Here is a 46,346-nt window from a genome sequence, read left to right on the forward strand (position 1 = left end):
ACGCCTGGGCCTTGGAATCGCTGAAGGTCCTGCGGCCCTTATCGCAGCCTCGTGCCTCGGCAGCGGCCAGGTGTCAGCCTTCTTCCAGCCACAACCGTAACGGTTTGCCTTGGGCTGGCCAGAAACGGGTTTGCTCTATAGGCGAGATGTCCCAGCGCTTCACGGCTTGCAGGGCCTGGAAGAAGCGGTGCTCCTGCTCCATCAATGCCTCGCCGCAGAGTTTGCGGGTGCTGCCGATCTTACCGAAGCTGAGCTTGTCGCCTTCCAGGCTGTACGGCGCAAACCAATGGTTGCAGCCGCCATTGCCATAGGCCCGGCCGTCGGCGCCGAGGGTGACGGTCAAGTGGGCGTAGTCCATCAGCGGCCGTTCGCCGATCCACTCCAGCACGTAGCTGTGATCCTGCTTGAGTTTGACCGGCTCACCGGCGCAACCGGCAAGGCCTGCGCCCAGCGCGGCGAGCAGCAATAACCGCTTCATTGAGCGGCCTTCTGGCATTTCGGGCAGCGGTGCTGTTCACCGATCGTGGCCCAGCCCAACTCGGCGATGCGCGCGGTAGCCGCCGGTTGCAGGGGTTCCTTGGTCAGCTTGGTTTCCACCGCGAACTCGAACGTAAGCTTGGCCTCGCAGCTGTCGCAATTGACATTCCAGGTGTGAATTTCCAGCTCGCCGAACTTCGGCCCTTGTGCCATGGCGACCCACTGGCCGGCCGGCTTGAGGGAGTAGCGAGCGTCACCTTCGACGGTCAGTCGCATCGACAGGGTTTTGCTGCCGCGCAGGGTGACGATCAACACGTCGCCGTTTTTAATCGAGCCACCGTTGCCGGTGACTTGATAGCGGCCCGGTACCAGGGCGCGGCATTCGATCAGGGTGTGTTGCGGGCTCAGCAAGCTGAAGCGGAAATCGTGTTCGGCCATGGATCCTCCAAATAGGCGCGGCATCCTATCATGGGCCGCAGCCCATCATTGCTCCGGTGTGTGACCATTGATCAAGCGTCTACCTGGTTCTGAGGCTGGCCGACCGCCCATGCCGCGATGTTCGCCAGGGTAGTACCGGCAATCGCTGCCAGAGCCTCGTGGGTCAGGAACGCCTGGTGCGCGGTGATGATCACGTTGGGGAAGGTCAGCAGGCGTGCCAGCACGTCATCCTGCAGCGGCAGGTCCGAGCGGTCCTCGAAAAACAGCTGCGCTTCTTCTTCATAGACATCCAGCCCCAGATAGCCCAGTTGCCCCGTCTTGAGAGCTTCAATCAGCGCCGGTGTGTCCACCAGGCCGCCGCGTCCGGTATTGATCAGCATGGCGCCGGGCTGCATGCGGGCCAGGGACTGGGCATTGACCAGGTGTTTGCTGTCTGCGGTCAGCGGGCAATGCAGGCTGATAATCTGTGCCTGGGCCAGCAGTTCGGGCAGGCTCACGTAGCGAGCGCCCAAGGCTTCGAGCTGCGGATTGGGCCAGGGATCATAAGCTAGCAAGGAACAGCCGAACCCGGCCATAATCTTGGCGAAGGTGGCGCCGATCTGCCCGGTACCGACAACACCGACGGTTTTGCCCACCAGGTCGAAGCCGGTCAGGCCGTGGAGGCTGAAGTCGCCGTCGCGGGTGCGGTTGTAGGCGCGGTGCAGGCGGCGGTTGAGAGCCAGGATCAGCGCGACGGCATGTTCAGCTACCGCGTGGGGCGAGTAAGCCGGTACACGGACGATGGTCAGGCCCAGACGTTTGGCGGCGGTCAGGTCGACGTGGTTGTAACCGGCCGAGCGCAAGGCGATCAACCGAGTGCCGCCTTGGGCCAGATGTTCCAGCACGGGGGCGCTGAGGTCGTCGTTGATAAAGGCACAGACTACTTCGTGGTGTTCTGCCAGGGCCACAGTGTCCAGGTTCAGGCGGGCAGGCTGCAATTGCAGCTCCATGCCCGAGGGCAATCCTTGGCCCAGAAAACTGTCGCGGTCGTAGGCCTGGCTGCTGAAGAGGATGATGCGCATCAAGACGTTCCTTCGAAATGAGGTATAGCTCAGGCGCTGACCCGCGCCTCACTGGCCAGCCGTGTAATTGCCATGTCCAGCTCATCCAGGGCCAACATGGCCTTGGCGTCGTCTTGCTTGAGCAGGGTTTCGGCCCGTTGGCAGGCGGCGCGCAATTGGGGGACGCCGCAGTAGCGGGTGGCGCCGTGCAGGCGGTGGACCCGTTCGATCAAGGCGTTGTGGTCGTTGGCTTCCCGGGCGAGGCGAATGGCTTCGCGGTCGGCTTCCAGGGAGGCCAGTAACATGGCGAGCATGTCGGCGGCCAGGTCAGCCTTGTTGGCCGCCAGGCGCAAGCCTTCCTCGTGGTCCAGGACCGGCAATTGCATGCCATGGCCAAAACCTTCCGCACCGCGTTCCGGACCTTGATTGCGCAAGGCCAACCCTGTCCACTTCAACACCACCTGGGCCAATTGCCGTTCGCTGATGGGTTTGGTCAGGTAGTCATCCATGCCGCTTTGCAGCAAGGCGCGTTTTTCGTTGGCCATGGCGTGGGCAGTGAGGGCAACCACCGGCAACGGCGTGCCGTGGCGCTCGTTTTCCCACTGGCGAATCGCCTCGGTACTCTGGCGGCCATCCATGCCGGGCATTTGTACGTCCATCAGCACCAGGTCGAAGGCTTCCTTTTGCACCGCCTCGATGGCGGCGTACCCGCTTTCTACTGCGAGCACCTTGGCGCCCATGTCTTCCAGCAGGGTTTGCACCAATAGCAGGTTGGCCGGGTTATCGTCGACACACAGCACACGTGGCGCGCGGCTTGACAAGGGCTCGCCCGGTTCGCTGCGCATCGGGAGCGGGCTAATCAAGTCTGCCAGGGCCCGGCGCAGTTTGCGGGTGCAGGCCGGCTTGGCTTGTAACTGGCTGTTGGGGTTGGGGACCGATTGATTGAACAGCATCTGTTCGGTCGTCGGGCACAGCACCAGGACTTTGCAGTCGAGGCGTTCGAGGTCCCAAAGGTGTTGGTTCAACCGTTCCGGCGGAATGTCATTGGCGGTGATGCCCAATACGGCGAGGTCAATGGCCTGCTCGGTCTGATTAGTACTGGTGATACCGTTGGTCAGGCTCTCCAGGGTATTGAACAGGGTCACTTCCAGGCCGCAGTCTTCCAATTGATGCTGCAGGGCCTGGCGCGCCAATTCGTGGTTTTCCAGCACGGCCACGCGCCGACCCAGCAGCGGTGCGCCGGGCAAATCTTCGGCGTCGTCGCGGGCTTTGGGCAGGTTGAGGCTGATCCAGAACTCCGAGCCTTCCCCCGGCGTGCTGTCGACGCCGATTTCACCGCCCATTTGCTCAATCAGGCGCTTGGAAATTACCAGGCCCAAGCCGGTGCCTCCCGGTTGCCGGGATAAAGAGTTGTCGGCCTGGCTGAATGCCTGGAACAGCGCCCGCACGTCCTGGTTGGACAGGCCGATGCCGGTATCCTGGACGCTGACACGCAATTGCACGCTGTCTTCCTGCTCGTCTTCGAGCATGGCCCGGGCGACGATGGTGCCTTCGCGGGTGAATTTGATGGCATTGCTGACCAGGTTGGTCAGAATCTGCTTGAGCCGCAGTGGGTCGCCCACCAGGGCCAGCGGCGTGTCGCGGTAGACCAGGCTGACCAACTCCAGTTGCTTGGCATGGGCGGCCGGGGCGAGGATCGTCAGAGTGTCCTGCAACAGGTCCCGCAGGTTGAACGGGATGCTGTCGAGCACCAGCTTGCCGGCCTCGATTTTTGAGAAATCGAGGATTTCGTTGATGATCCCCAACAGGTTATCGGCGGATTTTTCGATGGTGCCCAGGTAGTCCAACTGACGAGGCGATAGCTCGCTTTTCTGCAACAGGTGCGTGAACCCCAGGATACCGTTCAGCGGGGTGCGGATTTCATGGCTCATATTGGCCAGGAATTCTGACTTGATGCGGCTGGCTTCCAAGGCTTCTTTGCGGGCCAGGTCCAGCTCGATGTTCTGGATTTCGATGGTTTCCAGGTTCTGTCGCACATCTTCGGTGGCCTGGTCGATGCTGTGTTGCAATTCTTCCTGGGCATTTTGCAGGGTCTCGGCCATGCGGTTGATGCCCGAGGCCAGTTGGTCCAGTTCCTGACTGCCCAGCGGTGGCAGGCGGGTTTCCAGGTTACCGTCCTTGAGTTGGGCCACTGCCTGTTTGATCTGGCCAATGGGCGAGTTAATCGTGCGGCTCATGCGCAGGGCCAAAGCGGCGGTGCAGATCAGTCCGATGGCAATCAACAGCAGGCTGGCAAACAGGCTGCGATAGCCACGCAGCAACATCCCGTTGTGGGACAGTTCCAGCTCGACCCACCCCAGCAAGCGGTCGGCTTCGTCAGGAATCAAGTCACCGGCCAGGTTGCGATGATGGCCAAAGACCGGCAGCAAATAGCGGGTTGCATCATTGCCGGTGCGCTGCAGCAGTTGGGAGCTATCGCCGATGGGCGGTTGATTGAGCATGGTCGGGCCCGCGTGGGCCAGGGGTGTACGATCCGGCCCGAGGAAGGACACGGCGCGCACGTCTGGTTGCTCCAGGGATTGGGTGGCAATGCGTTCCAGGAGTTTGTTGTTCTTGCTGCCCAGGGCAGGTGCCACCAGGGGCGCCAGTTGCTCGGCAATCATCTCGCCCCGGTTGAGCAACTGGGTTTGCAGTTCTGACAGCTGCATCCAGGTGAAATAGCCGCCCAGCAGCAATGCCATCAGGCTGGTAGGTAATAAGGTCAGCAACAGTACGCGGCCTTTTATCCCCATTCTTCTCAGCACGCCATTCTCCTGCTACCACACTGCTGTTGAAATTTCACACAGGCATCCGGCCCGCGCCACGTGCGCAGTGTAGCCATTTGCGGGGTAAGGAATCTTGCAAATTAATGATATGCGGCAAGCATCGAGCCATTGAACGCCCGATGGCGGTTGCCTGTGGCCAGGCAATCTTGAATAATCAGCTATTGAGAATTACTTGCAGACGCTAATGAATCCCGCAGCAGTTGGCCTTCCCAGCATCCTGACCATTGAAGATGATCCCGTACTGGGTGCTTATGTCCATGAGCACTTGGGGCGCTGTGGTTTCAAGGTGACGTGGTGCCAGAATGGCCAGAAAGGCCTGGAGATGGCCCGCGGCCAGGTGTTCGATGTGGTGTTGATGGATATCCTGCTGCCGGGCATGGATGGTCTGTCGATTCTCACCCATTTGCGTCAGAGCCATTCGACCCCGGTGATCCTGATGTCGGCCCTGGGGGCTGAAGCCGACCGCATCAGTGGTTTTCGCTTGGGGGCGGATGATTATCTGCCCAAGCCGTTCAGCATGATTGAACTTGGGGTGCGTATCGAGGCGATCCTGCGCCGGGTGGCCCTGGATCAGCGTCCCCCGCCGGCACTGGCCGTGGTACGCAACGATGTCCGCAGCCTGCGCTTTGACGATGAGCTGTGTGACGTTTTTCACCTGGAGCAGTGGGCCGGTTTGACCCGCAGCGAATACCGCCTGCTGGAAACCCTGCACCGTAATGGCGAAGAAGTCCTCAGTAAAGCCTTCCTTTATCAGCATGTCTTGCAGCGTGGTTATGCTCTGCATGACCGCAGCCTGGACATGCACGTCAGCCAGATCCGCCGCAAGCTCAAGGCCATCGGTTACGCCGAGCGCGAAGTGCGCACCGTGTGGGGCAAGGGCTACGTATTGAGCGGTCAAGATGAAGGGGGTTGATCGTTTATTTAAACGCCTGCCGGGCAAGCACTCGCTGTTCTGGAAACTGGCCTGCCTGTTGATTGCCTTCTGCTTGCTGATGATCTGGCTCAGTTGGTCGTGGGGCCGCTATATGGAGCAGCAGGGGGCCTATCTGTCCGATGAGGCCCGTGCCACCTTGAAGGGGTATGCGGCGGGCGCCGAGATGGCCTGGAGTGCCGGTGGCGGCGCCGGCGTGGATGCCTGGCTGCAAACGATGGGCAAGCGTGAGTCCACTTGGTTTGGGGTGATTGGCAAGGACTTGCAGTCTTTGAGCAGCTACCCTCTGACGGACAAGGAAAGCCAGCGCCTGACTTTTCTGCGGGGCCTGGACTGGCCCGTCAGCCGACACGCCAAGGGCTTGCCGTGGCTGAAAGTCCCGTTTCCCGTCGATTCCGGCGCTGGTGCGCTGGTCATCGAGTTGCCGCAACGCTTCATGCCTGGGCGCTATCAACTGTTCTGGCGGGCGGTGACCAATGGCGTGATTCCCGGTTTGTTCACCTTGTTGCTCTGTGTGGGCCTCTATCGATTGTTGATCATGCCCCTCAATCACTTGCGCGAGCAGGCCAACGCCTGGCGTGCCGATCAATTGACTACCCGTCTTTCCCATGACACTACCAGTCGCCAGGATGAATTGGGCGAACTGGGCCGCGCGTTTGATCATATGTCCGAGCGCCTGCAAGGCACTGTGGCCCTGCAACAACAATTATTGCGCGACCTGTCCCATGAATTGCGCACGCCGTTGAGTCGCTTGCGGGTGGCGTGTGACAGCGAGCAGGAACTGGGGCAGTTGCGTGAACGCCTGGGGCGAGAAATCGACGGTATGCAGCGTCTGGTGGAGGACACGCTGCAATTGGCCTGGCTGGACACCGAACGTGCACCACTGCCCCAGGAAGAAATCCAGATCCAGGCGTTGTGGGACATGCTCAGGGAAAACGCCTGTTTTGAAAGTGGCTGGCCTGTTTCACGTCTGCAGTGCGAGTTGGAAGCTGACTGCTGGGTGTGGGGCCACCTGAATTCCTTGGCCCAAGCCTTGGAAAATGTCCTGCGCAATGCCATTCGCCACTCCCCAGCGGCGGGCATTGTGCGTCTGGCCGGACTTCGCGATGGCGATCAATGGCACCTGTGGCTGGAAGATCAGGGCGGTGGCGTGGATGAACAAGCGTTGGAGCGGATTTTTGCGCCCTTTACCCGGCTGGATGGGGCTCGTCCTGGAGACGGTGGCTTCGGACTGGGCTTGAGCATTGCCCGCAACGCCGTACAGCGCCAGGGCGGTCAGGTGTGGGCGGAAAATACCGGGCAGGGGTTACGGGTGCATATGCGCTTGTTGGCCCGATAGCTTCATGGCTTGCGCAGTTTGCGCTTTTTCCACTGCCGGCCAACCCACCAGCGCCAATACAGCATGACCAAGCAATAAGCCAATGCACCCAGCACCAGTCCCGTAACGACGGAGCCCAGCAGGAACGGCTGCCAGAGCGTCGACAACTGCCCGCTTATCCATTCCCAGGTCAGCTCGTCGGGAAGGCTGCGGGGCGGGATGTTCATCAGCCAGGCGCCGGTCATGTAGGTACAGAGGAATACCGCCGGCATGGTGATCGGGTTGGTCAGCCACACCAGGCTTACGGCGATCGGCATATTGCCGCGCACCACGATGGCCAGCAAGGCGGCCAGCAACATTTGCAGTGGAATGGGAATGAACGCGGCGAACAGCCCGACCGCCATGGCCCGGGCAACCGAGTGCCGGTTCAGGTGCCAGAGGTTGGGGTCATGCAGTAGCGTCCCGAGAAAGCGTAAGGATTTGTGTTCCCTGATACTGGTCGGGTCGGGCATGTACCGTTTGAATAAGCGCCGTGGCATATGGGGTCCAGGTCAGTTCGAGGGGCAAGTATGCCCGCATTCTACGAACGGGTAATTCAGACTTTGTGACAAAAGATCATAGTCCGCACGGTGGGGACAGCTAACACTCGATGGGTCACTTTCAAGGATTGATCCATGAGCACAGGGATGTTTGCACTTGCAGTGGGGCTGCTCGCCTTGCGATTTTTGCCGGCACTGCCGGCGACGGGTTGGTTGCTGGCCATGCCGGCGCTGGCGTTGATGTTATTACCGTTTCGCACCTACCCCCTGGCCTTTTTTCTACTGGGGTTGAGCTGGGCCTGCCTCAGCGCGCAGTGGGCCTTGGATGACCGGTTGGCACCTTTGCTGGACGGGCAGACTCGCTGGTTGGAAGGTCGTGTCACTGGTTTGCCGCAACAGAACGACGGGGTGGTGCGTTTTGAACTGACCGACAGTCGGTCACGCAAGGACACACTCCCCAAGCGCATCCGCTTGACCTGGCATGGCGGGCCGCCCATTCACAGCGGTGAGCGCTGGCGGCTGGCGGTCACCCTCAAACGTCCTTCCGGATTGCTCAATGCTCATGGCTTTGATTATGAGGCCTGGCTGTTGGCCCGGCGGATTGGCGCCACCGGTTCGGTCAAGGACGGCCAGCGACTGGCACCTGCACGGTTGGCCTTGCGCGATTCGATCCGCCAGCGCCTGCTGGCGGTGGATGCCCAGGGCCGCGAGGCGGGTCTGGCGGCCCTGGTGTTGGGGGATGGTTCGGGCTTGTCGACACAGGATTGGCGGACGTTGCAGAGTACCGGCACCGTCCATCTGCTGGTGATTTCCGGCCAGCATATCGGGTTGTTGGCAGGGTTGATCTATGGGGTGGTCGCCGGCCTTGCCCGTTATGGTTGCTGGCCCCGGCCATTGCCATGGTTGCCATGGGCTTGTGGCCTGGCGTTTGCCGCTGCGTTGGGTTACGGCTTGCTGGCGGGGTTTGAGGTGCCAGTACAACGGGCCTGCGTAATGGTTGGGTTGGTGTTGTTGTGGCGCCTGCGGTTTCGTCACCTGGGACTCTGGTGGCCGCTGTTGCTGGCCCTTGACGGTGTGTTGATCCTGGAGCCGCTGGCCAGCCTGCAACCGGGATTCTGGCTATCGTTTGCCGCTGTTGCCGTGCTGATCCTGGTCTTCAGCGGCCGACTGGGCCCTTGGAGCCCCTGGCAGGCCTGGACCCGGGCCCAATGGTTGATTGCCATCGGTCTGTTCCCGATATTGCTGATCCTTGGCCTGCCCATCAGCTTGAGCGGGCCCTTGGCCAATCTGTTTGCTGTGCCCTGGATCAGCCTGGTGGTGTTGCCGTCGGCCCTGCTGGGCACCGCGTTATTGCCGCTGCCTTTTATAGGCGAGGGCTTGTTGTGGCTGGCGGGTGGCGCGCTCGATTGGCTGTTCAGAGGCTTGGCGCTGTTGGCGCAACGCGTTCCAGCCTGGACCCCCGCCGACGTCCCTGTCGGCTGTTGGCTGGTAAGCTTGTTGGGTGCGGTGCTGCTATTGCTGCCCAGGGGCGTCCCGTTTCGCCTGTTGGGGTGGCCGATGCTGCTGCTGGCAGTGTTCCCTCCTCGTGAATCGGTACCTCATGGCCAAGTTGATGTGGTGCAGTTGGATGTTGGGCAGGGGTTGGCGATCATCCTGCGCACCCGCAATCACACTTTGTTGTACGACGCCGGGCCGCGTTTTGGCGAGTTTGACCTCGGCGCGCGGGTGGTTCTGCCTGAACTGCTCAAGTTCGGCGTCAAAAAGCTGGACTTGATGCTGCTCAGTCATGCCGACGCCGACCACGCCGGTGGCGCAATGACCATTGCCCAGGGGCTGCCGATCAAGCGGGTGGTGGGTGGGGAAACCGATGGGTTGCCCGCAGGCCTGGGCGCCCAGCCCTGTGTCAGCGGTGAACAGTGGGAGTGGGATGGCGTGCGGTTCGAACTGTGGCAATGGCCGGGCGCGACCAGCGGTAACCAGAAATCCTGTGTGCTACAGGTGCAGGCCAAGGAGGAGCGGCTGCTGTTGACCGGTGATATCGACCGTGACGCCGAGCGGGCGTTGCTGGCCAGTACGCTGGCGGTCCGTACTGATTGGCTGCAAGCGCCCCATCATGGCAGCCGCAGCTCTTCCTCATGGCCGTTCCTGCAGCAGCTTGCGCCGAAGGCCGTATTGATTTCCCGAGGGCATGGCAATGCGTTTGGTCATCCCCATCCGCACGTCATGGCGCGTTATCAGGCGCTGGGCAGCGCCATTTACGACAGTGCCGAACAGGGGGCACTGCGACTGCAACTGGGCACCTTCCAGGCGCCGGTCGCCGCTCGCAGCCAACGTCGCTTCTGGCGGGAGCCTTTATCGCAATCGCGTGTTACCAAAGACCGGGTGCCTGCGACATGATGCACGTGGGCGGGCTAGCCCTTCCCGGGAAGCCTATATGCTAAAGTGGCGCACTTTTTCGAGGGGGCATTCACTGTGTGGGAATTGGTCAAGTCCGGCGGCTGGATGATGTTGCCGATCATTTTGAGTTCCATCGCCGCACTCGGCATCATCGCTGAACGTTTGTGGACCCTGCGGGCCAGTCGCGTGACCCCGGAGCATCTGCTGGGGCAGGTCTGGCGCTGGATCAAGGACAAACAACTGGACAAGGAAAAACTCAAGGCGCTGCGAGCCAATTCGCCCCTGGGAGAGATCCTCGCAGCAGGGCTGGCCAACTCCAAGCATGGTCGCGAGATCATGAAAGAATGTATCGAGGAGGCCGCCGCCCGGGTCATCCACGAGTTGGAGCGTTATATCAATGCCTTGGGCACCATCGCCGCCATGGCGCCCTTGCTCGGTCTGCTGGGTACGGTGCTGGGCATGATCGACATCTTCTCGTCCTTCATGGGCCAGGGCATGACCACCAACGCCGCCGTATTGGCGGGTGGTATTTCCAAGGCCTTGATCACCACGGCTGCCGGTCTGATGGTGGGTATTCCTTCAGTATTCTTCCATCGTTTCCTGCAACGCCGGATCGATGAGCTGGTGGTGGGCATGGAGCAGGAAGCCATCAAGTTGGTGGAGGTGGTGCAGGGTGACCGTGATGTCGATCTGGTTGAGGGCAAAGCGTGAAGTTTCGCCGCAAGCAACGGGAAAACGTCGATATAAACCTGGCGTCGTTGATCGACGTGGTGTTTATCTTGCTGCTGTTTTTTGTCGTCACCACCACCTTTACCCGAGAAACCCAGCTACGGGTCGACCTGCCGGAAGCGGTCAGCGGCTCGCCTGCCGAAGACCAGCAGGCCAAGCAACTAGAGGTCGCCATCAGCGTCGACGGCATTTTCTCGGTGAATAACCAGTTGTTGGAGAAAAATGACCTGGCCGGCCTGATGGATGCGTTGCAGAAAGCATCTGGCGGCGATACCAGCCTGCCATTGTCCATCAGCGCCGATGGCAAGGCTCAGCACCAGGCGGTGATCACTGCCATGGACGCAGCCGGCAAGCTCGGCTTCAGCCATCTGCGCATGACCACTGTCGAGGCGACGAAGCAACCCTGATGGCCATGTCCGATTGCTTGCTCAAAACCTGGTACGGCGGGGGGCCAGCCCTCAAGTGCTTGCTGCCGCTGGAGTGGCTCTATCGCCGGGTAGTGCAGCGCAAGCGCGAGCGCTTCCTGGCGGGCGAGGGTGAGATCTACCAATCGCCGGTACCATTGATTGTGGTCGGCAATATCACCGTCGGTGGCACGGGCAAGACACCCTTGATTCTCTGGCTGATCGAGCACTGCCAACGCAGTGGCTTGCGGGTCGGTGTGGTCAGTCGGGGTTATGGTGCCAAGCCGCCGCAGTTGCCGTGGCGCGTGGAGGCCAGCCACAGTGCTGAAGTCGCGGGGGATGAGCCCCTGCTGATCGTGCAGCGCAGCGGCGTCCCGCTAATGATTGACCCCGACCGCAGCCGCGCAGTGCAGGCATTGTTGGCCAGTGAGACCCTGGACCTGATCCTGTCCGATGACGGCCTGCAACATTACCGGCTGGCCCGTGACCTGGAGTTAGTGTTGATCGATGCCGCACGCGGCCTGGGTAATGGCCATTGCCTGCCTGCCGGTCCGCTGCGTGAGCCGGTCGAGCGTTTGCAAAGCGTCGACGCGCTTCTTTATAACGGTGCGGGCTCGGACCGTGACGAGGGCTTTGCCTTCCGCCTGCTGCCCAGTGCCCTGGTCAATCTGCAAACCGGTGAGCGCCAGCCCGTCGATCATTTCCCTGCGGGGCAGCGGGTTCACGCGGTGGCCGGCATCGGCAACCCGCAACGTTTCTTCAATACCCTTGAAACGCTACACTGGCTGCCGATACCCCATGCTTTTGCCGATCACGCGCCCTACAGCGCGCAGGTCCTGAATTTCACTCCGTCATTACCACTGGTCATGACTGAAAAGGACGCGGTGAAGTGCCGCGCCTTTGCGCAGGCACACTGGTGGTACCTTGCCGTGGATGCGGCACCGTCACCGGCGTTCGTCGCCTGGTTCGACACACAGCTTATGCGTCTGTTGCCCGCTCGTCTTTTGCCTTAAAACGCTGTTCTCCAGGAAACACTCATGGACACCAAACTGCTCGACATCCTCGCTTGCCCGATTTGCAAAGGCCCGCTCAAGCTCAGCGCCGACAAAACCGAGCTGATCAGTAAAGGCGCCGGCCTGGCTTACCCGATCCGTGATGGCATCCCTGTGATGCTGGAAAGCGAAGCCCGTACCCTGACCACCGACGAGCGCCTGGATAAATGACCACCGCCTTCACCGTTGTCATTCCATCCCGCTATGCTTCCACCCGTTTGCCAGGCAAACCCTTGCAGATGATCGGCAGTAAGCCAATGATCCAGTTGGTCTGGGAGCAGGCCTGCAAGAGCAGCGCCGCCCGGGTGGTGGTGGCCACCGATGACGTGCGCATCCTTGAGGCCTGCAAGGCGTTTGGCGCCGAAGCGGTATTGACCCGCGAAGACCACAATTCCGGCACCGACCGCCTGGCCGAAGTGGCCACGCAACTTGGGTTGGCGCCTGAGGCCATCGTGGTCAACGTACAAGGCGACGAACCGTTGATTCCTCCCGGCGTCATTGACCAGGTTGCCGCCAACCTGGCGGCCCATGGAGAAGCCCGCATGGCGACTCTGGCCGAGCCGATCGAAGATATCGAAACCCTGTTCAACCCGAACGTGGTGAAAGTGGTCAGCGACATCAATGGCCTGGCCCTGACGTTCAGTCGCTCCACCTTGCCGTGGGCACGGGATGACTTCGCTAAAAACCGTGACGTATTGCCGGCAGGTGTGCCTTACCGTCGCCACATTGGTATCTACGCCTACCGCGCCGGTTTCCTGCATGATTTCGTCAACTGGGGCCCGTGCTGGCTGGAAAATGCCGAGTCCCTGGAACAACTGCGGGCCCTGTGGCACGGCGTACGCATTCACGTGGGTGATGCCCTGGAAGCGCCGCCGGCCGGTGTCGATACCCCCGAAGACCTCGAGCGCGTCCGTCGCCTGCTGGGGGCCTGATGCAGGTTCTGTTCGTCTGCCTGGGCAATATCTGCCGTTCACCTACGGCAGAAGGCGTGTTGCGCCACAAACTGCGTGAAGCCGGTCTGGCTGATCAGGTTGAAGTGGCTTCCGCCGGTACCGGTGAATGGCATGTTGGCAATCCGCCGGACAAGCGCAGCCAGCGAGTAGCGCTGCAAGGTGGCTACGACTTGTCGGCTCAGCGTGCGCAGCAGGTGTCACGTGCCGACTTTTCCCGCTACGACCTGATCCTGGCCATGGACCAGAGCAACCTGCGTAACCTCAAGGCCATGCAGCCGGCTCAGGGCAAAGCGGAACTGGATCTGTTCCTGCGCCGCTACGACTCGGTGGTGGATGAAGTGCCGGACCCTTACTACGAAGGCGACCAGGGCTTTGAAACCGTCCTCGACTTGATCGAGCGTGCCTGTGACCTGTTGGTGATTGAATTGAAGGGCCGGTTATGACTTTGCAGGTGCAAGCACAGGTTTCGCTCAAGCCGTTCAACAGCTTTGGCATCGACGTGCGTGCCCGGCTATTTGCCGAGGCCCATAACGACGCCGACGTGCGTGAAGCTCTGGCCTACGCCGCCAGGCAAGGCCTGCCGTTGTTGGTGATTGGCGGCGGCAGCAATTTGTTGCTGACCCAGGACATCGAAGCCGTGGTGCTGCGCATGGCCACCCAGGGTATTCGGGTATTGCATGACGATGGCGTGCACGTTGTGGTCGAGGCCGAAGCTGGCGAAGCCTGGCATCCGTTTGTGCTGTGGACTCTGGAGCAGGGCTTTTCCGGCCTGGAAAACCTCAGCCTGATTCCTGGCACCGTGGGTGCTGCACCCATGCAAAACATCGGGGCCTACGGTGTGGAGGTCAAGGATGTGTTTGCCGGCCTGACCGCCCTGGATCGCCAAACCGGCGAGTTGCGGGATTTCAGCTTGGCTGAATGCAACTTCGCTTACCGCGACAGTGTGTTCAAACATGAAGTCGGTCGCTGGCTGATCCTGCGGGTGCGTTTTGCCTTGAGCCGCGCCGTGCACTTGAAGCTTGAGTACGGGCCGGTGCAACAGCGCCTGATCGAGCAAGGGATTACGCAGGCCACGCCCAGCGACGTCAGTCGTGCGATTTGCAGCATTCGTAGCGAGAAACTGCCAGACCCTGCGGTGCTCGGCAATGCCGGCAGCTTCTTCAAGAACCCGCTGGTGTCCCAGGTGCTGGCCGCCGAGTTGCAGCTTCAATACCCGGACCTGGTGGCTTACCCCCAGGCCGATGGGCAGATGAAACTGGCCGCCGGCTGGCTGATCGACAAGGCTGGCTGGAAGGGTTTTCGCGACGGTGATGCAGGGGTGCATCGCTTGCAGGCGCTGGTGCTGGTGAACTACGGCGCGGCCACAGGCCTGGACATTGCCGGCCTTGCGCTACGTATCCAGCAGGACATCATAAAACGTTTCAAGGTTGTGCTGGAAATGGAACCCAACCGCTATTGAGCTAAGCTTGTTTTTTGACGAAAAAAGCCCTGCATTGCAGGGTTTTTTTATTGCGGCTGAGTTAACTTAGTTGACTATCGATGTTTTTTTATCAGTTCATAGACGCTGTTTATCAAAGGCCCGGTGAAGATTCGTTTTCACAAGAGAGCCGATTAGCCTGAGCCATCTGCGTGAACCGACTCCGCTTGACACCCAAGCGACAGATTGCTCGACCCCATAACCTTTCACTATGCGGGCGTGCCCATGATTACCCTGAAACTCAATGGTCAAGACCATCAACTGGATGTCACCGAAGATATGCCGCTGTTGTGGGCGATTCGTGACGTGGCGGGCTACAACGGCACCAAATTCGGCTGTGGCATGGGCCTGTGTGGCGCGTGCACCATTCATGTCGATGGTTCCCCCGCCCGCAGTTGCATCACACCGATTGGCTCGGTCAAGGGCCAGAACGTCAGCACCATCGACAACCTGCACACCGATCCGATCGGCCAGGTGGTCCAGCAAGCCTGGCTGGACACGGCTGTGGCCCAATGCGGTTACTGCCAGGGTGGGCAAATCATGTCGGCCACCGCACTGCTGAAAACCAACTCCAATCCCAGCGACGAGCAGATTGAAGAGGCAATGGTTGGCAATATCTGCCGTTGTGGCACCTATAACCGGATCAAGACCGCGATCCGCCAGGCCGCCACGCATTTGCAGGAGGCCAAGGCATGAGCCGGTTACCCGCTGATTTCGCCCTGAACAACCTCAGCCGCCGCGGCTTTCTCAAAGGCGTTAGTGTCACCGGTGCCTTGGTGATCGCTGCCAGTTGGGGCTTGCCGGATGCATTTGCCGAGGAGGCCGCGAAGCAGTACGGCGGTGATGCCATGCCCAACGGCGTGATCGATGACCCCAAGGTTTACGTCAGTATTGCCTCTGACGGTAGCGTGACTGTGATCTGCAACCGCTCGGAAATGGGCCAGGGTGTGCGCACCAGCTTGACCATGGTGGTGGCCGATGAACTGGATGCCGACTGGGCGCAGGTCAAAGTCCAGCAGGCATTCGGCGACGAAGTCCGCTTTGGCAATCAGGACACCGATGGCTCGCGCAGCATGCGTCACTGGTATGAACCGATGCGCCGTTGCGGTGCTGCCGTGCGGACCATGCTGGAACAGGCCGCTGCCGAGCAGTGGAAGGTCCCTGTAGACGAGTGCCATGCGCAGTTGCACAAAGTGATTCACCAGCCCAGCGGGCGAGAACTGGGCTACGGCGCGCTGGCCGCCGCGGCCGGTGCTCTGGCGGTGCCGGCGCGTGATAGCTTGCGCCTCAAGCAACCATCGGAATTTCGTTACATCGGTAAAGAGGGCACCAAGGCCATCGACGGTGCCGATATCGTCAACGGTCGGGCGGTCTACGGCGCTGATGTACATTTTGACGGCATGCTCTATGCCACGATTGCGCGGCCCAGGGTCTATGGTGGCAAGGTCAAATCCTTCGATGCCAGCGCGGCGCTGAAAGTCCCGGGTGTGGTCAAGGTCCTGCAAATCGAAAGCCGGCCACTGCCATCGGAGTTCCAGCCCTTGGGTGGCGTTGCGGTAATCGCCAGCAATACCTGGGCGGCGATCAAGGGACGTGAAGCCTTGAGCATCGTCTGGGACGACGGTATCAATGCCAGCTACGACTCCATCGCCTACCGCAAGGAGTTGGAAGCCGCTGCGCTGAAACCGGGCAAAGTGGTACGCAACACCGGCAGCATCGACCAAGCGTTGGGTGACGCCGACAGTACCTTGGAGTCCACTTATTATCTGCCGCACCTGTCCCAGTCACCGATGGAGCCCATGGTTGCCGTCGCCCGCTACGACAAGGGCCAATGCGAAGCCTGGGCACCGAGCCAGGCCCCACAGGTCAGTCGTGAGCGGATTGCCGAACGCCTGGGCCTGCCTTTCGATAACGTCACGTTCAATGTCACTTTGCTGGGGGGCGGTTTTGGTCGTAAATCCAAACCGGATTTCATCGTGGAAGCCGCCGTCCTGGCCAAGGAGTTCCCCGGCAAGGCGGTGCAAGTGCAGTGGACCCGTGAAGACGATATCCATAACGGCTACTTTCACACGGTGTCTGCCGAGTACCTCAAGGCCGGTCTGAACAAGGACGGCATGCCGTCGGCCTGGTTGCATCGTACGGTGGCTCCGAGTATCACCGCGTTGTTTGCCCCGGGCATGAACCACGAGGCCGCGTTTGAGTTGGGCATGGGCTTTACCAATATGGCTTATGCGATTCCCAATGTACGGCTGGAAAACCCGGAAGCGGTGGCCCACACCCGTGTGGGCTGGTACCGCTCGGTATCGAATATTCCCCATGGTTTTGCAATCCAGAGCTTTGTCGATGAGTTGGCCCACAAGGCCGGCCAGGACCCGTTGAAATACCAACTCAAGTTGCTGGGCCCGGACCGTCAGATCGATCCCCGAACCTTGAGTGACGAATGGAACTACGGTGAATCCCCTGAGCGCTACCCCATCGATACCGCGCGTTTGCGTGGGGTGCTGGAAGCTGCCGCCAAGGCGGCGGGCTGGGGGCGCACCTTGCCTAAAGGCCGCGGCCTGGGCCTGGCAGTGCACTACAGTTTCGTCACCTATGTGGCGGCGGTGATCGAGGTCGAGGTCAAAGATGATGGCACCTTGATTGTGCATAAAGCCGACATTGCCGTGGATTGTGGCCCGCAGATCAACCCGGAGCGCATTCGCTCGCAGTTCGAAGGCGCTTGCGTCATGGGCCTGGGCAATGCCGTGCTGGGGGAAATCAGCTTCAAGGACGGCAAGGTCCAGCAGGACAACTTCCATATGTATGAAGTGGCGCGCATGTCCCTGGCACCCAAGGAAATCGCCGTGCACCTGGTGACGTCCAAAGGCGATGTTCCCCTGGGCGGGGTCGGTGAGCCCGGTGTGCCGCCGATTGCGCCGGCGCTGTGCAATGCGATCTTTGCTGCCACCGGCAAGCGCATCCGTAACTTGCCGGTACGATTTCAGTTGCAAGGGTGGCAGGAGACGAAGGCCTGATGGACAGCGTCGATTTGAATGTCCTGCGCAGCGTGCTGGCGTGGCGCCGCGCCGGACAACGAGTGGTGCTGTACAGCGTGGTCCAGACCTGGGGCAGTGCACCCCGACCACCAGGGGCCATGCTGGCCTTGCGCGAGGATGGGGTGGTGATCGGCTCGGTTTCCGGTGGCTGCATCGAAGATGACCTGATCGCTCGGCAGCAGGATGGCCGGTTGTTGGAAGGCGGGCCAGCGGTGCAACTGGTGACATATGGTGTATCGCGGGATGAGGCGGCGCGTTTTGGCCTGCCTTGTGGCGGGACCTTGCGCCTGACCGAAGAGCGGGTCGGCGATCCGGGGTGGGTGGCTGAACTGCTGGCACGTTGTGAGGCCCATGAGATCGTCGCCCGGGAGCTGAACCTGGCCACGGGTGAAGTGACGTTGAGCAGTGCGAGCAAGACCGACACGGTGACATTTGATGACGAGCGCCTGCGTGCCATTTATGGTCCGCGCTGGCGCTTGTTATTGATCGGCGCGGGTCAGTTATCGCGCTACGTTGCACAAATGGCTCGGTTGCTGGATTTCGAGGTGCTGATTTGTGACCCGCGCAAGGAGTTCGTCTACGGCTGGGAGGAACAGCACGGGCGCTTCGTGCCGGGCATGCCCGATGAGGCGGTGCTGAGCATCCAGACCGACGAACGGACGGCGATTGTTGCCCTGACCCACGATCCGCGCCTGGATGATATGGCGCTGCTCACTGCGTTGAACTCCAGGGCATTCTATATCGGTGCCCTGGGCTCGCAGGTCAACAGCCAGAAGCGGCGGGAAAACCTGGCGGCGCTGGGCCTGACCCCGCAGGCCATCGAACGCCTGCATGGGCCTATCGGTTTGTACATCGCCAGTCATACCCCGGCGGAGATTGCGTTGTCGTTGATGGCGCAGATCGTGGCAATCAAGAACGGTGTGGAACAGTTGCAGAAGAAGCCGCAGCAGGCGGCGATCAGTTGACGGACCGGATCACTGCGATTGTCCTGGCGGCAGGGCAGGGCAGTCGTTTCCGTGCGCAGATGGATCAGGACAAGCTGCTGGCACCTTGTGTGGGCCGTGATGGCGTTACGCGACCGGTGATTGAGCAGGTGCTGGTCAATCTGCCGCCCAGTATTGCCAAGCGTTGGCTGGTCACGTCAGCGGACCGCCCCGAAGTCATTCGCCTGGCTCAGGCCTACGGTTGCGAGGTGCTGCTCCTGCACTCGGCTGGCATGGGCGATAGCATCGCGGCGGCAGTGGCGGCCAGTGCCAGCGGCGCAGGATGGCTGGTGGTGCTGGGGGATATGCCGTTTGTCCTTCCTTCGAGTATCGAGCAGGTGGTGGCCGAGCTTGAGCGGGACCGTATCAGTGTTCCCGTGCATCAAGGCCAGTATGGGCATCCGGTGGGGTTTGGTGGTTCGTTCGGGCCTGGCCTAATGGCGTTGACCGGGGATAGGGGAGCAAAACCGTTGTTTGCCCAGGCGTTGGTGCGGGAAGTGCTGGTCGATGATCCAGGCGTACTGTGGGATGTGGATGTACCCGACTCGTTGTATTACCGATAACTGATACCACGCGCATAAAAAAGCCCCGCCTGATCACTCAGGCGGGGCTTTTTAGTGGCCGATGGAATCAGGCGAGGGGTTTAGGCTCGTGCTCTTCTTCCAGGGCTTTAGGGTTGTGCTCGACCGCTTCCTCAACGGAACTCAGGTTCTCGTCGATGGCAGGGGCAGTGTGCTCAACCACGGCTTCGGTTGCCGGGGCGGATGCCTCGACGACTTCAGGCGTAACCGGTACAGCTTCAGCAACAACCGGAGCAGCAACGGTGGCCAGTTCGGCCTCCTTCTGCAGACGCTCGGCTTCACGCTTGCGACGACGCACTTCACGTGGGTCGTTCGGCGCACGACCATTCTCGGTCAGTGCGCTGACAGGAGCGGCTTCGACCACTGGAGCTGCAACTTCAGCAACCACGGGTGCTTCAACCACTGGTTCAGGTTCTGCAACCACCATTGGCTCGGCAGCTACCACTTCAGCGGTTGGTGTCGGAGCTTCTTCTACCACCACAGCCGGTGCAGGCGCTTCGACAGCGGCGGCTGGCTCGGCAGTCCACTGGAATGCAGTTTGTTCTTCGCGAACTTCATGCACTTCAGGGGTCGGCTCGGCAACAGGTGCTTCGCTGACGGCTTCAGCCACTGGCTGTTGCTCAACAACGACTGCCGGCTCGGCAACCACTTCAACTTCAGGTTGGGCTTCGCGAACTTCACGGGTCGGTGCAGTTTCCACTTCAGGAACAGCGGGTGCTTCCACCGGAGTCGATGCTTCAACCACTGGGGCCTCAACGACTGGCGTCTCTACAACAGCAGTTTCCTGGGCGGCAGCGGTAGCGCGTTCAGCTTGCTCATTGGCCTGGGCTTCAGCAGGTGCGCTGATGACCGAGCTGGCAACGGCAGCGGTAACGGCCAGGCCGGCTGCCAGTTCGGCACCAGTCGGTTCAGTGGTGTCGGTCTCGGTCTCGGTGGCTTCGCCGGTCTCTTCCGAGCCTTCGATCACGTTGCCATTGGCGTCACGTTGACGCTCACGACGGTTGCTGCGACGACGCTGACCACGTGAGCGGCGGCGCGGGCGATCGCCTTCGGCGTGCTCCTGACCGTCTTCCTGTTGCTGGTCTTCGTTGGACAGCAGTTCTTCTTCGCTGGTGGCCGCAGCTTGCTCGGCGCGAGGTTGACGCTCTTCACGCGCAGGGCGTGGAGCACGTTCTTCACGAGGCTGGCGAGCAGGACGTTCCTCGGCCGTGGCCGTGGCCGCGGCGGCTACTGCCGGTGCAGCGTCCAGAGGTTCGCGCAGTTCACGCACACGTTCTTCACGCTCGCCACGAGGCTTGCGGTCTTCACGAGGGGCGCGTGGTGCGCGTGGTGCCCGTTCTTCACGCGGGGCGCGTTCTTCGCGGGCTACGGCCGGGGTTTCTTCGCGGGCTTCACGAGGCTGGCGCTCTTCGCGTGGTGCGCGCTCTTCACGCGGAGCACGTTCTTCGCGAGGCTTGCGCTCTTCGTCACGGCGACCGTTGCGGTTACGGCTCTGCTGACGACCGTTACGGCGCTCTTCGTTACGGGCCGGACGCTCGGTAGTCGGCTTCTCGACGACTGCCGGGGCAACTGGCTCTTCCTTGGTGGCGAACAGGCTGACCAGCGACTTCACCAGGCCCTTGAACAGGCTTGGCTCAGGCATGGCGGCAGGCGCGGCAACCGGGGTAGCAGCTTCAGTCGGGACCGGGGCGTTTGCACGAGCAGGTGCGGTCTTGACTGCCGCTTCCTGGCGAACCAGGGTGCGGGTCGCGGCGGCTGGCTGGACTTCTTCCACTTCGGCAGCAGCAGCGGCAGCGGCGATTTCGTAGCTGGACTGATTGGTGTGGGCTTCCGGGCTGTCATCACGCAGACGCTGCACTTCGAAGTGCGGTGTTTCCAGGTGATCGTTCGGCAGGATGACGATACGGGCGCGGGTGCGCAGTTCGATCTTGGTGATCGAGTTACGCTTTTCGTTGAGCAGGAAGGCTGCAACCGGGATCGGCACCTGGGCGCGGACTTCGGCGGTGCGGTCTTTCAGGGCTTCTTCTTCGATCAGGCGCAAGATTGCCAGGGACAGCGATTCAACGTCACGGATGATGCCGGTGCCGTTGCAACGCGGGCAGACGATGCCGCTGCTCTCGCCCAGGGATGGACGCAGGCGCTGACGGGACATTTCCAGCAGGCCAAAGCGCGAGATGCGACCGACCTGTACGCGGGCACGGTCGGCTTCCAGGCATTCGCGGACTTTTTCTTCCACTGCGCGTTGGTTCTTGGCCGGGGTCATGTCGATGAAGTCGATGACGATCAGGCCGCCGATATCACGCAGACGCAGTTGGCGGGCAATTTCTTCAGCCGCTTCCAGGTTGGTCTGCAGGGCGGTTTCTTCGATGTCGCTGCCTTTGGTGGCGCGGGCCGAGTTGATGTCGATGGACACCAGGGCTTCGGTCGGATCGATGACGATGGAACCACCGGAAGGCAGCTCGACAACGCGCTGGAAGGCGGTTTCGATCTGGCTTTCGATCTGGAAACGATTGAACAGCGGTACGCTGTCTTCGTACAACTTGATCTTGCTGGCGTACTGCGGCATCACCTGGCGGATGAAGGTCAGGGCTTCGTCCTGGGCCTCAACGCTGTCGATCAGTACTTCGCCGATGTCCTGGCGTAGGTAGTCGCGGATGGCGCGGATGATTACGTTGCTTTCCTGATAGATCAGGAACGGCGCGGAACGGTCCAGGGACGCTTCTTTAATGGCGGTCCACAGTTGCAGCAGGTAATCGAGGTCCCACTGCATTTCTTCGCTGCTGCGGCCAAGGCCGGCAGTGCGCACGATCAGGCCCATGTCAGCCGGTGCGATCAGGCCGTTCAGCGCTTCACGCAGTTCGTTGCGTTCTTCGCCTTCGATGCGGCGGGAAATACCGCCGGCACGTGGGTTGTTCGGCATCAGCACCAGGTAACGACCGGCCAGGCTGATGAAGGTGGTCAGGGCTGCGCCCTTGTTGCCACGTTCTTCTTTCTCGACCTGAACGATGACTTCCTGGCCTTCGCTCAGGACGTCCTTGATGTTCACGCGGCCTTCAGGTGCTTTCTTGAAGTATTCGCGGGAGATTTCTTTGAGGGGCAGGAAGCCGTGGCGCTCGGAGCCGAAATCGACAAAGGCAGCCTCAAGGCTTGGTTCGATGCGAGTAATCCGGCCTTTATATATGTTGGCCTTCTTTTGCTCGCGTGCACCGGATTCGATGTCCAGGTCGTAGAGGCGTTGGCCATCTACCAGTGCAACACGCAACTCTTCGGGTTGAGTTGCGTTAATCAGCATTCTTTTCATGTTGTACCGTCGGTTTCCGGGCTGCCGGAAACGGCGTTCGGCACACACGACTTCTCACGGTCGGTGTCAGGTGCGTCAAGAGTGGTTGGCCACTCCAGTGTCCAGCAATGTCCGGCCAATTGGGCCGGTATCGCGACGGACGCGTCCTGCATTGTTAGCTGTGGTGACAAAACACCACTTCAACAAAAGCTAAGGTCAGGAGGAGGAATCAACCGGCGACTGTGGACGAGATGAAGCGTCTAAATATAAGCCTAGTGCTACACGGTCCGACGGTTGTGCATCTCCACCCTACACGTATCCCTGATAATTCGGGTGCTGCCGCGCGCAGAATCCGCAGCGGGTTGGCATTTACCGTGTACTCCAATGGGGAGTTCACGCTCATGGCTAAACAAGACCGGGTGTGGGCGACTGTGCTCTCACTCAGCTTGTAACAGGCGTTGTTTCCGAAGCATTCGCCGTGGTCTGGCTCAAGACTGACTGCACTTTGTGAACTGGCCGTAAATATCGGCGCAAAAAGCGAGTAATTACTCTGCTTTTTGCACTCGCTTCAGGCCTCATGTCACCTGCGCTTGTTACAATCTCGAGCTTTCCAGAATGGCGAAAGCCCCGTAGGACGGCCTCGCGTCCTGATGAATTGCGATGGTCAGGGCCGGCAGTTTGCCGTTAGTCCTCTGTCCAGGCCGCTTTTGGCGGCGTTCGCGACTATAGCAGCAATGATTAAGTGCTTCAATTCCATAAAAAATTGTTATCATCGCCGCCATGACGACTACCGCCCCCCAGACCCCCAGCGTCCAGCTGCTTGAGGTCTCGCCGGAATATGCCGGCCAACGCATCGACAACTTTCTACTTGCCAGGCTCAAGGGCGTGCCCAAGACCTTGATTTACCGCATTCTGCGCAAAGGCGAAGTGCGTGTGAACAAAGGTCGGATCAAGCCCGAATACAAGTTGCAGGCGGGCGATATCATCCGTGTGCCACCCGTTCGGGTGCCTGAGCGTGACGAACCAGTTCCCCTGGCCCAAGGCCTGTTGCAGCGCCTGGAGGCCTCGATTGTCTTCGAAGACAAGGCGCTCATTGTGATCAACAAGCCTGCCGGTATTGCCGTGCACGGTGGCAGTGGTCTCAACTTCGGCGTGATCGAAGCTTTCCGTCAGTTGCGGCCCGATACCAAGGAGCTGGAGCTGGTCCATCGCCTGGATCGAGACACCTCCGGCCTGCTGATGATTGCCAAGAAGCGCAGCATGCTGCGTCATCTCCACGCGGCCTTGCGCGGTGATGGTGTGGATAAGCGCTATATGGCGCTGGTACGTGGCAACTGGGCGTCCTCGATCAAGAGCGTTCGCGCGCCATTGCAGAAGAGCAATCTGCGTTCCGGCGAACGTATGGTGGAAGTGGACGAGGAGGGCAAGGAGGCGCTGACCCTGTTCAAGGTGCTGCGTCGTTTCGGCGATTTCGCCACTATGGTGGAGGCCAAGCCGGTGACGGGTCGGACCCATCAGATTCGCGTCCACACCTTGCACGCCGGTCACTGCATTGCCGGTGACACCAAGTACGGCGACGAAGGCTTCTCCAAGGAAATTCGCGACCTGGGCGGCAAACGCCTGTTCTTGCACGCCTACATGCTTACCGTGCCGTTGCCCGATGGTGGTGAATTGAAATTACAGGCACCTGTCGATGATATGTGGGCCAAGACTGTGGAGCGTCTGAGTGTCGCGCCTTGACTACAAGCTGCTGATCTTTGATTGGGATGGCACCTTGTGCGATTCCATTGGTCGGATTGTCGAGTCGATGCATATGGCCTCGACGCGCTCGGGGTTCGAACTGTGTGACGACCTGGCGGTCAAGGGGATTATCGGCTTGGGCTTGCCGGAGGCGATTCGCACCTTGTATCCACTGATCGATGAGGGCGAGTTGGTCACATTTCGTCAGTATTATTCCGATCATTACATTGCCCTTGAGGCCGAGCCTTCGCCCCTGTTTGAGGGGGTGGTGCAGTCGCTGGAGGCATTTCGTGCCGAGGGTTATCACCTGGCGGTCGCCACTGGCAAGGCCCGTCGCGGCCTGGATCGGGTGCTCAAGGCCAATGGCTGGGAAGATTATTTCGATATTACCCGTGCGGCGGATGAAACCGCCAGCAAGCCGCATCCGTTGATGCTGGAGCAGATCATGGCTCACTGCGGTGTGTCGCCGCGCCAGGCGTTGATGGTTGGTGACGCGTCGTTCGACCTGATGATGGCGCGCAACGCGGGGATGGACAGTGTGGCGGTCAGCTATGGTGCCCAGGCCGCCGAAGGCTTGCAGGCTTATGAACCGCGGCTGATGATTGATCGTTTTCCTGAACTGCATGCCTGGCTCAGTCAGGCCAATTAAGTTTTTGCTGGGGTGGATGGTATGACCGATGAGTGGAAATCGCCGAGTAAGGCCAGTGCTGACAGCGGCGATGATAAAAGCTGGAAGTTGTTGGAGAAGACCCTGCTTGCGGGTGTGCAGGAGCAGCGCCGTTCACGGCGTTGGGGGATTTTTTTCAAGCTGCTGACGTTTACTTATCTGCTCGGTGTGTTGGCGATGCTCAGTCCTCTGGTGGATCTGGAGAAAAGTGCCACCCGTGGCGCTCACTACACCGCCTTGATCGAGGTGCGCGGCGTGATCGCCGACAAGGAGTCTTCCAGCGCCGATAATCTCGTTAGCAGCCTGCGGGCAGCCTTTGAGGACTCCAAGGTCAAGGGCGTGGTGCTGCGCATTAACAGTCCGGGTGGTAGTCCGGTGCAGTCAGGTTATGTGTATGACGAGATTCGTCGTTTGCGGGCCTTGCATCCGGATACCAAGCTTTATGCGGTGATTTCCGATCTCGGTGCTTCGGGCGCTTATTACATTGCCAGTGCCGCTGACCAGATTTACGCTGACAAAGCCAGTTTGGTGGGCTCGATTGGCGTGACGGCGGCCGGTTATGGTTTTGTCGGGACCATGGAAAAGCTCGGGGTCGAACGCCGTACGTACACGTCCGGCGAGCACAAATCATTTCTGGACCCGTTCCAACCGCAAAAGGCGGACGAAACCCAGTTCTGGCAGGGCGTGCTGGATACCACTCATCGCCAATTCATTGCCAGCGTCAAGCAGGGGCGTGGTGACCGGCTCAAGGATAAAGAGCACCCGGAACTGTTTTCCGGGCTGATCTGGTCCGGCGAGCAGGCAATGCAGTTGGGGCTGGTCGATGGCCTGGGCAGTGCCAGTTCGGTAGCGCGAGATGTGATTGGCGAGAAAGAGTTGGTGGATTTCACTGTCGAGGAGTCGCCGTTTGACCGCTTCTCGAAGAAGTTGGGTGCCAGTGTCGCCGAGCACTTGGCGATGTGGATGGGCTTTCAAGGGCCGACCCTGCGCTGATCTTGGGCAAACCTGTAGCCGCTGGCGCAGCCTGCGATCGGCTGCGCAGCAGTCGTTAGGGGTTTGAAATTGCTGAAGGTCCTGCGGCCCTTGTCGCAGCCTCGTGCCTCGACAGCGGCTACACAAACGATCTCTGTAGCCGCTGGCGCAGCCTGCGATCGGCTGCGCAGCAGACGCCTGGGCCTTGAAATTGCTGAAGGTCCTGCGGCCCTTATCGCAGCCTCGTGCCTCGACAGCGGCTACACAAGCGATCTATGTAGCCGCTGGCGCAGCCTGCGATCGGCTGCGCAGCAGTCGTTTGGGGCTTTGAGATTGCTGAAGGTCCTGCGGCCCTTATCGCAGCCTCGTGCCTCGGCAGCGGCTACACAAACGATCTCTGTAGCCGCTGGCGCAGCCTGCGATCGGCTGCGCAGCAGTCGCCTGGGCCTTGAGATTGCTGAAGGTCCTGCGGCCCTTATCGCAGCCTCGTGCCTCGACAGCGGCTACAAAAGCCAGGCCTTCAGGGGGTGTGGATACTTAGGCCCATCAAGCCTTGTTCAAGGCCTGTGCGGCCGCCAACACAGCATCCACATGCCCCGGTACTTTCACTCCGCGCCATTCCTGACGCAGCACTCCTTCCTTGTCGATGAGGAAGGTGCTGCGATCAACGCCCAGGTATTCCTTGCCATACAGTTTCTTCAGCTTGATCACATCAAATAATTGGCAAACAGCCTCGTCTTTGTCGCTGATCAGCTCAAAAGGGAATTGCTGCTTGTCCTTGAAGTTCTCATGGGATTTCACGCTGTCGCGGGATATGCCAAACACTTCGGTGTCTGCGGCCTTGAACTCTGCGTACTGATCACGAAAACCCTGGCCTTCGGTGGTGCAGCCCGGGGTGCTGTCCTTGGGGTAGAAGTAAATCACCACTTGCTTGCCCTTGAGCCCGGAAAGGCTGAAGGTCTGCCCGCTGGTGGCCGGGGCTTCGAAGTCGGCTACCGGTTGGTCGATGGCTACGGCCATGAAAACTTCCTTACATTGGGTTCTGTGGGCGCCATGGCTCGATCAGGGCGTCGAGGTTCAGTGCATCGGCAAAATCCAGGAACTGGTCCCGCAACCAGCTGATCTGCACGCCGGCCGGCAACGTCACGGTGAAGGTGGCGTTGAGCATGGTGCCGCCGGTCTGCGGGGCCTGGTAGGTGTCGCAGGTCAGGTTTTCCAGCTCGACGTTATGGTCGATAAAGAACTGGCACAGTTCATTGACGATGTCCGAACGGTAGGCCGAGCTGACATAGGCAACATAAGGTAGCGCCTGGGGACGGTTCTCCAGGGCCGCACTGCGTACTACGTTGACGGTGAAGTCGTGCTTTTTGGCCAGGGTCGGTAAGCCGGCTTCCAGGCGCGCCAGGGCGTCCCAGGTTCCGGAAATCTGCAGGACTAGCGCACTGCACTCGCCGTGGCGGGTCAGGCGAGAGGTCACGACGGCGCAGCGGTTTTCATGGCTGGCGCGGCACAGGACGTTAGTCAGCTCCATGGGGTTGGCGCCAAGGGCACTGATGACAAGGAATTGTTCGCGGACTGTGAGGGTGGACATGCAGCATTCCTAAAGCGATGAGCGGTCGATACATGGGCAGCTGTACCGATCAAAGGATCAGGGTAGCGAAAACCGTCGCCAAGGGATAGGAGGTGGCGTTTTCATTACGTAATCCCCCTCATCAAACCCTGCTTTGGCCGGATGATGGCATTGCTGGCAACTAAGTTGCTCCAGAACGCGTCCTCTGAGGGTACTTCGCTTGTACAAGCATCTTGGCGCCAGTACCATTACGGCTCTCTTTTTCCGGCAGGAGCGGTTGCATGATTGCGGGCAGTATGGTGGCACTGGTCACACCCATGGATGCACAAGGTAATCTCGACTGGGACAGCCTGGGCAAACTGGTGGACTTCCACCTGCAAGAAGGCACCAACGCCATTGTGGCGGTCGGCACCACGGGTGAGTCGGCCACGCTTGATGTGGAAGAACACATCAAGGTGATCGAATTCGTGGTCAAGCGCGTCGCAGGGCGGATTGCCGTGATTGCCGGCACTGGCGCCAACTCGACTCGCGAAGCGATCGAATTGACCAGCAATGCCAAGAAGGCCGGCGCCGATGCCTGCCTGCTGGTGACGCCGTACTACAACAAGCCGACCCAGGAAGGCTTGTACCAGCACTTCAAGACCATCGCCGAAGCCGTCGACATCCCGCAGATCCTCTACAACGTTCCCGGCCGCACCGCTTGCGACATGCTGGCGGCGACCGTGATCCGCCTGTCCACCGTGCCGAACATCATCGGCATCAAGGAAGCCACCGGCGACATGCAGCGCGCCAAGGACATCCTGGCCGGTGTAAGCAGTGATTTCCTGGTGTATTCCGGCGACGACGCCACCGCTGTGGAGCTGATGCTGCTGGGCGGCAAGGGCAATATTTCCGTGACCGCCAACGTGGCACCGCGTGCCATGAGCGAACTGTGCGCCGCAGCCATTGCCGGCGACGCCATCACCGCTCGTGCGATCCACGAAAAGCTGATGCCGCTCAACAAAACACTGTTTATCGAATCCAACCCTATCCCCGTGAAGTGGGCACTGTTTGAGATGGGCCTGATGCCGGACGGTATCCGTCTGCCGCTCACCCGGCTCAGCGAAGCCTGTCACGAACCGCTGCGACAGGCCCTGCGCCAGTCCGGCGTCCTGGTTTAATTGAGGAAGCACTACGCATGAAGCGATTGGCCGGACTTTCCGCACTTGCCTTGATTATCTCCAGCACCAGTGGCTGCGGTTGGGTCTGGGGCCCGGAAGGCTACTTCCGTGACCGCGGCAGCGATTACCTGGAAGCACAACCCTCCCAACCGATGCAGTTGCCGCCGGATGTCAACGTTGCCAAACGTCTTGATCCGTTGCTGCCGATCCCGCGTAATGTTGCCGACGACACGGTCAAGGGCGAGTTTGAAGTGCCACGCCCACAGCCGATCTCGGCCGTGGCTGATGCCAGCGACTATAGCTTGCAGAAGAGCGGTGACTCCCGTTGGCTCATGGCCCAGCGCCCACCTGCTGAAGTTTGGCCGGTGGCCATTCAGTTTTTCCAGGACAACGGCTTCCGCCTGGATCAACAGCGCCCGCAAACTGGTGAGTTCACCACTGCCTGGCAGCACCCTGGCGAACTGTCGGCCAACATGGCCAAGCGCTTGCAAGCAGGTGGCGTAGCTGGCGACGGTGAAACCCGTGTTCGGGTGCGCATCGAGCCGGGCGTGCAACGTAATACCAGTGAAGTCTATGTGGTCAGCGCCCAGCGTCCTGCCGATAGCACAGACGACGTCGACTTCACCACTCGCTCGGTCAACACCGGTGTCGATTCCGCGCTGGTGGACGAAATGCTCGCCAGTATGAGCCGTATCTCCGAGGAGGGCGGCTCCGTTTCCCTGCTCGCTGCTCGTGACTACGACACGCCTAGCCGTGTCAGCCTCACCGAAGATGGTAGCGGCAACGTCGTACTGAACCTGAACGAGGACCTGGATCGTGCCTGGTCGAGTGTCGGTCGTGCATTGGAGCAGGGCCAGTGGCGCGTTGAAGACATCAACCGCAGCCTGGGCCTGTACTACATCAACGTGGCTGAAAAGGCCGAGAAAAAAGACGACGAGCCAGGCTTCTTCAGCAAGTTGTTCGGCAGCACACCGACCAAGGAAGAGGTTGAAACCCGCGCTGAGCGCTATCAGGTTCGCTTGAGCAAGGTAGGCGAAAGCGTGCAAGTCACCGTCGAGAAAAACATCAACACCGTGGCGCCGGCAGAAGTGGCGCGCAAAGTGTTGGGCGTGATTCAGGACAACCTGGGCTGATACGATGCGTTTTGCTGTTCTCGGCAGCGGTAGCCAAGGGAACGGCACGCTTGTAGCCCATGACGACACGTACGTCCTGGTAGATTGTGGTTTCTCCCTGCGAGAAACCGAGCGGCGCCTGCTGCGCCTGGGGGTTCACCCCGCGCAGCTGAGCGCGATTCTGGTGACCCACGAACATGCCGACCACGTGCATGGCGTGGGTTTGCTGTCTCGGCGCTACAATCTTCCGGTGTACCTGAGTCGCGGTACCTTGCGCGGGATGCGCAAACCTATTGAACCTGCAGGTTTCCTGGCCGGTGGCGAGCAACTGCAAATCGGTGCCTTGAGCATCGACGTGATTGCCGTGGCTCATGATGCCCTGGAGCCGACGCAATACGTGTTCAGTGATGGTGAGCGACGCTTCGGCGTACTCACCGACCTGGGCTCTTACTGCGCCAAGGTACTGGACGGTTATCGGAACCTCGATGCACTGATGATCGAGTCCAACCACTGCCGTGACCTGCTGGCACGTGGTCACTACCCGTACTTTCTCAAGCAGCGGGTTGGCGGTGAGCTGGGACATTTGAACAACCACCAGGCGGCGTACCTGGTGTATGAGTTGGGCTGGCAAGACCTGCAACACCTGGTCCTGGCCCACCTGAGCAGCAAGAACAACCTGCCGACGCTTGCCCGGCAATGTTTTGTCGACACCCTCGGGTGCGACCCGGACTGGCTGCAACTGGCCGATCAAGATTCAGGGCTCGACTGGCGACACATCGCCTAGCCCACCTACTTAGCAAGCGGAGCCCATCATGGAAAAACGTGAAGAACTCTACCGCGGCAAAGCCAAATCGGTTTACAAGACCGACGACGCCAACCGCTTGATCCTGCTGTTTCGTAACGACACCTCGGCGTTCGACGGCAAGCGTATCGAACAGCTCGACCGCAAAGGCATGGTGAACAACAAGTTCAACGCCTTTATCATGCAGAAACTCGAAGAAGCCGGCGTGCCGACCCAATTCGACAAACTGCTGGGCGACAACGAATGCCTGGTGAAGAAGCTCGACATGATTCCGGTCGAGTGCGTCGTGCGTAACTACGCCGCCGGCAGCCTGGTCAAGCGCCTGGGCGTAGAGGAGGGCCTCAAGCTCAATCCCTACACCTTCGAACTGTTCCTGAAAGACGATGCCAAGGGCGACCCGTTCATCAACGAATCCCACGTCGTGGCATTCGGTTGGGGCACCGCTGAGCAACTGGCCCGCATGAAAGAACTGTCCCTCAAGGTCAACGACGTCCTGAACAAACTGTTCGACGAAGCCGGCCTGCTGCTGGTGGACTTCAAGCTGGAATTCGGCGTATTCCACGACGGCAGCATCGTCCTGGGCGACGAGTTCAGCCCGGATGGTTGCCGCCTGTGGGACAAAGACACCCGCAAGAAGATGGACAAGGACCGCTTCCGCCAGGGCCTTGGTGATGTTATCGAAGCCTACGAAGAAGTCGCCAACCGTCTCGGCGTACCGCTGTAATCGACGCAAGCATCTGATAGCACGGAAAAAAATCGCTTCGGCGCTTTGCTTCCCGGTAACAGGCTGTTATGATGCGCGCCGTTGGAGAGATGCCAGAGTGGCCGAATGGGACGGATTCGAAATCCGTTGTACCTTCACCGGTACCTAGGGTTCGAATCCCTATCTCTCCGCCATTATTGAACAAGACTAGGCCCCTGAAATGTTTGAACATTTCAGGGGCCTTTTCGTTTGTGGCGAATAAGTTACCAGTAGTCCACCCACCCCCTGCGGGGAGTGGATTGGGTCGTGCCGAAAAACAGTGACTCAGCCAACCGCGAGTTGATATCGCTGCGATAGACCGTCAGCATCTTTTGTTCGGTTTGCCCTTCGACTGAGATAAAACTGACATAGCGTTGGTCCGGTCGTTTCAAGTGGCCGGCGGTAAATACCGTTGCGCCAGCGTCTTCCGTCCGATAGTGGAAGTGTGCATAGGCCAGAGGCCTGCGCTCGTTGTCGCGGATCAGGTATTCCTGCAAGTAGTCGCCATCACGGCGTAGTTTGATCCGGCCTTCGACCCGCAAAATCTCGATTTCCTGCTGGTCCTTGAGGTACTGGATCCGTGCTGCTTCTGGCGGATTACGCTTGATGATTTCTATGCGTAATTGCCGGCCTTCTTCGGTCAATTTTTTTGCGGCATCTTCCAGTTCACTTAACCGGCTCGCTTCGCGGGCATTGGCTGGGGCGCTGCCAATGGCCTGGCGCAGCTTTTGAGCGTTTTCGAGCAAGCTGTCGGCGATTCTTGTCAGTTCGGCTTCGACGCTGATGGGGGAATTGGATTTCTGGGCTATTTTTCGGGCATCAATCATTGCCCGGTCGACTTGGGCCAACAGGTGATCAGCGTCGCCCAATAAACTTTTTACTGCGCGCCCAGGTGCGTGATCCCGAGGTTTTTCAACGGGGATTTCCTCCCATTCGCCGTCTTTTTCATTTTCTCTGAAGGCACCCAGTTTCTGATGATCAATCGGGTCTTCGACATCGATGATCTCGGCATCCGACTCCGGGGTGCGTTCGCGTACCTGCCCTCTCAATACCTGTTTATCTCGTGTCACGATCAATCGCTGCCGGGAGCCTGAAGGGCGCCGAGGGGCCACCACGAGCGGCGGTTCGCTGGCTTTTTTACGCAGCAACAGCGCTTGTGAATGTTCGGCCTCTCCCTGGGTGTTCACGATCAACTGGATCAGTTTTTCGAAATAATTGATCTCGAACAGGTCGGGATAAGCCTGGCCGACAAAGTCGAGACGGTCGCGAATGACGGCGTACTGGTCCATGACATTGCCCAGCAGCTCAATGCGTTTGTCCCTTGCCAGCTCATCGGCCGCCAGCAGGTTCTTGTGAGACAGCACTTCGCGAATCAGCAGGTCCAATGTCCGCTTGGTGGTGATGAAGTCTTCGTGTTCGGCCGGTAGCGGCCGTCGTTTGAGCACCAGGCCCTGGTAGACCTCAATCAGCTTGATCCGCCAGTCCAGGGGCGTCCAACTCATTCTTGTCCAGTCAGACAGTGGGTGGGACGCGGGATCGTAGCCGGGAATAGCCGTCAGCTCGGCCAGGTGTGTTTGCTCCTTGAGGCTCAGCTCAAGCAATTGCTGATTGAGCTTGGCCAAGCTGCTCAGGCTTGCAATGCTTTGCGCGTGAGCCCTTGCGACAACTTGATCGTCATCGGACTCCAGTTCCTGAAACCAGCGTTCAGCCACGGCGGGCGAGGGCCGGGCGGCGCTGCGAATCAAGACTTTCTGGGCTATTTGCTGGCAAAGGTTTTCCACGCTGTTTTCAAGTTGCTGCATCAGCTCGAATTCGAAACGGGCGATGGGCTGGTTTTCATTTTTGCGCCTGAGCACGTCCATTCGCTGCAGTTGGTGGCGTTCCTGTTTCTGCAATTGCTCCTGATAGTGGCGTTGGATGGTTTCACGGTGCTGGTCGGTGAATTTCTCACGTTCGCTTGCGTGCATGCGCTCGAACAGGGCGAGGGTTGTTTGCACGCCTTCTTCTACCTTGAGCAAGTCACTGGTCGCCTGAGTGTACTCTTCGGCCAACTCCAGGTTACGGCGTTGGAGGTCGGCACGGCTGGGTAGGCTTTTTTTCCGCGGCATGCCGCCGGACAACCGCAGTCGAAAGTCAAAAGACCAATGACCGTCGCCATCGCTTTTGACCCAGGGCCCCAGGCGCCCCGGCTGATTCAGGTCGGCCACCCTATAGCCGTCCTCTACCGCCGCCACCGGATACAGCTCGCCTGCTATGTGGGCATGCAAGTGCACGCGCTGTGGGCGGATAAATACCCGGTACAAGCCCTTTATTGGCCCCTGGGTCTCGGCATACTCCGAGATGGCCGGTGACGGCTGGAAGGACATTGCATTTTTCGACCGCCAGCGGAACGTTGCCAGATCCGCTTGTAATGCCGGTGATAGAAGCGCTGTGGCACTTGACCAGGACGGTGCGTACATCGGGCTGATTTCCGCCAACGGGGCAGGCTGCATCAGCATCGTTCCGCTTTGTTGAGTAGCCTGGGGAGCCGGTACTGCGCCAAGCTGTTCAGACGCGATGTGTGGTTTTACTTGTGCAAGCCCGAGCCGCTCGTCCAGGGTGGCAACGTGATGCAGCAGCAGGCCTGCCAGCGTGGAAATAAACTCTGCCCTTGCACCTGCCTCAGCCTCGTCATCCGCCTGGCGCAGCGATACCAGCACTTGTGTGCTGTGCATCAACTGCACCAGCCACCCGGCGCTCGCCAGTGGCCCGCGCAACAAGGGTAAGGCGGTATTGAATATCTGCCACAGGTCGCTTCGAAATGCTGCCCAGCGCAGTACATCGTTGGAAACCGATTGCGCTTTGGCCTGGGCCACCAGCGCCTTGGCGTTCTGCGTGAACACATGGGACAGAAAATCCCCTACCACTTGCTCGTCACTGAGTAACGCCGGTGAAGAGGCCTGTACAGGGTCGTACTCATCACCCTGGAGTTGGCGTTGCACATGGGGGTTGAGAAATCCACCATTGCCGAACAGTTCTCGGGACGAATTATCGAGGCTGTCCAGCACTGCGGTGTTCAGTGCCGTACCGCTTCTGGCAATGGCATCCAGCAGGCTTTGTCGCGACGCAAATTGCAGCAGCATCGGCGTTCCGGCAGGCTGGTAAAGCACGTGAGGAGAGTGGGCGGCATTGGTGGCACCAATGATGAACATGTTGTGGGCCACGTGTGCCTTGCCACCGGCATGCAGCAAAAAAGCCAGTGGCCGGGCGGCGACAGGCTGTTGTTGCGCTGGCAGGCTTGCTGCCGCCTGTGGGTGCAACAAGGTGCACAGGGTTTTAAAACCAGCAAGCGTAAATCCCCAATGCCCCCGCTGCATGTTTTCCAATGCCAGCAATGGCAGTTGCACGCGCGCATGATCACAGAACAGGCGCCGTCGACGCTGTGCCTCGGACTCATCGCTTATCAGCTTTTGCTCAAGCAAGACCGGGTAATACTTGCCGATATCGACCCGTTGAATCAGGCGCTTGAGATAGGGAATCTTGATCCACCAGTCCGGCACATAACCGGGTTGTTTCAGGTTTTTGATTTCGACGCGGGCGTAAGGTGAGGCAAAGGGGTTTTCCAGGGCCCATTCCGTCAGGCTGCGTTGCGTGGTTTGCGTCCAACCGACCGTTCCGCCCTGTGTCCGGGTGAAGGCCAAGGCGTACTGATCTGGATCGATCACCACCTCCTGGGGATAATCTTCGGCCATCTGTGCCTGCAAGGCTTTGCGGGCGTAGACGGTGATTGTGTCCAGGCCGTCGAGATAACTGGCTCCGGCGGACTCCCGTTCTACCTTGGCCAGGTCTTCCAGCCATTGGCTGTAGAGTTGGCGTACATCCGGCTGGGCGGTTTGCAACCAGAGGGGCAAGGTGTCCTCGCCCGGCGTGTAGGGTTGTCTGGTTGGGGATGAAAACCAAGCCTCGGGCGCCGTCAGTGCGTTGAGGAGCTGTTTGTAGTACTCCACCGACGGGAACGTCGACCAGCGGATATCCGCCAGGTCACGCAGTTGTTTTTCCAGCAGGGACTGCGCCAGTCTGTCGAACACATCGTTGTCCGGTTCAAGCATGGTCCATCGGATGTTTTCGCCGGGGTGGTGACGGCTCATATGGCGGGGTAACAGTCGCTCCAGGTCCTTCAGCGAATCCAGGCTCAGCAGGCTCGTACCGGGGCTATAAAGGTAATAGTGGTGCTTGCCCGCCAACCAACGTTGCAAGACTAAAACGGTGAGCCATTCTCCAGAGCCGGCGCCACTCACGGCATAGATCAGGGAAATTCGGAGAGTGTCGGGCCCTGTAAATTTGTCGCGATCCGCCTGGACGGAGTACAGGTTCCCGAGCAGGCTCTGTGCTTGTGCGGTACTGAGCGGTGGGTTCTGCGGGGCATTCCTCAGGCTGCGGCGCAGTTGCTCGGAAACGATCCGCCAGCGTGTCGACACGGGATCGATGAGAGCAGGACACTCGCTCCAGTAACCGGCGAGACGTTCCTGGAACCGCCCCACTAAAAAAGGCCCCAGTTGATTGATCACCTGTTCCAGGTCATCGACCGTCAGCCCTGTGCTCACGGGTGAATGGGTTTGGCGGCCGGTCTGCAACACAACATGCTGGCCAAGTGTGTAATTGACAGCTTTACCCTGCATGACGCGTTCGATCAAGGCATCCGCGACAGACCGGACGTGCCGGTAGCCTGTGGTATCACCCTCTGTGGCGAGCGTGACGGTTTGCCCTATGGCTAATGTGCGGGGGTTTAATGCCTGACTGGCAAAGCGCTCCGTCAATGCTTCCTGGAGCAGGGTGTTGGCGACGTCCTCAAGGCTAGGACGGTCGGAAAAGACGCTTTGCAGGTAGGCCCTCGACTGAGTGGGCTGGTCAGAAGCGGGAGAGGTGGCGTTCATGGTAGGTGTGTCCCGGCCAAAGAACCGGAAGCTAAGCCAATGAACACACCCTTAGGCGGTAGATGAATAACGGATACGCGTTGATCGTATCGGGCGGCCGTCGTTAACTATCGGGTAGGGAAGCTTTGCCATAGGATAATGGCATCCTCCTGACGAACCCATGGCGCTCACGTGATCATCAACTTTGACCTCAACGATCTCCAGGCCTTTCGCGCGGTGGTAGACAAGGGCAGTTTCCGTGCCGCCGCCGAGGCGATCCGCATTTCCCAGCCGGCCCTGAGCCGACGCATCGAAAAGCTCGAGTCCGCCCTGCAGGTCAAGCTGTTCGAGCGCACTACGCGCCGGGTTAGCCTGACCATGGTCGGCCGGGCCTTCCTGCCTCAGGTCGAACGCATGCTGGATGACCTGGACACCGCCCTGATGGGCATCAGCAACGTTGCTTCGACGCGTATGGGCAATGTCACCATCGCTTGCGTGCCGTCGACCGCGTATTACTTCATGCCCCATGTGATTTCCGAGTTCCACAAGCTGTACCCGAAGATCCGGCTACGGCTGCTGGACGCCAGCGCGGGTGAAGTCAGTGCGGCGGTGGCCAGCGGCGAGGCGGATTTTGGCGTGAGTTTCAGCGGTAGCCTGGCGGACGAAGTGGAGTTCGAGTTGCTGTTGCAGGAGCGTTATGTGCTGGCTTGCCGCCGTGATCATCCGTTGGCCGAGCGCGCGAGCGTGACATGGACAGAAGCCTACGAGCACGACTACATCACGGTGGACAAGACTTCAGGCAATCGCTTTTTGCTGGATCAGGCGTTGCGCGGGGTGCGGGTGAAAAAGCAGAGCATTTGCGAGACCCATCACGTTACGACGATGATCGGGCTGGTGGAGGCGGGGCTTGGGGTGGCGATGGTGCCGTCGATTGCGATGCCTGCGGGAGCGCACCCGATTCTGGTGAGTGTGCCGTTGGTAGAGCCTGAGGTGGTGCGCAATGTCGGTTTGATCAAGCGCCGCGGGCGTACATTGACGCCCGCGGCGCTGGAGTTGGAACGGCTGGTGCGGGACAAACCATTTCGGTCAGGGTGAGACCGAGTCCAGGCCAGTGGATTGCACCGCTGGTTGTGCCTGCGGCGAGGCGAGAAATTGCAGCAGTGCCTTGGCCTGGGCCGGATGTTTGGCGTTGGTCGGGATGCCGGCGGCGAAGCGGGTGACGGATTGCACGTCTTCGGGGATTTTACCGACGTAGGTCACGCCCGGAACCGGCAGCAACTCCGACACCTGTTGCAGGCCCACCTCGTACTCTCCCTTGGCAACCACCGAGGCCACCGGGATGCGCTCGATCATACTGCCCTTGGAGGCCATGCCGAGTTTTTTGAACAACTCTTTTTCGACATACACGCCGCTGGCGCTATCGGAATAGGCCACGGATTTGGCCTTGAGCAGAACGGCTTTCAGTTCGGCATTGTTGTTGATCGAGGGCTTCGCGGCGCCTTGCTTGACCACCAGGCCGATCCGCGAGTCGGCCAGTTCGACGCGTGAGTCCTTGTCGACCTTGCCCTGTTTGATCAAATTATCCAGCGCGTAACCCACCATGATCACCACATCTGCCGGTTCACCACGGGCCAGGCGGTTGGGGATGGCCTCAGGTGCCTTGCCCATGGACGGGCCCAGGATCGTGTCGAGGGTATTACCGCTTTGGCTGGCGTATTGCGGGCCCAGCAGTTTATAGGCCGCAGTGAAACCACCGGAGGTCATGACCTTGATCTCTTCGGCCTGTACGGTGGCCACCGCCAGGGTGGCGATGACACAGGCAGTCAGTACTTTGAACAGGGCTTTCATGCCATCGTCTCCTGAGCATGCAGGTTGGCGCGCCGATACAGCGTCAATGTCGCGCAAAGGGCACACAGCGCGGCAAATATCAGCCAATAAGCCGGCGATGCCTTGTCCTCGGTGACATGAATCAGCCAGGTCGAAATGGCTGGGGTAAAGCCACCAAACACGGCAGTGGCCAAGCTGTAGGCCAGGGAGAAACCGGCCACGCGCACCTCCACCGGCATGATTTCGGTGAGCGCGGGAATCATTGCGCCGTTGTACATGCCGTAGAGGAAAGAGAACCACAGCAGGGTTTCCAGCATATGGGCGAAGCTGGGCGCCTGTACTACGTATGACAGCGCGGGATAGGCGGTCAGCACGGTCAAGACGGTCATGGCAACGAGTACCGGCTTGCGGCCAAAACGATCACTCAAAGTGCCGCCAATCGGCAGCCAGATAAAGTTGGAGATCGCCACCAGCAAGGTCACCAGCAGTGCGTCGGCAGTGCTCAGGTTCAACACGGTTTTGCCGAAGGTGGGTGCGTACACGGTGATCAGGTAGAACGCGGTAGTGGTCATGGCCACCATCAACATGCCGGCGATCACAATGGTCCAGTTCTTTACCAGCGTGGCCAGCACTTCGCTCATGGTTGGACGATGGCGGCGTGCGGCGAACTCTTCGGTTTCCTGCAGGTTACGGCGCAGCACGAAGATGAATGGAATGATCATGCAACCGACGGCGAACGGGATGCGCCAGCCCCAATCGGCGACCACGGCAGGTTCCATCCATTGGTTCAGGCCAAAGCCCAGGGCGGCGGCGACCACAATCGAGATCTGCTGGCTGCCTGATTGCCAACTGGTATAGAAACCCTTGCGCCCCGGCGTGGCCATTTCTGCCAGGTACACCGAGACACCGCCCAGTTCCGCACCCGCCGAAAAACCTTGCAACAGGCGGCCGAGCAGCACCAGCAGCGGGGCCCATAAACCAATGCTGTGATAACCCGGGACCAGGACGATCAGCAAGGTGCCGCTGGCCATGATCGACAACGTGACGATCAGGCCCTTGCGACGGCCTACGTCATCGATATACGCACCGAGAATCACCGCACCCAGGGGGCGCATCAGAAAGCCTGCACCGAACACGGCGAAGGTCATCATCAGCGACGCGAATTCATTGGCTGCCGGGAAAAATGCAGCGGCAATGTAGGTGGCGTAGAAGCCGAAAAGAAAGAAATCGAACTGTTCGAGAAAGTTGCCTGAGGTGACGCGCAATACCGTGCCGGCTTTTGAGCGGACGGAGTCAGGCCGGGGAGGGCTTTGCATGATTTTGTGTCTCCAGCGTGCTTTTTAAAGTGCTTGTTTCGCTTAAGACTGTGGATAGTGACTGACACATTTAGAAATGATAAGTGAATTATTTACATCTATTGATGCGCTTGAGTTATCAATTGGATGGATCACACGCTAGCATTCCTTGTTCTATGCTTACCCAGTGTGACCAATTCTTACGGATGGGAGGTGGGTATGGCCGACGAACCAAAACATCAGGATGACGCGCAGCGAGAGCGTGCCAGGCAACGCCGGGAAGAAGAGAAGCCCCAGACCTGGAAGCATCCGGACGATGGCACGGAACTGTCCGAGCGGGATCAGGAGTTGCCGCTCAAGCCTTGATGAATGCTATCGATGAATCACGCAGACCCAGTGTGGAAGCAGGTAACTTCCACACTGGGTCTTCGTTCAGCCCTGGATCGGCGTGCACAACTCCACCAGCGTGCCATCCGGGCAACGCACATACGACACCACTTGCCCCCAGGGCTTGGCGTTCGGTGCGGCAAGCTCTCTTGCACCCTCGGCCAGCGCCCTGGCGTGGGCTGCAGGCACATCATCAGTGACAAACCCCAACTCCATCCCCAGTGGCTGCTTTGAAGCATGCGCCTCGACATGGCCGCCCTTGAAGTTCACTTCCCCCAACGCATGAGCCGCGAAAGATAGGGTGGTCTCGCCAGTTTCCAGTTCGCCATAAGTACCGGATTCATGCAGGAAGCGACGACTGAAACCGAAGGCTTTTTCAAAGAACTCCAGGGACGAAGCGACGTCTGGGACGTAGATGATGGTGTATCCGAACTTCATGGCTGAGCGCTCCTTGCTGTGTTTGATGGCAGATAAGAATGTCACACACATAGACGCCAGGCCCCAGGTCTTTCTACACTGCCTCTTGTCTTAGGGAGTAGGGCTGGCGCCGATGAATCGCAATGAATTACGCAAGGCCGACATCAACCTGATGGTGGTCTTCGAAACGCTGATGCTCGAACGCAATGTGACGCGGGTCGCAGAGAAGCTATTTCTGGGGCAGCCGACCATCAGTTCTGCTCTCAATCGCTTGCGCACATTGTTCAATGACCCACTGTTCATTCGTGTAGGCCATCGCATGGAGCCGACGGCGCGGGCCGAGCAGATCATCCAGCATTTGTCGCCAGCGCTGGATTCGTTGTCCTCGGCCTTGAGCTTGACCCACGATTTCGACCCGTCCAGCAGCACCATGACCTTCCGCATTGGCCTCTCCGATGACGTCGAATTTGGCTTGTTGCCACCCTTGTTGCGCACCTTGCGCCAAGAGGCGCCCCAAGTGGTGTTTGTGGTGCAGCATGTCGATTACTGGCGAATTCCCGACTTGCTGGCCTCCGGTGATATCACCGTGGGCATTACCCAGACGCGGGGCCTGCCGGCCAATGCCAAGCGCAAATTGCTGCGCCATATTCGTCCCAGCGTGTTGCGCGCCGATGCCTCGGACCGGCCGCTGACCCTTGATGAATACTGCGCACGGCCCCACGTGCTGGTGTCCCATACCGCCAACGTCACCGGGTTTGCCGATGAGTGGCTGGCAGAAATCGGTCGTAAGCGCCATGTGGTGCTGTCGGTGCCGCAATACAGTTCGCTGCCGGCGCTGCTGGCTGGCACCGACATGATCGCCAGCTTGCCGGACTACACCGCCCAAGCCATGGCTGCCTCGGGGACTGTGTTCTGTGAACCGTTTCCGTTCGAAACCCCAACCCTGGATTTGTCCATGGTCTGGCTCAGCCATGTGGACACCGATCCGGCGGAGCGCTGGATGCGTTCGCGGCTGGAAGCGTTCATGAGTGATCGGCAATAAGGCCTATGGCAAGGTCGCCACAGATTTAACCCAGGCCGCGGCCCTGGCTGCGACTACATCCCCTGAGCCCCACAGACCTTGACTACCTGCTCCCGAAACCAGGTGTTGGCGCTGTCTTGCTCACTTGACTTATGCCATTGCATCTCCAGGGTGAAGCCCGGCAGGCCATTGGGCGCTTCGCAATGGCCGAACAGCGGCTCGACTGCCAGCAGTTGCTGTACCCGACGAGGCAAGGTGACGATGAAATCGGTGCCGGTGACCATCTTCAGCGCCGCGCTATAGCTGTTGGCCCGGGCAATCACCTGGCGCTTGTGTGCCTGGCGTGCCAGCCAGCCGTCGATCATGTTGGTATCGGAGGTCCAGGGAGTAGGAAACACATGGCGCCGGGCGACGAAGGATTGCAGGCTGAACGCCGGTTCCCTGGGCGCTGCGCGTTTGTCGAAGACGCAGACCAGATCATCCTCCAGCAGCATTTGCGTCTTGAGATCCTTGTGGACGCGATGAAAGTGCGGGCCGAAGCAGATCACCAGGTCCAGGTCGCCATTGCGCAAGGTTTCGGCAGGGATGTCGGTTTCCAGCTTCTGCACATTGACGATCACCGGCAGGTCGGCGCGATCGAAGTTCTTCAACAGTCGGGGCAGGATCAGTTGTTCGAAGTATTCCGGAGCGCAGAGGTTGAAGGTCACGGTTTTCTGAGTCGGATCGAAGGCCTGGCGGCCAGCGTGACACAGGTTGATGCTTTCCAGGATCTTCTGCACATGGCCGTACATGGTTGTGGCCTTGTACGTCGGGTGCATGCCCGCTCGGGTGTTGATAAACAACTCATCCTCGAAACTGGTGCGCAGTTTCTTCAGGCTGTAGCTCACCGTGGATTGGCTGACGAAGAGGGTTTCGGACACATCGGTGACGCTGCTTTGCTCATACACAGCGATAAACACCATCAGGTCCTGCATATCGAGCTTTCTAAGCAAGTTGCTGTTTAGCATCAGTTCCGTCCGATAAGCCCTTTGCGCTGTTGCAGCGCAAGACAAGGGCAAAATGTTAACGGAACGTCCGTACCAATAGAAAGGTCTGTCGGACCTTTCTATGTTTAGCGTGGGACAAATAATGTTGGGAACACGACGCTTTGGCCAAAGGCTCTAGACCGCGCTATTGAATATGCCGGGCATAATGCCGTGGATCGAAGCGCAACACGATCAGTAGCATGAGCACCATCACTGCGGTCAGGGACCACCATGCCCACTCGAAACTGCCCAGTTGGTCGCGGATCATCCCGGCAACCAGCGGCGAGAGGCCGGCGATCAAATAACCGATGCCTTGTACGAAAGCTGTCAGGCCGCCGGCTCGGCGTGGGTTGTCCAGGTGATCGAGCGACAGGATCAGGCTCATGGGAAACAAGCCACCAATGCCCAGGCCCAGCAGGCACGGCCACAGCAATCTCAGGGAGTGCGGGGAGAGAATCAGGCCGCAGAAACCGGCAATGATCAGCACCAGCAATACCGCGACCACGCCACGTTTGTCCTGGCGCCGGTTGGCGATGGCGGGGGTGATCAGGCCCGAAACCACTTCCATTGCGGTCAGAAAGCCCAGCAGCAGACCAGCGCTCTGTTCGCTTAAGCCTTGCTCTACGTAGTACGGCGCCAGCCAGGCCAATACGCAGGTATAGGACGCGGTACCGAGGCCAAAGAAGATCGCCAGCAACCAGGCGCGCCGATTGCCGAAAAACGCTTCCTGCGGGCCCAAGCCTGCTTGCGGCAACGGCGGCAGTGCCGAGCGCTGGGCGTACCAGAACACCAACGCCAGCACCGCAAGCATTGCCCAGATCGCCAGGCCAATGCGCCAACTGCCGGTCTGTACCTGAACAAAAGGCGAGAACGACGCGGCGAGAGCGGCGCCGCCCATGATCGCTGTCACATACAGGCCCATGAACAGTGAAACATTGTCGCTGAAACGGGATTTGATCAGGGCCGGCATCAGCGCCTGGATCATTGCTATCCCCAGGCCTGCGGCAACGGCACTGATGATCAGTTCCAGGGCCGAATCGAGAAACAGCCGCGACACGGTCGCCAGCCCAATCACCACCAGCGACAACACAATGCTGCGGTGTTCACCGAAGCGTTTGGCCAGGCCCATGCCAAAGAACATCGCCAGGCCCATGGCCATGACCGGCAACATGGTGAGTAATGAGGCACTGCTGAAGCTCAAGGGGACTTCGCCGCGAATGGACGACAACAATGGGCCGACCGCCGCCATCGACGGTCGCAGGTTGAGGGCGACCAGCACAATGCTGATCATCAGCCAGAGGGCGGTGGTGGGTCTTGTGTGAACGGTTTCCATGGGTGGGCCTTGAAATGACAAGGCATTATTAGGCCGCGCGGCAAGGCGGTGGGCAAATGAGAAAGTCGTTGGGCCTATTGAAAAAGTGCGGCTCTTGACGGTTGGCCGTTGATATACCGACCTTCAAGAGCCGCACTCATACTGATACGTTCTTCATCCAGAGCTCTTGGTCGATTTCAATCAGTGTCGGCCCCTGGCGACCAATGGTGGCGCGTAAGGCCAGGCGCAACTCTTCAACCCCTTGGATGGCCTGGGCGGTGCAGCCCAGCGCCTTGGCCGCGGCGATAAAGTCCGGGGTGTAGATGTCCACGCCCACAGGCGTTATGGCACGGTTGATCATGTATTTCTTGATCTCTTCGTAGCCCTGGTTATTCCACAACAGGACGATGATCGGCGTGCGGGCTTCCACCGCACTGGCCAGTTCCGAGAGGGTGAACTGCAGCCCGCCATCGCCGATCAGGCACACCACCGGCGCCTTACCGCCATGCCCCAGCCAGGCACCGATGGCGGCGGGCAGGGCGTAGCCGAGGGTGCCGTAGCCGGTGGAGGAATTGAACCAGCGGCGTGGCTGGTTGAGGTTCAGGGTCAGGTTGCCGGTGTACACCGGTTGGGTGGAGTCGCCGACCAGCACCACTTCGGGCAACTCTTCCAGCAGGGTCTGGAGGAACAGGGTTTGCGCACGGGTGGCGGCGTCCCAGGTTGGTGCCAGGTCGCTCCATAGGCGGGCAACGCGGTGCGCGCCCCACTTATCATTGCGCTCGGCCAAGGGGTGGCTACTCAGCTCATCAAGCAAGGCCTGGGCGGCGATCCGGGCGTCGGCCACCAGCGCCACTTGCGGCGGATAGTTGCGCACGGTCTGGTCCGGGTCGATATCGATGCGCAGCAAGGCGCCGGGAATCTCGAAGCCGCCAGCGAACGTGACGTCGTAATCGGTTTCCGCCAATTCGGTGCCAATGGCCAGCACGGTATCAGCCTCGGCTACGAGGGCGCGGGTTGCCACCAGGCTTTGGGTGGAGCCGATCAGCAATGGATGATTGGCCGCCAGCATACCTTTGGCATTGATGGTCAAGGCCACCGGTGCGCCGAGGGTTTCGGCCAGGCGGGTCAATTCGCCGGCAGCATCAATGGCGCCGCCACCGGCTAGAATCAACGGCCGCCTGGCCGTGGCCAGCAACTGGCTCATCTGCTTGACCGCCGACGGCGCGGCCCCGGCTCGCGCGACGCTGACCGGTTCGGCGCCGAGCAATGCGTCGGCATTTTCGACCAGCACGTCCAGAGGTATTTCGATATGCACCGGACGCGGCCGTCCAGCCTGGAACAGCGCAAAGGCCCTCGCCAGTACGCCAGGCAACTCGGTGGCCGACATCAAGGTATGGGAAAACGCCGCGACACCCGCCACCAGCGCGCCCTGGTTTGGCAGCTCATGCAACTTGCCGCGCCCGCCGCCCAACTGGCTGCGGGACTGCACGCTGGAAATCACCAGCATCGGAATCGAGTCGGCGTAGGCTTGGCCCATGGCGGTGATGATGTTGGTCATGCCCGGGCCGGTAATGATGAAGCACACGCCGGGCTTGCCGCTGGTGCGCGCATACCCGTCGGCCATGAAGCCGGCGCCCTGTTCATGGCGTGGAGTGATCGGGCGGATGCTGGAGCGGGCCAGGCCCCGGTATAACTCAACAGTGTGAACCCCAGGGATACCGAACACCTGTTCCACACCATAACCTTCCAGCAGCTTGACCAATACTTCGCCACACGTTGCCATGTCATTGCCCTTGTTGTTATTGAGACGAAGCGGTATTGGGCCGGCAGGGCTGTAGCGGTAACAATCGATAAAAAGTCATACTAGCCATGTCCTCAGATCATGGCTGCTGCCCGATGAAACGCCTCCCTCCGTTGCCTGCGTTGCACACCTTTTGGATTACCGCCCAATGCTGCAACTTCACCCGCGCCGCCGAGCAACTGCATATCACCCAGGGTGCGGTGAGCCGACAGGTTGCCGGGCTGGAAAGTCATCTGGGCTACCCGTTGTTCCTGCGTCAGGCTCGCGGCCTGGGCCTGACAGACGAGGGACGCGAATGGTCGTTACGGGCCCAGCAAGTGTTTGGCCTGATAGGCGATGCGGTGGAGCAGATCGGCCGCCGTCGCGAGACCTTGCAACTCAAAGCCTCCACCTGCGTCATGCGCTGGCTGCTGCCGCGCCTTATACAGTGGCAACAGGAACGACCGGACGTGCCGGTGGAACTGACCACCACCGTGGCTTGTGCTGTGGATTTTCGTCGTGAGCAGTTCGATGCCGCCGTGATTTACCTGCCCATTGCCGAACAGCCGGCCCAGGCTCGGCATTTGTTTGACGAACAACTGACGCCAGTGTGCGCACCAACGCTGCTTGGCGGTTTACACGCGCCGACCGATTTGCAGCAACAGGTGTTATTGCACCCCACGCGGGACGAGCAGGATTGGACGTTGTGGCTCAAGGCGGCCGGGATACGCCTGAGCAATCTGGGCCAGGGGTATCACTTCGAGACGCTGGACCTGGCCATGACCGTGGCGCTACAGGGTTCTGGGGTAGCGATTGGCGACAGCGCGCTGATTGGCGAGGATCTCAAGGCCGGGCGGCTGGTGATGCCATTTGAATTGAGGGTGCCGACGGGGATGGGGTATTACCTGGTATATCCGCCGGGGACGGAGCCTTCGGCGGGGCTTGAAGCGTTGATGACCTGGTTGGTCAGCCAAGCGCAACCGTCCGGATAGCCGCTGGCGCAGCCTGCGATCGGCTGCGCAGCAGTCGCCTGGGTTTTGAAATTGCTGAAGGTCCTGCGGCCCTTATCGCAGCCTCGTGCCTCGACAGCGGCTACAAGGAACCTGTCGATCACAGGTCACCTGTAGCCGCTGGCGTAGCCTGCGATCGGCTGCGCAGCAGTCGCC

General features: G+C 60.0%; 40 protein-coding genes and 1 tRNA gene. 26 read left to right on the top strand and 15 right to left on the bottom strand.

Annotated elements, in window-relative coordinates; all coding sequences use genetic code 11:
- Positions 1-73: 73 nt before the first annotated feature.
- From GIR22_RS22580 to GIR22_RS22595, 4 genes are all read right to left on the bottom strand, one after another.
- Positions 74-478 carry an META domain-containing protein gene (locus GIR22_RS22580; RefSeq protein ID WP_154745491.1) on the bottom strand — a complete coding sequence of 135 codons (405 nt, stop codon included), beginning with the start codon at positions 476-478 and terminating at the stop codon, positions 74-76.
- Positions 475-915 carry a hypothetical protein gene (locus GIR22_RS22585; protein WP_154745492.1) on the bottom strand — a complete coding sequence of 147 codons (441 nt, stop codon included), beginning with the start codon at positions 913-915 and terminating at the stop codon, positions 475-477. Before GIR22_RS22585 ends, GIR22_RS22580 begins: the two co-directional genes overlap by 4 nt.
- Positions 916-986: 71 nt before the next feature.
- A complete protein-coding gene (locus tag GIR22_RS22590; protein WP_154745493.1) occupies positions 987-1,976 on the bottom strand; it encodes a 2-hydroxyacid dehydrogenase in 990 nt (329 codons plus the stop codon).
- A 29-nt stretch (positions 1,977-2,005) separates the two neighbouring features.
- Positions 2,006-4,759 carry a response regulator gene (locus GIR22_RS22595; RefSeq protein WP_178122423.1) on the bottom strand — a complete coding sequence of 918 codons (2,754 nt, stop codon included), beginning with the start codon at positions 4,757-4,759 and terminating at the stop codon, positions 2,006-2,008.
- Positions 4,760-4,964: 205 nt separating this feature from the next.
- Here GIR22_RS22595 and GIR22_RS22600 point away from each other — a divergent pair, with 205 nt between their 5' ends.
- Positions 4,965-5,693 (top strand): response regulator transcription factor, encoded by a 729-nt coding sequence (locus GIR22_RS22600; RefSeq protein ID WP_154745494.1) that lies wholly within the window; start codon positions 4,965-4,967, stop codon positions 5,691-5,693.
- A complete protein-coding gene (locus GIR22_RS22605) occupies positions 5,680-7,050 on the top strand; it encodes a sensor histidine kinase (RefSeq protein WP_154745495.1) in 1,371 nt (456 codons plus the stop codon). Before GIR22_RS22600 ends, GIR22_RS22605 begins: the two co-directional genes overlap by 14 nt.
- Before the next feature lie 2 nt (positions 7,051-7,052).
- On the opposite strand, the gene GIR22_RS22610 is transcribed toward GIR22_RS22605, so the two are convergent.
- Complete coding sequence (locus tag GIR22_RS22610) at positions 7,053-7,568, bottom strand: DUF2062 domain-containing protein (RefSeq protein WP_154745496.1); 516 nt, start codon at positions 7,566-7,568, stop codon at positions 7,053-7,055.
- 135 nt (positions 7,569-7,703) lie between these two features.
- Here GIR22_RS22610 and GIR22_RS22615 point away from each other — a divergent pair, with 135 nt between their 5' ends.
- The 12 genes from GIR22_RS22615 (at position 7,704) to GIR22_RS22670 (ending at position 19,161) form a co-directional block, all read left to right on the top strand.
- The gene (locus tag GIR22_RS22615) at positions 7,704-9,965 is read left to right on the top strand and encodes a DNA internalization-related competence protein ComEC/Rec2 (RefSeq protein ID WP_246208469.1); all 2,262 of its coding nucleotides are present in this window, start codon (positions 7,704-7,706) and stop codon (positions 9,963-9,965) included.
- 75 nt (positions 9,966-10,040) lie between these two features.
- Entirely contained in the window at positions 10,041-10,676 is a 636-nt protein-coding gene (locus GIR22_RS22620) for a MotA/TolQ/ExbB proton channel family protein (protein ID WP_178122424.1), read from the top strand.
- Positions 10,673-11,101, top strand: a complete 429-nt coding sequence (locus tag GIR22_RS22625) for a biopolymer transporter ExbD (protein WP_178122425.1) — start codon at positions 10,673-10,675, stop codon at positions 11,099-11,101. Before GIR22_RS22620 ends, GIR22_RS22625 begins: the two co-directional genes overlap by 4 nt.
- A complete protein-coding gene (gene lpxK / locus GIR22_RS22630; RefSeq protein ID WP_154745497.1) occupies positions 11,101-12,111 on the top strand; it encodes a tetraacyldisaccharide 4'-kinase in 1,011 nt (336 codons plus the stop codon). Before GIR22_RS22625 ends, lpxK begins: the two co-directional genes overlap by 1 nt.
- A gap of 24 nt (positions 12,112-12,135) precedes the next feature.
- On the top strand, positions 12,136-12,321 hold the full coding sequence (locus tag GIR22_RS22635) for a Trm112 family protein (protein WP_003174668.1): 186 nt from the start codon (positions 12,136-12,138) through the stop codon (positions 12,319-12,321).
- Positions 12,318-13,082: a 3-deoxy-manno-octulosonate cytidylyltransferase gene (kdsB, locus tag GIR22_RS22640; RefSeq protein ID WP_154745498.1), complete on the top strand. Its 765-nt coding sequence runs from the start codon at positions 12,318-12,320 to the stop codon at positions 13,080-13,082. The genes GIR22_RS22635 and kdsB overlap by 4 nt, the downstream gene beginning before the upstream one ends.
- Positions 13,082-13,546 carry a low molecular weight protein-tyrosine-phosphatase gene (locus GIR22_RS22645; RefSeq protein ID WP_154745499.1) on the top strand — a complete coding sequence of 155 codons (465 nt, stop codon included), beginning with the start codon at positions 13,082-13,084 and terminating at the stop codon, positions 13,544-13,546. Before kdsB ends, GIR22_RS22645 begins: the two co-directional genes overlap by 1 nt.
- The gene (gene murB / locus GIR22_RS22650) at positions 13,543-14,562 is read left to right on the top strand and encodes a UDP-N-acetylmuramate dehydrogenase (RefSeq protein ID WP_154745500.1); all 1,020 of its coding nucleotides are present in this window, start codon (positions 13,543-13,545) and stop codon (positions 14,560-14,562) included. The genes GIR22_RS22645 and murB overlap by 4 nt, the downstream gene beginning before the upstream one ends.
- 243 nt (positions 14,563-14,805) lie before the next feature.
- Complete coding sequence (locus GIR22_RS22655; protein ID WP_154745501.1) at positions 14,806-15,276, top strand: (2Fe-2S)-binding protein; 471 nt, start codon at positions 14,806-14,808, stop codon at positions 15,274-15,276.
- On the top strand, positions 15,273-17,594 hold the full coding sequence (locus GIR22_RS22660; protein ID WP_154745502.1) for a xanthine dehydrogenase family protein molybdopterin-binding subunit: 2,322 nt from the start codon (positions 15,273-15,275) through the stop codon (positions 17,592-17,594). The genes GIR22_RS22655 and GIR22_RS22660 overlap by 4 nt, the downstream gene beginning before the upstream one ends.
- Entirely contained in the window at positions 17,594-18,580 is a 987-nt protein-coding gene (locus tag GIR22_RS22665; RefSeq protein ID WP_154745503.1) for an XdhC family protein, read from the top strand. Before GIR22_RS22660 ends, GIR22_RS22665 begins: the two co-directional genes overlap by 1 nt.
- A complete protein-coding gene (locus GIR22_RS22670) occupies positions 18,577-19,161 on the top strand; it encodes a nucleotidyltransferase family protein (RefSeq protein ID WP_281349908.1) in 585 nt (194 codons plus the stop codon). Before GIR22_RS22665 ends, GIR22_RS22670 begins: the two co-directional genes overlap by 4 nt.
- A 67-nt stretch (positions 19,162-19,228) precedes the next feature.
- Here the strand turns inward: GIR22_RS22670 and rne are convergent, their stop codons facing one another.
- Positions 19,229-22,480 (bottom strand): ribonuclease E, encoded by a 3,252-nt coding sequence (rne, locus tag GIR22_RS22675; RefSeq protein WP_377663454.1) that lies wholly within the window; start codon positions 22,478-22,480, stop codon positions 19,229-19,231.
- Positions 22,481-23,239: 759 nt separating this feature from the next.
- Between rne and rluC the strand changes: the two genes are divergently transcribed.
- From rluC to GIR22_RS22690, 3 genes are read left to right on the top strand one after another with little or no spacing between them, the layout of a single operon-like run.
- On the top strand, positions 23,240-24,199 hold the full coding sequence (gene rluC, locus GIR22_RS22680; RefSeq protein WP_154745505.1) for a 23S rRNA pseudouridine(955/2504/2580) synthase RluC: 960 nt from the start codon (positions 23,240-23,242) through the stop codon (positions 24,197-24,199).
- Positions 24,186-24,848, top strand: a complete 663-nt coding sequence (locus GIR22_RS22685; RefSeq protein ID WP_178122426.1) for an HAD-IA family hydrolase — start codon at positions 24,186-24,188, stop codon at positions 24,846-24,848. Before rluC ends, GIR22_RS22685 begins: the two co-directional genes overlap by 14 nt.
- A gap of 21 nt (positions 24,849-24,869) precedes the next feature.
- The gene (locus tag GIR22_RS22690; RefSeq protein ID WP_154745506.1) at positions 24,870-25,859 is read left to right on the top strand and encodes a S49 family peptidase; all 990 of its coding nucleotides are present in this window, start codon (positions 24,870-24,872) and stop codon (positions 25,857-25,859) included.
- Between the two features lie 525 nt (positions 25,860-26,384).
- On the opposite strand, the gene GIR22_RS22695 is transcribed toward GIR22_RS22690, so the two are convergent.
- On the bottom strand, positions 26,385-26,858 hold the full coding sequence (locus GIR22_RS22695) for a peroxiredoxin (RefSeq protein ID WP_154745507.1): 474 nt from the start codon (positions 26,856-26,858) through the stop codon (positions 26,385-26,387).
- 10 nt (positions 26,859-26,868) lie between these two features.
- Positions 26,869-27,429, bottom strand: a complete 561-nt coding sequence (locus tag GIR22_RS22700; protein ID WP_154745508.1) for a glycine cleavage system transcriptional repressor — start codon at positions 27,427-27,429, stop codon at positions 26,869-26,871.
- Positions 27,430-27,689: 260 nt separating this feature from the next.
- On the opposite strand from GIR22_RS22700, the gene dapA reads away from it, so the two are divergent.
- The 5 genes from dapA to GIR22_RS22725 all read left to right on the top strand — a co-directional run bounded on the left by dapA (position 27,690) and on the right by GIR22_RS22725 (position 31,379).
- Positions 27,690-28,568 (top strand): 4-hydroxy-tetrahydrodipicolinate synthase, encoded by an 879-nt coding sequence (gene dapA, locus GIR22_RS22705; RefSeq protein ID WP_154745509.1) that lies wholly within the window; start codon positions 27,690-27,692, stop codon positions 28,566-28,568.
- Between the two features lie 17 nt (positions 28,569-28,585).
- Positions 28,586-29,701 carry an outer membrane protein assembly factor BamC gene (gene bamC / locus GIR22_RS22710; RefSeq protein ID WP_154745510.1) on the top strand — a complete coding sequence of 372 codons (1,116 nt, stop codon included), beginning with the start codon at positions 28,586-28,588 and terminating at the stop codon, positions 29,699-29,701.
- Between the two features lie 4 nt (positions 29,702-29,705).
- A complete protein-coding gene (locus tag GIR22_RS22715; protein WP_154745511.1) occupies positions 29,706-30,464 on the top strand; it encodes an MBL fold metallo-hydrolase in 759 nt (252 codons plus the stop codon).
- A 28-nt stretch (positions 30,465-30,492) separates the two neighbouring features.
- Positions 30,493-31,206, top strand: a complete 714-nt coding sequence (purC, locus tag GIR22_RS22720; protein ID WP_154745512.1) for a phosphoribosylaminoimidazolesuccinocarboxamide synthase — start codon at positions 30,493-30,495, stop codon at positions 31,204-31,206.
- 83 nt (positions 31,207-31,289) lie between these two features.
- Positions 31,290-31,379 (top strand) — tRNA-Ser (locus GIR22_RS22725).
- Positions 31,380-31,448: 69 nt separating this feature from the next.
- Here GIR22_RS22725 and GIR22_RS22730 read toward each other — a convergent pair.
- A complete protein-coding gene (locus GIR22_RS22730) occupies positions 31,449-36,137 on the bottom strand; it encodes a coiled-coil domain-containing protein (protein WP_154745513.1) in 4,689 nt (1,562 codons plus the stop codon).
- Between the two features lie 171 nt (positions 36,138-36,308).
- Between GIR22_RS22730 and GIR22_RS22735 the strand changes: the two genes are divergently transcribed.
- The gene (locus GIR22_RS22735; protein ID WP_178122427.1) at positions 36,309-37,211 is read left to right on the top strand and encodes a LysR substrate-binding domain-containing protein; all 903 of its coding nucleotides are present in this window, start codon (positions 36,309-36,311) and stop codon (positions 37,209-37,211) included.
- On the opposite strand, the gene GIR22_RS22740 is transcribed toward GIR22_RS22735, so the two are convergent.
- A complete protein-coding gene (locus tag GIR22_RS22740; protein WP_154745514.1) occupies positions 37,203-37,964 on the bottom strand; it encodes a substrate-binding domain-containing protein in 762 nt (253 codons plus the stop codon). The genes GIR22_RS22735 and GIR22_RS22740 overlap by 9 nt on opposite strands.
- Positions 37,961-39,259 (bottom strand): MFS transporter, encoded by a 1,299-nt coding sequence (gene tcuC / locus GIR22_RS22745; protein ID WP_154745515.1) that lies wholly within the window; start codon positions 39,257-39,259, stop codon positions 37,961-37,963. Before tcuC ends, GIR22_RS22740 begins: the two co-directional genes overlap by 4 nt.
- Positions 39,260-39,457: 198 nt before the next feature.
- Between tcuC and GIR22_RS26025 the strand changes: the two genes are divergently transcribed.
- The gene (locus GIR22_RS26025; RefSeq protein ID WP_178122428.1) at positions 39,458-39,604 is read left to right on the top strand and encodes a hypothetical protein; all 147 of its coding nucleotides are present in this window, start codon (positions 39,458-39,460) and stop codon (positions 39,602-39,604) included.
- Between the two features lie 66 nt (positions 39,605-39,670).
- Here GIR22_RS26025 and GIR22_RS22750 read toward each other — a convergent pair whose 3' ends face one another.
- Positions 39,671-40,063 carry a VOC family protein gene (locus GIR22_RS22750; protein ID WP_154745516.1) on the bottom strand — a complete coding sequence of 131 codons (393 nt, stop codon included), beginning with the start codon at positions 40,061-40,063 and terminating at the stop codon, positions 39,671-39,673.
- A 112-nt stretch (positions 40,064-40,175) separates the two neighbouring features.
- Between GIR22_RS22750 and GIR22_RS22755 the strand changes: the two genes are divergently transcribed.
- Positions 40,176-41,084, top strand: coding sequence for a LysR substrate-binding domain-containing protein (locus GIR22_RS22755; protein ID WP_154745517.1), 909 nt, complete (start codon positions 40,176-40,178; stop codon positions 41,082-41,084).
- Positions 41,085-41,137: 53 nt separating this feature from the next.
- On the opposite strand, the gene GIR22_RS22760 is transcribed toward GIR22_RS22755, so the two are convergent.
- From GIR22_RS22760 to GIR22_RS22770, 3 genes are all read right to left on the bottom strand, one after another.
- Positions 41,138-42,070, bottom strand: coding sequence for a LysR family transcriptional regulator (locus tag GIR22_RS22760; protein WP_154745518.1), 933 nt, complete (start codon positions 42,068-42,070; stop codon positions 41,138-41,140).
- Positions 42,071-42,233: 163 nt separating this feature from the next.
- The gene (locus tag GIR22_RS22765; RefSeq protein ID WP_154745519.1) at positions 42,234-43,421 is read right to left on the bottom strand and encodes a cyanate transporter; all 1,188 of its coding nucleotides are present in this window, start codon (positions 43,419-43,421) and stop codon (positions 42,234-42,236) included.
- A gap of 136 nt (positions 43,422-43,557) precedes the next feature.
- On the bottom strand, positions 43,558-45,183 hold the full coding sequence (locus tag GIR22_RS22770) for a 5-guanidino-2-oxopentanoate decarboxylase (RefSeq protein ID WP_154745520.1): 1,626 nt from the start codon (positions 45,181-45,183) through the stop codon (positions 43,558-43,560).
- 113 nt (positions 45,184-45,296) lie between these two features.
- On the opposite strand from GIR22_RS22770, the gene GIR22_RS22775 reads away from it, so the two are divergent.
- Positions 45,297-46,172: a LysR substrate-binding domain-containing protein gene (locus GIR22_RS22775; protein ID WP_154745521.1), complete on the top strand. Its 876-nt coding sequence runs from the start codon at positions 45,297-45,299 to the stop codon at positions 46,170-46,172.
- Positions 46,173-46,346 lie beyond the last annotated feature (174 nt).

The organism is Pseudomonas karstica (assembly GCF_009707515.1).
GTDB classification, from domain to species: domain Bacteria; phylum Pseudomonadota; class Gammaproteobacteria; order Pseudomonadales; family Pseudomonadaceae; genus Aquipseudomonas; species Aquipseudomonas karstica.

Bases quoted from the DNA above. Each gene is read 5' to 3' on its own strand.
- GIR22_RS22580 (WP_154745491.1), bottom strand. From the start codon at position 478: ATGAAGCGGTTATTGCTGCTCGCCGCGCTGGGCGCAGGCCTTGCCGGT.
- GIR22_RS22585 (WP_154745492.1), bottom strand. From the start codon at position 915: ATGGCCGAACACGATTTCCGCTTCAGCTTGCTGAGCCCGCAACACACC.
- GIR22_RS22590 (WP_154745493.1), bottom strand. From the start codon at position 1,976: ATGCGCATCATCCTCTTCAGCAGCCAGGCCTACGACCGCGACAGTTTT.
- GIR22_RS22600 (WP_154745494.1), top strand. From the start codon at position 4,965: ATGAATCCCGCAGCAGTTGGCCTTCCCAGCATCCTGACCATTGAAGAT.
- GIR22_RS22605 (WP_154745495.1), top strand. From the start codon at position 5,680: ATGAAGGGGGTTGATCGTTTATTTAAACGCCTGCCGGGCAAGCACTCG.
- GIR22_RS22610 (WP_154745496.1), bottom strand. From the start codon at position 7,568: ATGCCACGGCGCTTATTCAAACGGTACATGCCCGACCCGACCAGTATC.
- GIR22_RS22615 (WP_246208469.1), top strand. From the start codon at position 7,704: ATGAGCACAGGGATGTTTGCACTTGCAGTGGGGCTGCTCGCCTTGCGA.
- lpxK (WP_154745497.1), top strand. From the start codon at position 11,101: ATGGCCATGTCCGATTGCTTGCTCAAAACCTGGTACGGCGGGGGGCCA.
- GIR22_RS22635 (WP_003174668.1), top strand. From the start codon at position 12,136: ATGGACACCAAACTGCTCGACATCCTCGCTTGCCCGATTTGCAAAGGC.
- kdsB (WP_154745498.1), top strand. From the start codon at position 12,318: ATGACCACCGCCTTCACCGTTGTCATTCCATCCCGCTATGCTTCCACC.
- GIR22_RS22645 (WP_154745499.1), top strand. From the start codon at position 13,082: ATGCAGGTTCTGTTCGTCTGCCTGGGCAATATCTGCCGTTCACCTACG.
- murB (WP_154745500.1), top strand. From the start codon at position 13,543: ATGACTTTGCAGGTGCAAGCACAGGTTTCGCTCAAGCCGTTCAACAGC.
- GIR22_RS22655 (WP_154745501.1), top strand. From the start codon at position 14,806: ATGATTACCCTGAAACTCAATGGTCAAGACCATCAACTGGATGTCACC.
- GIR22_RS22660 (WP_154745502.1), top strand. From the start codon at position 15,273: ATGAGCCGGTTACCCGCTGATTTCGCCCTGAACAACCTCAGCCGCCGC.
- GIR22_RS22665 (WP_154745503.1), top strand. From the start codon at position 17,594: ATGGACAGCGTCGATTTGAATGTCCTGCGCAGCGTGCTGGCGTGGCGC.
- rne (WP_377663454.1), bottom strand. From the start codon at position 22,480: ATGAAAAGAATGCTGATTAACGCAACTCAACCCGAAGAGTTGCGTGTT.
- rluC (WP_154745505.1), top strand. From the start codon at position 23,240: ATGACGACTACCGCCCCCCAGACCCCCAGCGTCCAGCTGCTTGAGGTC.
- GIR22_RS22690 (WP_154745506.1), top strand. From the start codon at position 24,870: ATGACCGATGAGTGGAAATCGCCGAGTAAGGCCAGTGCTGACAGCGGC.
- GIR22_RS22695 (WP_154745507.1), bottom strand. From the start codon at position 26,858: ATGGCCGTAGCCATCGACCAACCGGTAGCCGACTTCGAAGCCCCGGCC.
- GIR22_RS22700 (WP_154745508.1), bottom strand. From the start codon at position 27,429: ATGTCCACCCTCACAGTCCGCGAACAATTCCTTGTCATCAGTGCCCTT.
- dapA (WP_154745509.1), top strand. From the start codon at position 27,690: ATGATTGCGGGCAGTATGGTGGCACTGGTCACACCCATGGATGCACAA.
- bamC (WP_154745510.1), top strand. From the start codon at position 28,586: ATGAAGCGATTGGCCGGACTTTCCGCACTTGCCTTGATTATCTCCAGC.
- GIR22_RS22715 (WP_154745511.1), top strand. From the start codon at position 29,706: ATGCGTTTTGCTGTTCTCGGCAGCGGTAGCCAAGGGAACGGCACGCTT.
- purC (WP_154745512.1), top strand. From the start codon at position 30,493: ATGGAAAAACGTGAAGAACTCTACCGCGGCAAAGCCAAATCGGTTTAC.
- GIR22_RS22730 (WP_154745513.1), bottom strand. From the start codon at position 36,137: ATGAACGCCACCTCTCCCGCTTCTGACCAGCCCACTCAGTCGAGGGCC.
- GIR22_RS22740 (WP_154745514.1), bottom strand. From the start codon at position 37,964: ATGAAAGCCCTGTTCAAAGTACTGACTGCCTGTGTCATCGCCACCCTG.
- tcuC (WP_154745515.1), bottom strand. From the start codon at position 39,259: ATGCAAAGCCCTCCCCGGCCTGACTCCGTCCGCTCAAAAGCCGGCACG.
- GIR22_RS26025 (WP_178122428.1), top strand. From the start codon at position 39,458: ATGGCCGACGAACCAAAACATCAGGATGACGCGCAGCGAGAGCGTGCC.
- GIR22_RS22750 (WP_154745516.1), bottom strand. From the start codon at position 40,063: ATGAAGTTCGGATACACCATCATCTACGTCCCAGACGTCGCTTCGTCC.
- GIR22_RS22755 (WP_154745517.1), top strand. From the start codon at position 40,176: ATGAATCGCAATGAATTACGCAAGGCCGACATCAACCTGATGGTGGTC.
- GIR22_RS22760 (WP_154745518.1), bottom strand. From the start codon at position 42,070: ATGCTAAACAGCAACTTGCTTAGAAAGCTCGATATGCAGGACCTGATG.
- GIR22_RS22765 (WP_154745519.1), bottom strand. From the start codon at position 43,421: ATGGAAACCGTTCACACAAGACCCACCACCGCCCTCTGGCTGATGATC.
- GIR22_RS22770 (WP_154745520.1), bottom strand. From the start codon at position 45,183: ATGGCAACGTGTGGCGAAGTATTGGTCAAGCTGCTGGAAGGTTATGGT.
- GIR22_RS22775 (WP_154745521.1), top strand. From the start codon at position 45,297: ATGAAACGCCTCCCTCCGTTGCCTGCGTTGCACACCTTTTGGATTACC.